Origin of the sequence: Sporosarcina sp. P29 (assembly GCF_002743265.1) — a bacterium.
Classification (GTDB): domain Bacteria; phylum Bacillota; class Bacilli; order Bacillales_A; family Planococcaceae; genus Sporosarcina.
Map to the genome: position 1 here is coordinate 57,672 of NZ_PDYX01000005.1, position 57,671 is coordinate 115,342.

The 57,671-nt window shown below is 40.8% G+C and carries 63 protein-coding genes, 5 tRNA genes and 1 riboswitch (2 of these 69 cut by a window edge); of the genes, 9 read left to right on the plus strand and 59 right to left on the minus strand.

Annotated elements, in window-relative coordinates; translation table 11 throughout:
* The 8 genes from CSV68_RS06250 to CSV68_RS06285 all read right to left on the minus strand — a co-directional run.
* Positions 1-1,116: the 5' portion of an MFS transporter gene (locus tag CSV68_RS06250; RefSeq protein ID WP_199168441.1), read on the minus strand. The gene continues 27 nt to the left of window position 1, outside the view; the window shows 1,116 of its 1,143 coding nt (coding positions 1-1,116); it begins with the start codon at positions 1,114-1,116; its stop codon lies beyond the left edge, outside the window.
* Positions 1,117-1,806: 690 nt separating this feature from the next.
* Positions 1,807-2,769: a siderophore ABC transporter substrate-binding protein gene (locus CSV68_RS06255; protein ID WP_099661722.1), complete on the minus strand. Its 963-nt coding sequence runs from the start codon at positions 2,767-2,769 to the stop codon at positions 1,807-1,809.
* 33 nt (positions 2,770-2,802) lie between these two features.
* Positions 2,803-3,564 (minus strand): iron ABC transporter ATP-binding protein, encoded by a 762-nt coding sequence (locus tag CSV68_RS06260; RefSeq protein WP_099633850.1) that lies wholly within the window; start codon positions 3,562-3,564, stop codon positions 2,803-2,805.
* Positions 3,561-4,511 carry an iron chelate uptake ABC transporter family permease subunit gene (locus CSV68_RS06265; RefSeq protein WP_099633849.1) on the minus strand — a complete coding sequence of 317 codons (951 nt, stop codon included), beginning with the start codon at positions 4,509-4,511 and terminating at the stop codon, positions 3,561-3,563. Before CSV68_RS06265 ends, CSV68_RS06260 begins: the two co-directional genes overlap by 4 nt.
* On the minus strand, positions 4,504-5,454 hold the full coding sequence (locus tag CSV68_RS06270) for an ABC transporter permease (protein ID WP_099633848.1): 951 nt from the start codon (positions 5,452-5,454) through the stop codon (positions 4,504-4,506). Before CSV68_RS06270 ends, CSV68_RS06265 begins: the two co-directional genes overlap by 8 nt.
* 240 nt (positions 5,455-5,694) lie before the next feature.
* On the minus strand, positions 5,695-6,540 hold the full coding sequence (locus CSV68_RS06275; RefSeq protein ID WP_099661723.1) for a DUF6612 family protein: 846 nt from the start codon (positions 6,538-6,540) through the stop codon (positions 5,695-5,697).
* A 269-nt stretch (positions 6,541-6,809) separates the two neighbouring features.
* The gene (hflX, locus tag CSV68_RS06280; RefSeq protein WP_099661724.1) at positions 6,810-8,078 is read right to left on the minus strand and encodes a GTPase HflX; all 1,269 of its coding nucleotides are present in this window, start codon (positions 8,076-8,078) and stop codon (positions 6,810-6,812) included.
* Positions 8,079-8,129: 51 nt separating this feature from the next.
* Entirely contained in the window at positions 8,130-8,831 is a 702-nt protein-coding gene (locus tag CSV68_RS06285) for a VOC family protein (RefSeq protein WP_099661725.1), read from the minus strand.
* Positions 8,832-9,119: 288 nt separating this feature from the next.
* On the opposite strand from CSV68_RS06285, the gene nfsA reads away from it, so the two are divergent.
* Entirely contained in the window at positions 9,120-9,851 is a 732-nt protein-coding gene (nfsA, locus tag CSV68_RS06290; protein ID WP_099633844.1) for an oxygen-insensitive NADPH nitroreductase, read from the plus strand.
* A 22-nt stretch (positions 9,852-9,873) separates the two neighbouring features.
* Positions 9,874-11,067, plus strand: coding sequence for a class I SAM-dependent methyltransferase (locus tag CSV68_RS06295; protein ID WP_099661726.1), 1,194 nt, complete (start codon positions 9,874-9,876; stop codon positions 11,065-11,067).
* A gap of 56 nt (positions 11,068-11,123) precedes the next feature.
* Here the strand turns inward: CSV68_RS06295 and CSV68_RS06300 are convergent, their stop codons facing one another.
* Positions 11,124-12,308 (minus strand): MalY/PatB family protein, encoded by a 1,185-nt coding sequence (locus CSV68_RS06300; RefSeq protein ID WP_099661727.1) that lies wholly within the window; start codon positions 12,306-12,308, stop codon positions 11,124-11,126.
* A gap of 146 nt (positions 12,309-12,454) precedes the next feature.
* Between CSV68_RS06300 and CSV68_RS06305 the strand changes: the two genes are divergently transcribed.
* Positions 12,455-14,683, plus strand: a complete 2,229-nt coding sequence (locus CSV68_RS06305; RefSeq protein ID WP_158233501.1) for an S-layer homology domain-containing protein — start codon at positions 12,455-12,457, stop codon at positions 14,681-14,683.
* A 51-nt stretch (positions 14,684-14,734) separates the two neighbouring features.
* Here the strand turns inward: CSV68_RS06305 and putP are convergent, their stop codons facing one another.
* On the minus strand, positions 14,735-16,216 hold the full coding sequence (gene putP / locus CSV68_RS06310; protein ID WP_099633840.1) for a sodium/proline symporter PutP: 1,482 nt from the start codon (positions 16,214-16,216) through the stop codon (positions 14,735-14,737).
* Between the two features lie 227 nt (positions 16,217-16,443).
* On the opposite strand from putP, the gene CSV68_RS06315 reads away from it, so the two are divergent.
* A complete protein-coding gene (locus CSV68_RS06315; RefSeq protein ID WP_099633839.1) occupies positions 16,444-16,767 on the plus strand; it encodes a YbjQ family protein in 324 nt (107 codons plus the stop codon).
* Positions 16,768-16,812: 45 nt separating this feature from the next.
* Here the strand turns inward: CSV68_RS06315 and CSV68_RS06320 are convergent, their stop codons facing one another.
* Positions 16,813-17,007, minus strand: coding sequence for a YwbE family protein (locus tag CSV68_RS06320; protein ID WP_099633838.1), 195 nt, complete (start codon positions 17,005-17,007; stop codon positions 16,813-16,815).
* 124 nt (positions 17,008-17,131) lie between these two features.
* On the opposite strand from CSV68_RS06320, the gene CSV68_RS06325 reads away from it, so the two are divergent.
* Together CSV68_RS06325 and CSV68_RS06330 are read left to right on the plus strand one after the other, a co-directional pair.
* On the plus strand, positions 17,132-17,572 hold the full coding sequence (locus CSV68_RS06325; protein WP_099633837.1) for a YtoQ family protein: 441 nt from the start codon (positions 17,132-17,134) through the stop codon (positions 17,570-17,572).
* A 242-nt stretch (positions 17,573-17,814) separates the two neighbouring features.
* Positions 17,815-20,643 carry an ATP-binding protein gene (locus tag CSV68_RS06330; RefSeq protein WP_099633836.1) on the plus strand — a complete coding sequence of 943 codons (2,829 nt, stop codon included), beginning with the start codon at positions 17,815-17,817 and terminating at the stop codon, positions 20,641-20,643.
* A gap of 55 nt (positions 20,644-20,698) precedes the next feature.
* On the opposite strand, the gene CSV68_RS06335 is transcribed toward CSV68_RS06330, so the two are convergent.
* From CSV68_RS06335 to CSV68_RS06400, 14 genes are all read right to left on the minus strand, one after another.
* On the minus strand, positions 20,699-21,064 hold the full coding sequence (locus tag CSV68_RS06335) for a response regulator transcription factor (protein ID WP_099661729.1): 366 nt from the start codon (positions 21,062-21,064) through the stop codon (positions 20,699-20,701).
* Positions 21,065-21,079: 15 nt separating this feature from the next.
* Positions 21,080-22,699: a diguanylate cyclase gene (locus tag CSV68_RS06340; RefSeq protein ID WP_099661730.1), complete on the minus strand. Its 1,620-nt coding sequence runs from the start codon at positions 22,697-22,699 to the stop codon at positions 21,080-21,082.
* 125 nt (positions 22,700-22,824) lie between these two features.
* The gene (glmM, locus tag CSV68_RS06345; protein WP_099633833.1) at positions 22,825-24,174 is read right to left on the minus strand and encodes a phosphoglucosamine mutase; all 1,350 of its coding nucleotides are present in this window, start codon (positions 24,172-24,174) and stop codon (positions 22,825-22,827) included.
* 52 nt (positions 24,175-24,226) lie between these two features.
* Complete coding sequence (locus CSV68_RS06350) at positions 24,227-25,207, minus strand: CdaR family protein (protein WP_099661731.1); 981 nt, start codon at positions 25,205-25,207, stop codon at positions 24,227-24,229.
* Positions 25,200-26,036: a diadenylate cyclase CdaA gene (gene cdaA, locus CSV68_RS06355; RefSeq protein ID WP_099630572.1), complete on the minus strand. Its 837-nt coding sequence runs from the start codon at positions 26,034-26,036 to the stop codon at positions 25,200-25,202. Before cdaA ends, CSV68_RS06350 begins: the two co-directional genes overlap by 8 nt.
* Before the next feature lie 152 nt (positions 26,037-26,188).
* On the minus strand, positions 26,189-26,824 hold the full coding sequence (locus CSV68_RS06360; RefSeq protein WP_099633831.1) for an anti-sigma factor family protein: 636 nt from the start codon (positions 26,822-26,824) through the stop codon (positions 26,189-26,191).
* Positions 26,825-26,836: 12 nt separating this feature from the next.
* A complete protein-coding gene (sigW, locus tag CSV68_RS06365) occupies positions 26,837-27,400 on the minus strand; it encodes an RNA polymerase sigma factor SigW (protein WP_099633830.1) in 564 nt (187 codons plus the stop codon).
* Positions 27,401-27,581: 181 nt separating this feature from the next.
* Positions 27,582-28,487, minus strand: coding sequence for an arginase (rocF, locus tag CSV68_RS06370; protein WP_099633829.1), 906 nt, complete (start codon positions 28,485-28,487; stop codon positions 27,582-27,584).
* A gap of 29 nt (positions 28,488-28,516) precedes the next feature.
* Complete coding sequence (locus CSV68_RS06375; RefSeq protein ID WP_099661732.1) at positions 28,517-30,622, minus strand: sensor domain-containing protein; 2,106 nt, start codon at positions 30,620-30,622, stop codon at positions 28,517-28,519.
* A 201-nt stretch (positions 30,623-30,823) separates the two neighbouring features.
* Positions 30,824-30,898: transfer RNA gene (locus CSV68_RS06380), tRNA-Gln, on the minus strand.
* 37 nt (positions 30,899-30,935) lie between these two features.
* Positions 30,936-31,020: transfer RNA gene (locus CSV68_RS06385), tRNA-Tyr, on the minus strand.
* 52 nt (positions 31,021-31,072) lie between these two features.
* Positions 31,073-31,147, minus strand: a tRNA-Glu gene (locus CSV68_RS06390).
* A gap of 13 nt (positions 31,148-31,160) precedes the next feature.
* Positions 31,161-31,236 (minus strand) — tRNA-Thr (locus CSV68_RS06395).
* Positions 31,237-31,245: 9 nt separating this feature from the next.
* Positions 31,246-31,320 (minus strand) — tRNA-Asn (locus tag CSV68_RS06400).
* 176 nt (positions 31,321-31,496) lie between these two features.
* Between CSV68_RS06400 and CSV68_RS06405 the strand changes: the two genes are divergently transcribed.
* The gene (locus tag CSV68_RS06405; RefSeq protein ID WP_099633827.1) at positions 31,497-32,162 is read left to right on the plus strand and encodes a polysaccharide deacetylase family protein; all 666 of its coding nucleotides are present in this window, start codon (positions 31,497-31,499) and stop codon (positions 32,160-32,162) included.
* A gap of 25 nt (positions 32,163-32,187) precedes the next feature.
* On the opposite strand, the gene CSV68_RS06410 is transcribed toward CSV68_RS06405, so the two are convergent.
* Positions 32,188-32,877, minus strand: coding sequence for a KinB-signaling pathway activation protein (locus CSV68_RS06410; protein WP_099633826.1), 690 nt, complete (start codon positions 32,875-32,877; stop codon positions 32,188-32,190).
* Positions 32,878-33,015: 138 nt separating this feature from the next.
* Between CSV68_RS06410 and gerD the strand changes: the two genes are divergently transcribed.
* Positions 33,016-33,606 carry a spore germination lipoprotein GerD gene (gene gerD, locus CSV68_RS06415; RefSeq protein WP_099633825.1) on the plus strand — a complete coding sequence of 197 codons (591 nt, stop codon included), beginning with the start codon at positions 33,016-33,018 and terminating at the stop codon, positions 33,604-33,606.
* Positions 33,607-33,628: 22 nt separating this feature from the next.
* On the opposite strand, the gene CSV68_RS06420 is transcribed toward gerD, so the two are convergent.
* The 4 genes from CSV68_RS06420 to CSV68_RS06435 all read right to left on the minus strand — a co-directional run bounded on the left by CSV68_RS06420 (position 33,629) and on the right by CSV68_RS06435 (position 36,631).
* Positions 33,629-34,687, minus strand: a complete 1,059-nt coding sequence (locus CSV68_RS06420; protein WP_099661733.1) for an Mrp/NBP35 family ATP-binding protein — start codon at positions 34,685-34,687, stop codon at positions 33,629-33,631.
* Between the two features lie 76 nt (positions 34,688-34,763).
* Positions 34,764-35,477: an N-acetylmuramoyl-L-alanine amidase gene (locus CSV68_RS06425; RefSeq protein WP_099661734.1), complete on the minus strand. Its 714-nt coding sequence runs from the start codon at positions 35,475-35,477 to the stop codon at positions 34,764-34,766.
* A gap of 182 nt (positions 35,478-35,659) precedes the next feature.
* Complete coding sequence (locus CSV68_RS06430; protein WP_099633822.1) at positions 35,660-35,962, minus strand: rhodanese-like domain-containing protein; 303 nt, start codon at positions 35,960-35,962, stop codon at positions 35,660-35,662.
* 78 nt (positions 35,963-36,040) lie between these two features.
* Complete coding sequence (locus CSV68_RS06435; protein ID WP_099661735.1) at positions 36,041-36,631, minus strand: hypothetical protein; 591 nt, start codon at positions 36,629-36,631, stop codon at positions 36,041-36,043.
* A 157-nt stretch (positions 36,632-36,788) separates the two neighbouring features.
* Here CSV68_RS06435 and hpaB point away from each other — a divergent pair, with 157 nt between their 5' ends.
* On the plus strand, positions 36,789-38,228 hold the full coding sequence (gene hpaB, locus CSV68_RS06440) for a 4-hydroxyphenylacetate 3-monooxygenase, oxygenase component (protein WP_099661736.1): 1,440 nt from the start codon (positions 36,789-36,791) through the stop codon (positions 38,226-38,228).
* A gap of 170 nt (positions 38,229-38,398) precedes the next feature.
* On the opposite strand, the gene CSV68_RS06445 is transcribed toward hpaB, so the two are convergent.
* The 29 genes from CSV68_RS06445 to rplF form a co-directional block, all read right to left on the minus strand.
* A complete protein-coding gene (locus tag CSV68_RS06445) occupies positions 38,399-38,800 on the minus strand; it encodes a DUF3889 domain-containing protein (RefSeq protein ID WP_233192874.1) in 402 nt (133 codons plus the stop codon).
* A gap of 27 nt (positions 38,801-38,827) precedes the next feature.
* Complete coding sequence (tenA, locus tag CSV68_RS06450; RefSeq protein ID WP_099661737.1) at positions 38,828-39,523, minus strand: thiaminase II; 696 nt, start codon at positions 39,521-39,523, stop codon at positions 38,828-38,830.
* Between the two features lie 90 nt (positions 39,524-39,613).
* Positions 39,614-39,716, minus strand: a riboswitch (TPP riboswitch).
* A 105-nt stretch (positions 39,717-39,821) separates the two neighbouring features.
* Positions 39,822-40,259: a HicA family toxin-antitoxin system gene (locus tag CSV68_RS06455; RefSeq protein WP_233192875.1), complete on the minus strand. Its 438-nt coding sequence runs from the start codon at positions 40,257-40,259 to the stop codon at positions 39,822-39,824.
* Between the two features lie 415 nt (positions 40,260-40,674).
* Positions 40,675-41,499: an urease accessory protein UreD gene (locus CSV68_RS06460; protein ID WP_099661739.1), complete on the minus strand. Its 825-nt coding sequence runs from the start codon at positions 41,497-41,499 to the stop codon at positions 40,675-40,677.
* A complete protein-coding gene (gene ureG / locus CSV68_RS06465; protein WP_085427438.1) occupies positions 41,492-42,112 on the minus strand; it encodes an urease accessory protein UreG in 621 nt (206 codons plus the stop codon). The genes CSV68_RS06460 and ureG overlap by 8 nt, the downstream gene beginning before the upstream one ends.
* Before the next feature lie 37 nt (positions 42,113-42,149).
* Complete coding sequence (locus tag CSV68_RS06470) at positions 42,150-42,836, minus strand: urease accessory protein UreF (protein WP_099633816.1); 687 nt, start codon at positions 42,834-42,836, stop codon at positions 42,150-42,152.
* Positions 42,829-43,284, minus strand: coding sequence for an urease accessory protein UreE (gene ureE / locus CSV68_RS06475; RefSeq protein ID WP_099661740.1), 456 nt, complete (start codon positions 43,282-43,284; stop codon positions 42,829-42,831). Before ureE ends, CSV68_RS06470 begins: the two co-directional genes overlap by 8 nt.
* 10 nt (positions 43,285-43,294) lie before the next feature.
* On the minus strand, positions 43,295-45,013 hold the full coding sequence (gene ureC / locus CSV68_RS06480; RefSeq protein WP_099633814.1) for an urease subunit alpha: 1,719 nt from the start codon (positions 45,011-45,013) through the stop codon (positions 43,295-43,297).
* Positions 45,010-45,333, minus strand: coding sequence for an urease subunit beta (locus tag CSV68_RS06485; RefSeq protein WP_099633813.1), 324 nt, complete (start codon positions 45,331-45,333; stop codon positions 45,010-45,012). The genes ureC and CSV68_RS06485 overlap by 4 nt, the downstream gene beginning before the upstream one ends.
* A 30-nt stretch (positions 45,334-45,363) precedes the next feature.
* Entirely contained in the window at positions 45,364-45,666 is a 303-nt protein-coding gene (locus CSV68_RS06490) for an urease subunit gamma (RefSeq protein WP_099633812.1), read from the minus strand.
* Positions 45,667-46,377: 711 nt separating this feature from the next.
* On the minus strand, positions 46,378-46,770 hold the full coding sequence (gene rpsI, locus CSV68_RS06495; RefSeq protein WP_085131997.1) for a 30S ribosomal protein S9: 393 nt from the start codon (positions 46,768-46,770) through the stop codon (positions 46,378-46,380).
* Between the two features lie 19 nt (positions 46,771-46,789).
* The gene (gene rplM / locus CSV68_RS06500) at positions 46,790-47,227 is read right to left on the minus strand and encodes a 50S ribosomal protein L13 (RefSeq protein WP_029053249.1); all 438 of its coding nucleotides are present in this window, start codon (positions 47,225-47,227) and stop codon (positions 46,790-46,792) included.
* Positions 47,228-47,401: 174 nt separating this feature from the next.
* Positions 47,402-48,130 (minus strand): tRNA pseudouridine(38-40) synthase TruA, encoded by a 729-nt coding sequence (gene truA, locus CSV68_RS06505; protein WP_483315669.1) that lies wholly within the window; start codon positions 48,128-48,130, stop codon positions 47,402-47,404.
* 14 nt (positions 48,131-48,144) lie between these two features.
* The gene (locus tag CSV68_RS06510) at positions 48,145-48,942 is read right to left on the minus strand and encodes an energy-coupling factor transporter transmembrane component T family protein (protein WP_099661741.1); all 798 of its coding nucleotides are present in this window, start codon (positions 48,940-48,942) and stop codon (positions 48,145-48,147) included.
* Positions 48,936-49,811 (minus strand): energy-coupling factor ABC transporter ATP-binding protein, encoded by an 876-nt coding sequence (locus CSV68_RS06515; RefSeq protein ID WP_099661742.1) that lies wholly within the window; start codon positions 49,809-49,811, stop codon positions 48,936-48,938. Before CSV68_RS06515 ends, CSV68_RS06510 begins: the two co-directional genes overlap by 7 nt.
* A complete protein-coding gene (locus CSV68_RS06520; protein ID WP_099661743.1) occupies positions 49,787-50,644 on the minus strand; it encodes an energy-coupling factor ABC transporter ATP-binding protein in 858 nt (285 codons plus the stop codon). The genes CSV68_RS06515 and CSV68_RS06520 overlap by 25 nt, the downstream gene beginning before the upstream one ends.
* 273 nt (positions 50,645-50,917) lie before the next feature.
* Complete coding sequence (rplQ, locus tag CSV68_RS06525) at positions 50,918-51,298, minus strand: 50S ribosomal protein L17 (protein WP_099633808.1); 381 nt, start codon at positions 51,296-51,298, stop codon at positions 50,918-50,920.
* Between the two features lie 30 nt (positions 51,299-51,328).
* The gene (locus tag CSV68_RS06530) at positions 51,329-52,273 is read right to left on the minus strand and encodes a DNA-directed RNA polymerase subunit alpha (RefSeq protein WP_099633807.1); all 945 of its coding nucleotides are present in this window, start codon (positions 52,271-52,273) and stop codon (positions 51,329-51,331) included.
* A gap of 123 nt (positions 52,274-52,396) precedes the next feature.
* Complete coding sequence (rpsK, locus tag CSV68_RS06535) at positions 52,397-52,786, minus strand: 30S ribosomal protein S11 (RefSeq protein WP_009499031.1); 390 nt, start codon at positions 52,784-52,786, stop codon at positions 52,397-52,399.
* Positions 52,787-52,811: 25 nt separating this feature from the next.
* Positions 52,812-53,177: a 30S ribosomal protein S13 gene (gene rpsM, locus CSV68_RS06540; protein WP_085132003.1), complete on the minus strand. Its 366-nt coding sequence runs from the start codon at positions 53,175-53,177 to the stop codon at positions 52,812-52,814.
* A 24-nt stretch (positions 53,178-53,201) separates the two neighbouring features.
* The gene (gene rpmJ / locus CSV68_RS06545; protein ID WP_076758849.1) at positions 53,202-53,315 is read right to left on the minus strand and encodes a 50S ribosomal protein L36; all 114 of its coding nucleotides are present in this window, start codon (positions 53,313-53,315) and stop codon (positions 53,202-53,204) included.
* A 39-nt stretch (positions 53,316-53,354) separates the two neighbouring features.
* Complete coding sequence (infA, locus tag CSV68_RS06550; protein ID WP_029053257.1) at positions 53,355-53,573, minus strand: translation initiation factor IF-1; 219 nt, start codon at positions 53,571-53,573, stop codon at positions 53,355-53,357.
* Positions 53,574-53,918: 345 nt separating this feature from the next.
* Positions 53,919-54,572 carry an adenylate kinase gene (locus CSV68_RS06555; RefSeq protein WP_099633806.1) on the minus strand — a complete coding sequence of 218 codons (654 nt, stop codon included), beginning with the start codon at positions 54,570-54,572 and terminating at the stop codon, positions 53,919-53,921.
* A gap of 46 nt (positions 54,573-54,618) precedes the next feature.
* Positions 54,619-55,911, minus strand: coding sequence for a preprotein translocase subunit SecY (secY, locus tag CSV68_RS06560; protein ID WP_099630544.1), 1,293 nt, complete (start codon positions 55,909-55,911; stop codon positions 54,619-54,621).
* Positions 55,911-56,351: a 50S ribosomal protein L15 gene (gene rplO / locus CSV68_RS06565; RefSeq protein WP_083034249.1), complete on the minus strand. Its 441-nt coding sequence runs from the start codon at positions 56,349-56,351 to the stop codon at positions 55,911-55,913. Before rplO ends, secY begins: the two co-directional genes overlap by 1 nt.
* 32 nt (positions 56,352-56,383) lie before the next feature.
* Positions 56,384-56,566 carry a 50S ribosomal protein L30 gene (rpmD, locus tag CSV68_RS06570; protein WP_083034250.1) on the minus strand — a complete coding sequence of 61 codons (183 nt, stop codon included), beginning with the start codon at positions 56,564-56,566 and terminating at the stop codon, positions 56,384-56,386.
* A 13-nt stretch (positions 56,567-56,579) separates the two neighbouring features.
* Positions 56,580-57,080, minus strand: coding sequence for a 30S ribosomal protein S5 (gene rpsE / locus CSV68_RS06575; protein ID WP_083034251.1), 501 nt, complete (start codon positions 57,078-57,080; stop codon positions 56,580-56,582).
* A 22-nt stretch (positions 57,081-57,102) separates the two neighbouring features.
* A complete protein-coding gene (rplR, locus tag CSV68_RS06580; protein WP_029053263.1) occupies positions 57,103-57,465 on the minus strand; it encodes a 50S ribosomal protein L18 in 363 nt (120 codons plus the stop codon).
* A 33-nt stretch (positions 57,466-57,498) separates the two neighbouring features.
* Positions 57,499-57,671 carry the end of a 50S ribosomal protein L6 gene (gene rplF, locus CSV68_RS06585; protein ID WP_099633805.1) on the minus strand. It continues 367 nt past the right edge of the window, so 173 of the gene's 540 nt are visible here — the last part of the coding sequence; its start codon lies off the right edge, out of view; it ends in the stop codon at positions 57,499-57,501.

Below are 57,671 nucleotides of genomic sequence, written 5' to 3' on the forward strand. Positions count from 1 at the left end.
TGTTCCAAGGAAAATAACAGCCAGTACACCTACCATAATTGCTGCGCAGAATATGCCAAAGATAATTCCGAAGCCGTATCCTGCCGTTAACAAGGAACCAACGAGAAGCGGTCCGAAAATACCTCCTACACGCCCCACTGCAGCTGCAACCCCGGAGCCTGTCGCTCGGATCGCTGTAGGGTATTGTTCTGGAGAATAAGCATAAAGAGCTCCCCAAGCACCCAAGTTAAAGAAGGATAGAAACGCACCAGCCACCATCAACGTAGTCAATGTCTCCGCATTACCGAAAGCAAGAGCACTGAGCGCCGTTCCAAATAAATAGGTAGCGAGGACGAATTTACGCCCCATGCGCTCGATCAACCATGCGGCACTGAAATAACCTGGTAACTGTGCCAATGTCATCAATAATACATAGCCGAAACTCTTAATTAGACTAAAACCCTTGATCACCATAACGCTCGGTAGCCAGAGGAACATGCCATAATACGAGAAGACCACAGCAAACCAAACGATCCACAACATAATTGTCCGCTTTCTAAATGCAGGAGCCAGTAATTGCTTTAGTTTCTGTCCTGTCGTTTGCGATGTTTTTTCTTGCTCTTCAAACTTCTTGGAGTCAGGCAAATTACGTCGTAAGTAAATTGCATAAAATGCCGGTAGTGCTGTGATAATCAGAGCTACTCTCCAACCGAATTCCGGGATAACGAAATACGCTATTAAAGCCGCTATGAGCCAACCCGCTGCCCAAAAGCTTTCGAGTAAAACTACTACACGTCCCCGCTCTTTTGCAGACACGCTTTCCGAAACTAATGTAGAGGCAACAGGCAACTCTCCACCTAACCCTGCTCCTACTAAGAAACGCAAAGCTAAAAATGCCCATAATGTCGTTGTCAACGCAGATAAGCCACTCGCAACTGAAAATAAAACCAAAGTCATCATAAATACTTGCTTGCGCCCAATCCGATCGGCCAATAAACCGAATCCGAATGCTCCTATTGCCATACCGATGGAGTTTACGCTACCAATCCAGCCCATCTCAGTCGAAGTCAGATTCCACTCTACAGCTAATGCAGCAATAACAAATGACAGAATTCCAACATCCATCGCGTCGAACATCCAGCCTGTCCCAGCGATACCTAGTAATTTATTCCGAGATATTTCTTTCTTCTTCACAAGGCTTCTACCTTTCTATTGTGCAATCTTTATATGTCTTTACAGGTGTCATTATAGCACTTTTTATTTGTATTTGACTAGTTTTGTTTTTTGGTTTATTTTGGTGGTTTTGGATGTGGGCTGGGGCGAGCGAATGCGGAACATGATTGAGCGGGTAGGCCGAGGTAATGAGCGGATGCGGAACGTGATTGAGCGGGTAGGCCGAGGTAATGAGCGAATACGGAACGTGATTGAGCGGGTAGGCTAAGGTATGAGAGAATGCGGAACATGATTGAGCGGGTAGGCCGAGGTAATGAGCGAATGCGGAACATGATTGAGCGGGTAGGCCGAGGTAATGAGCGAATGCGGAACGTGATTGAGCGGGTAGGCTAAGGTATGAGCGAATACGGAACGTGATTGAGCGGGTAGGCCAAGGTAATGAGCGAATACGGAACGTGATTGAGCGGGTAGGCTAAGGTATGAGCGAATGCGGAACATGATTGAGCGGGTAGGCCGAGGGGATGAGCGGATTCTTAACACGATTGAGCGGCCAAACATTGTAATTGGGCTCAATCCAACAAATTAAAGCTAAAGAACAATCAACAAGCATATAAAAACCCCGGAAGACAGAGTCTCCCGGGGTTTCATTCGTTCTTATAGTCCAGCTTCTACTTCTTTGATCATTTCTTTGATTGATTGAAGCCCGCCACCAGATAGGTACCAGTATTCACCGTTCAAATAAACCATTTTGTCATTTTGGAATGCGTTTGTTTTCTTCACAAGATCGTTTTCAACAGAATCTTTTGCTGTTGCGCCGTTACCAATAGCTGCGTCACGGTCGATTATGAAGAGAATATCCGGGTTTGTTTCTAAGATATATTCAAACGTAATATTTTGTCCATGTGTAGAAACTTCAATTTTTTCGTCAGCGGGTTCAAAACCGAATACGTCATGTACTAGTCCGAAACGTGAGCTCGGGCCGTATGCACTTACTTTTCCTTCAGTTGCTAAGATGATCAATGCATTGCTGTCGATACCTTCAGTCTTAGTTTTGATGTCTTCGATGCTTGCATCTACATCTGCTAATTCAGTATTCATCTCATCTTCTTTATCGAAGATTGTAGCGACTTTGCCCATGTTCTCTTTGAAAGAATCCATGTAGTTAGCTGTATCAATACCCATGTAAACTGTTGGTGCAATTTCAGATAACTGATCATACAAGTCTGTTTGACGTCCAGAGATGAAGATCACGTCTGGCTTCATTGCATTGATTGCTTCAAAGTCAGGCTCTTTCAAACTACCAAGATTTTCATATTTCTCATCTTCGTATTTAGAAAGGTAACCTGGTACGTTTGATTGTGGAAGACCTGCAACTTCAATTCCTAGCTCATCCAACGTATCTAATGTTCCAAAGTCAAAAACGACTACCTTTTCAGGGTTCTTTTCAAGTGTTGTTTCACCAAGTTCATGTGTAATCGTTACTTCCTTGCTTTCTTCAGCTGGCTTGTCTTCAGGTGTTGCATTGTCTGCAGGTTTTTCTTCGTCTTTCGCACCGCCACAAGCAGCTAGTGCAAGCATTAAGATTAATGCGAATAGGGAAAGGGTAAGTTTCTTCATTTCAGTATAATTCCTCACTTTTTATGATTTATTTTAAGAGTTAAAATACACACAAATACGGCAATCTTTCATTTGTTGAATCGGGATTTCCATATCATAAATTTCACGTAATGAATCTGAGGTAATAATATCGTTTGTTACTCCGTCCTTGACGACTTTTCCGTTTTTCAACGCAACGATACGGTCTGAATAGACAGAGGCAAAGTTGATGTCATGCAAGACGATGACCACCGTTTTGCCAAGATCGTCGACTAGTTGGCGCAAGATTTTCATGATTTGCACGGAGTGTTTCATATCCAGGTTATTCAGTGGTTCATCGAGCAAGATATAGTCGGTGTCTTGTGCAATCGTCATCGCAATGAAAGCTCGCTGACGCTGACCGCCGGATAATTCATCCAAATAAGCTTCTTGCATGTCTGTCAGGCCCATATACTCCAACGCCTGATCCACCATCCGCTCATCTTCTTCCTGAAGACGGCCCTTACTATGCGGGAAACGGCCGAACGAAACAAGTTCACGGATGGTAAGTTTGACATTCATAAAGTTGGATTGCTTTAAAATCGCGACGCGCTTAGCAAAATCATTGGATTTCATATCTTTCACTTTGCTTTTATCGAGCAATACCTCGCCCGTGTCGGCATCCATTAAACGACTTACCATTGATAGAAGAGTAGATTTACCAGCCCCGTTCGGTCCAATGAAAGATGTGATTTTTCCACGGTGAATATTTACACTGACCTTTTCGACGACTGCTTTTTTCCCATAAAACTTCGTTATCTCACGAACTTGAATCATGAAGATCGACTCTCCTTTAATAATAAGTAGATAAAGTAAATGCCACCGACAAAGTTAATGATCACACTGAGTGTGGTCGAGAAAGAGAAAAGACGTTCAACGATCCATTGACCGCCTACTAATGCAATGACACTCATCAACGCAGCACCAGCGATTAACACTGAATGCTTGAACGTGTTGAAGAATTGGTAAGACAAGTTGGCTACAATTAGCCCGAAGAAAGTAATCGGACCTACAAGTGCAGTGGACACCGCAATCAGTACTGCCGATAAAATCAGCATGATCTTGACGACCGACTGATACGGCACACCTAGATTGATAGCTGTATCGCGTCCCAATGATAAAACATCGAGTTCATTGATATAGCGCCAACCGATAACAAGTGTGATAACCAATATCGATAATGCCCACCAAACGAGATCACCATTGATATTGTTGAAACTCGCAAACATCTTATCTTGCACACGCAAGAATTCATTCGGATCGATCATCACTTGCAGGAATGTCGATATACTTCCGAAAAATGTACCTACGATGATGCCGACTAGTAATAAGAAATAAATCGGCCTATTCCCTTTACCAAATAAAAAGTGATAAAGCAGCAAGGCGAATAATATCATCGCACCTACCGACAGCATGAAGTTAAACTGCTGGTTGACCAGTACAAATGATGTAGATCCGAAAAAGAAAATGAGTACGGTTTGCAGCAGGATATAGAGTGAATCCAATCCCATGATACTTGGTGTCAAAATGCGGTTATGTGTGATTGTCTGGAAAATAACTGTGGAATATGCCACTGCTACACCTGTTAAAATCATAGCCACGACTTTGACTGCTCTTCTAGGAAGTGCATAGTCATAGCTGCCGTTCAAACCTTGAAATAGATACAACCCGCAAAAGACTAATGAGAATGCCAATAAAATTAGCAGTTTCGTTGAGTTACGCATAGGCTTTCCCCCTAAACAACAAGAACAGGAAGATTGCGCTTCCGATGACACCGACCATTAAACTGATCGAGATTTCATATGGGAAGATAATAACCCTGCCTAGAATGTCACAGATAAGAAGGAAGATTGCACCTAGCAATGCGGTATGCGGCAATGTCTTTTGCAGATGGTCTCCTTTGAAAATCGAGACGATGTTCGGAATGATTAACCCTAGGAAAGGAATCAGACCTACTGTCAATACAACGGTTGTCGTAATTAGTGCCACTAAGATCAGTCCGATATTGACGATACTCTTGTAAGCGAGTCCTAAGTTCTTGGAGAAGTCTTCTCCCATACCCGCCACTGTAAATCGATTCGCATATAAATATGTAATGATCAACACAGGTACACTTATATACAAAAGCTCATAACGACCTTTCATGATCATAGAAAAGTCTCCTTGAAGCCAAGCCGACATATTCTGGATCACGTTTGCTTTAAATGCAAAAAATGTGGCGATGGAAGATAAGATATTCCCAAACATCAATCCGACTAGCGGAATGAAAATCGCATCTTTAAATTTAATACGATCAAGAATTTGCATAAACAAGAATGTACCAAGTAAGGCGAATGTAAATGATACCGCCATTTTTTCTAATAGTGTCGCGTTGGTAAATATCAACATGGACACTAAGATTCCAAGTTTAGTCGCATCCAACGTTCCTGCTGTAGTAGGAGAGACAAATTTATTGCGGCTCAGTTGTTGCATAATCAAACCTGCAATACTCATCCCTGCACCTGCAAGCAATATCGCGACTAATCGTGGAACACGACTTATTAAGAATATTTCTGTTGCTTCCGAGCGCCAGTCCAATAGGTCCGCTGGTGTGATTCGGCTTGCACCGACAAACAGCGAAAGAAATGATAAAAGTATAACTGCTGTAATTAAGTAACGTTTCTTCATGAAGAACTCCGATATCGAATATTTGAGCATTTCTCACTTAAATGAAAATGATTATCATTCGCTCAAGAACAACATTACCGCGTTTAGCATATGATGTCAATATCTAAATGAAAATCGTTATCAATACTTTTCACTAATTGACGATTACGGGACTAATGCACCGTTATTTATTCATCCATATGAGATCATACGAAAAAACCGTTTTCCGTATGACACGGAAAACGGCGTATTCATTTACTGTTAATCCATTTCTTTAGCACTATCCAGTATTTCTTTCGGTACTTTGATTTCATCAATCTCATTGATCTTGGTCATAGTACCTTTAATATTCTGTGTGACTTTAACTTGCTGGCCTTGTTCCTCCATTGCCATGATCATATCCATGTCAAAGTCTTTTGTGAAGAATGTCTTTTTATCGATAGTAAATTGCAGATCAATTTTTTCAACTTTCATATCGACGTTATCCAACTTCGCTTCATCTGCTTCCGCTGGCATGTTCTGATCCAACATCTCTTTCATAAGCTCACTGAATTTTTCACCGGAGCCTATCAACGTTAGAACATATTCATCGTCGGTCTCTTCAAATGTAAAGTCTTCTGCATATTCCTCATACATAGTGAAGTCCACTGGTGATTCAGTCATTCCTGCTGTTTGACCGGTGACTTCTTTATACATTTCATTCGGCAATTTGATCCAACTACCTGACTCTGGATTCTTCATGAAGAAGCCTTCTTGAGTCATATATTGTTCTATCGCTATTTCTTCACCATTAGCTTGCATATTCATCGTTTGACGAATTGCGAGCGGTTCAAGAATCATATCCATCTCAATTGTTGAATTCATTTCTTTTTTCTCATCGCCCATTTCTAACGTTTGCATAATGTCCATATCCGAATGCATGCTTTGCTGGGTTTCAGCTGCTGCACTCGCTTTTTCCATTACTTCACCCGCTGTTAGGTCACTTTTGACGACCACTTCTTCTTTTTTTCCTGTCATAGGATCTTCTTTAGGTTCAGCAGTTTGGCCGCAGGCACTTAAAACAAACGCTAACGTCCCTGCAGTGAGAATGGTTGTCCATTTTTTCATACAGTCCATCACTCCTTATATATTGTTCTCGCTTTGTTGTGCGGTTAGTTAAGATAGATCTTCAAATCCACCTATTGTATGAAGCATGAAATACAAATTAGTAGGCAATATCAACGATTATCTAACATGTTTTTTCTTGTTTTTTATCAAGAGGTTTAAATTCTTAGTAATCGGGCAAACTAGAAGCATCCCACCCCCTTTCTCTTCTTATAAAGATAAAAGGATTTGGCTGCATGCAATGCGCATGCAGCCCTTTTTTTTATTTACATTCACTTCATTATGAATTCTTGTAGGCGTTCACATTCACTTTCGGGCATTTCCACGGTCATCAATGTACCTTCTTCTTCGTATGCTGTATCTTTAATCGAGGCATTTTCATTGAGATGTGCAACAATTTCTCCACGATCGTATGGAATCATTATTTTACAAGTGACATATTGTCGGAACAAGTTTTGCTGAATCAATGTTAATAATTCAGGTATGCCTTTATTTTCGCCAGCTGACATCCAAATACTTTGATCTTTTGTACGCGGATAGGCGATTTCAGTTAAGTCTGATTTATTATATATGTTGATAGTAGGAATACTCTTTACTCCTATATCCCCTAGTGTTTCATTGGTCACATCCATCATATGACCGTGTTCTTCATCGGAAACGTCCACAACATGCAACAGTAAATCGGCATTCTTGGCTTCTTCTAGTGTCGAACGGAATGCTTGGACAAGATGGTGAGGAAGTTTGGATACGAATCCTACGGTATCTGTTAAAATAAACTCTTTTTTATCTTGCAGTTTGATTTTTCTTACAGCGGTTTCGAGCGTTGCGAATAGCATGTCTTTTTCACTAACTTCTTTGGATTCATCCACATCTGTATATTGCAGCAACCGATTCATTAACGTGGATTTCCCAGCGTTTGTATACCCCACGATCGACACAACAGGTATGCCGCTTCTGACACGCTGTTTCCGCTGCGTTTCCCGTTGATCACTTACATGCTCTAGCTCACGGCGAAGCTTCGCGATCTGATCTTCAATTTTCCGACGATCGAGCTCTAGCTTTGTTTCACCCGCCCCTTTATTCTGTAAGCCGCCTCCTGTGCCACCACCTTGCCTACTGAGTGATGCACGAAGTCCTACGAGTCGCGGTAATGTATATTGTAGTTGCGCCAATTCGACTTGCATCTGTGCTTCTCTATTGCGCGCGCGCCTCGCAAAAATATCCAATATAAGCATAGTACGGTCAATAATTTTGCACTCTAGATCTCTCTCCAGATTTCGTAACTGGGAAGGCGATAATTCATCATTGAAGATTAATAAATTAGCTCCGGTTTCTTCATACACTTCACGAATTTCACCAATCTTTCCTTTCCCAATATAAGTAGATGGGTTTTTCCGTTCCAAGTTCTGTGTCACTTCACCTATGACTTCCACATTGATTGCTTCTGCCAAATTCTTCAGTTCTTCCATCGCATATTCGAAGTGCAAATCCTTTTGTTCGTGCACTCCAACTACTACGGCCTTTTCAATTAACACATCCATGCTAGTATCCCCCCGACATCTTTCTATATAGTTTACCCTTCGTTCTGTTTGCTAATCGTTCGATATGAAATGAACTTCCGCCAAACGTTGCACCGTTTCACTTTTTTCTATAAAGTGCAAGACCATGTCTCCGATTCGAATATCATGTGCATCGCCGACTTTTTGCGATAATAATACCGCCCATTCACCTGCTTCTTGCAAAGGTTCTTCCACATGAAAAACACATTCTGAAACTTTTCGCTGTGGATGGAAAGTCGTTCTTGCACCAGTCTTGGCGAGACGAGCTTTTCGCTGTGCTTCGGGTTCTTCCCATTCAATGAAAAACGGATACGGCAATTCATTGGAGACAGTTTGTTCGATAAACAACATCTTCCATCGAAGCAACTCACCGTTTTCTGTTTTTCGTGAGGCATTGAGGATTTTTGTTGTAGTGAAACCTTTGTTATCGAGTTCATCTTTCCATTGTTCCATATCTTCAACCGAAAAGCATACATTCGCCCAGCCATCTCCGTATTGCTGATCATGAAAGTAATGTGCAATGAGTGGCAAATGCGCTGCCGCCACCCTCGCTTTGTCTTCGTCCTCTACTGTCAGCCATTCGATATAGGCATTATCAACATATAATAATGCGTTTGCTGTTCCCCAGTCTTCATGCTGTCCACCCGCTACTGTCCGTTTACCTTTTGCACGTTGCTCTTTAACAATGCTCTGTACATCATTCTGGGTGAAATAGACAATATGGTCGAGTTTCATAGTAAGCCCTCCCTCCTCAATAGATGATTTCCCTCTATCATATCAAACCTGTCTTACCAAACGGGATTCACCGACCTATCCCGTAAATGAAAGTCCCGCTACATTCCTACTGTTTTTGGACAACGAATATACGATGCGAGACAATGATGCAATATAACCTCTCATAGTATGAGAACAGCTACAATCTAAATAAGCTTCAGTGTTTCCCGAAAGGTCAGAATAGTGTAGGATAAAAGAAGAGTTTCAGGAGTATTTATGTCCTGATGATAACGAATGCGGAGGGATTGTATGGTAATCGATTTATTAAAATCTCACTCATCGGTTCGTCGTTACAAAGATGAGCCGATTTCAAGAGAAACAGTTATGGAACTAGTTAAAGCAGGTCAGCACGCAGCAAGTTCTCACTTCGTGCAAGCCTGTACCGTAATGTATGTAACAGACACTGAAAAACGCGGTCAATTAGCTGAGCTATCCAAGAACCGCCGCCAATTCTATACAGCCGGTGCGGTATTAGTATTTTGTATGGATTATAACCGCTTATCTCACGCTGCTCGTTTACATGGTCAGGAAATCGACTATACCGTAGTAGAGAATGTGCTAGTTGGCGCGGTCGACGTTGGTCTATTCGCACAAAATGTCGTCATTGCTGCCGAATCCAAAGGCTACGGCATTTGCTATATCGGCGGCGTACGGAATGCGATGGAAGAAATTTCAGAAGTACTGGAATTACCGAAAGGCGTTGTGCCTCTATTCGGATTGTCTATCGGTGTTCCAAATGAATCCAATGGAGTCAAACCACGTTTACCTGTAGAAGCCGTTTTGCATGAAAACACGTATAACGAAGAACAGTACACTGATCTATTACCAGCTTATGATGAAATCATGAAAGAATACTATGCAAGCCGTGACTCCAATCAACGTGATGCAATGTGGACAAAAGAAATGGCCGATTTCCTTGAATCACCAAGAAGAACGGATCTCCAGGCATTCTTAGAAAAACAAGGATTCTTATTGAACTGAAGACAGACAGGAGTGTCAAACAATGTCAATAGATGACGTGCTGGAACTACTCCAGCGACGCATGGCAGATGGAACATTCATCCGTGCCACAATTAGTGGGCCACGAATGAAATCCAATGATGTGAAGCGAATTAAATTAAAACCGCTTGAACTAAAAGGTGAATTTTATATTCAATTTGAATATCAACATGAACGTGTTCTGAAGCATGACAATGTGGCGCTAGAAGACGTGGCGCAGCCCTTGCACGAGGCTTTGGAAAACTTTAAGCAATTCCACATTGATTTGTCAGATGAAACGATGCAGATTCAAATATCCAAGAAGATGAAAGTTTCTATTAAACGAATTTTCCTCAATACCGAAAAGACAGTAGACTATGCGCATAATCGTACGAAGAATTATGCATTGCATGAAGGCACACCTTACCCATTTCTCATTCGCCTTGGTGTTCAAACACCCGAAGGTAAGGTTAAGAATCAAAAACATGATAAGTTCCGTCAGATCAATCGCTTCGTCGAACTGATTGATGACACGCTTTCCCACTTGCCAAAAGACCGTCCGATTCGCATACTCGATTTCGGATCAGGTAAATCTTATTTGACGTTCGCACTGTATCATTACTTGCGAATCGAAAAAGGTCTGGATATTCGGGTGACGGGATTAGATCTGAAAAAAGAAGTCATTGAAGAATGTCAAGAAATCGCACGTGATCTGCAATACGATCAGCTGGAATTTCTAGTAGGCGATATCAATGAATATGATGGGGATACCGCAGTCGATATGGTCGTCACGCTTCATGCATGTGACGTGGCTACGGATATGGCATTGGCTAAAGCAGTTAACTGGGGGGCTTCCGTCATCCTATCTGTTCCTTGTTGTCAGCATGAGCTGTTTTCACAAGTTCATGCTCCGGCACTCGATATCATGTTGCAACATGGCCTAGTAAAGGAACGTTTTGCTGCACTCGCAACCGATTCCATCCGCGCAGAGTTGCTAACATTAGTTGGTTATGAAGCACAACTCGTCGAGTTCATCGATATGGAGCACACACCGAAGAACATCTTGATACGCGCTTACCGGACTACTAAACAACCAACTGTTGCGCAAATTGATCGTTACACAGCATTCAGGAATATGTTGCAGGCGAAGCCTTTCCTGGAGAATGAACTGAAGCCTTTGCTTGGTTTTCTACCGACAAATGACAATTACAGTATATAATAGCGAAAAGATCACCTCTACGTCATATTGACGAAGCGGTGATCTTTTTATATTACTTATGATTGTGGCAAGTGCTCGATGATAGTATCCACTGCCTGCTTAATATAATGTGGTTTCGTTCCAAGGTTCAAACGAATGAAGCCTTTTGAGTTTTCCCCAAACCACTCTCCGTAGTCAATTGCTAGTTTACATGTATCTTGTACGAATTCCTTTACACCATCCGGCTGGATATGTGCACGCAAGTCAATCCATAATAAGTACGTTCCCTCTAACGGCGTAACGATTAACTTAGGCGCATGCTCCGCGAACTGTTCAACCGCATAGCGTTCATTAGATTTCACGACTTCTCGTAACCCTTCAAGCCAGTCCACCCCATGATTATAAGCCGCTTCTGCAGCCGTCATTCCTAGCATATTGACTTCTGTTTGATTCACGGAATTCACATACGTATCGAACTGCTTTAGTAACGCTTCATTTTCAATAATGATCTGGGATGTTAACAAGCCTGCCAAGTTGAATGTTTTCGAAGCAGAAGTTACCGTAATAACACGCTCTGCGTACTTCCCTCCAGAGACAATTGCAGATGGTATATGTGTATGATCGCCAAACGTCATATCATGATGGATTTCATCCGATACAATCAACACGTCATGCTGTTCACAGATTGACAGGAGTTTTTCCGCTTCCTCTACCGTCCATACACGGCCAACGGGATTATGCGGTGTACAATGAATGAATAGTTTCACGTCATTCTCGATTATTTGCTTTTCAAAGTCTTCAAAATCGATTGTGTAAATACCTTCCGTATTAATAAGTTCGCTACTTATCAGTGTACGACCCGTATCTTTCACTGCGTTGGCGAAAGGATAATAGACCGGGGATAGAATAATCACTGCATCCTGAGGTTTTGTAAATGCATTTACAAACCAGTATAATGCCGTCACGACGCCTGTCGAAAAACGCATCCATTCTTCTTTCACTTCATAACCATGACGCTCACGTTCCCAATTAATAAACGCTTCAAAATATGATTCAGGTGCATATGTATAGCCGAACACCCCAAAATCCACTTTTTCTTTCAATGCCTCTATCACTTGCTCTGGTGCTTTAAACTCCATATCCGCTACCCAGGCAGCAAGTAAATCTGCATCACCGAAACGTTCCTCAAGCTTGTCCCATTTCAGCGAGTTCGTACCCTTTCGATCAATTGCATAACGCTCTAAAAACTGTTCTTTATTCATATAGAAACCTCCTCTATTATCATCTTTATAGTAGTCATTCTATTCCGATTGTATCATATGTCCCTATTTGCTTCCTACGTTGTCGTTATGATTTATTTTGGGGTATACTAGAGTATTGAAGCAACATTTAGGTGGAGGTTATGAACGTGAGAAAATGGAATACCGCAATGGGTTTACTAGCACTACTTTTCATTTGTTCCATTCAGTCTGTCAGCGCACAAACGACAGATATAAAATATATAGATGTCCCTAATCATCACTGGGCGAAAAATGAAATAATGCAGCTGGATGAAATGAAAATCATTACAGGCAATTTCGATATGCAGTTCCATCCTGAAACACCGCTAACAAAGGGTCAAGCTGCTGTCTCTTTATCTAAAATTTTCGGATCAAAATTTATTGATAAATCTTATGGATTTTCAGATATCGCATGGGGATCGGATAAAGCACGTTTTGCTTCGACCGCTGTCGAGAACGGCTGGATTCAACCAAGCAAACAAGGTGTTTTCGGCTTTGACGAACCATTGACGAAGACAGAACTATGGAATTCATTCATTACGGCTTTTGATATGGAAAAGGACTTTGGTAAAGTGTTATCTACTAGCTGGCCTTCTAGTTTGGATAGATCAACGCTGAAAAACATTCCTGTTTATACGTTTCCTCAAGTAGAGGAGTTTCTTCATTACGGCGACTCGCTCGTATCCAGAGCATACTTTTCAAAAGCATTGCACCGGATACTAGTAGAAACTAATCGTATTAAGCAACCAAAGCAGTTCACACTTTCCACTCCGGAAGAGTCTGTTACCTATAGAAAAAGTGTTCCCGATACTTATTTAGGAAGTGTTCCGTTCAGTACACACCCTCTTTATTTGCGCTCCAAGGATGCCTTTGAATATAAAGAATTTACACAAACTGATTATGGGTTTTCACGTGATAGTACCTATACGTATGCCGTTGGAAAAGAAGGAGCAGAAATTAAATTAACTGTTCGTGAATTACCTAATAAAGATGTATTTGTATTCTCGGAACTAAATAATCCAACAGACGAATCTATTACGGTAGAAGTACTTCAAAAGGAAGAGGATGTTGCGCGTATTAATTTATTACGCTATGATCGCTATCCACTCATGCGTGAAAACACAGATTTGGCTGATGCTGATATGACCACTTATCCGACAGGTCTGTTGCGCTTCATCAAGACAGATGGCACAGTAGAAGAGCGGATGATTGGACAGGCTTATCAATCCAAAAAATTATCCCTTCGCTATGATAATAACGAACAAAGCGTCTCGCGTGAACTTCTTGAAGAGCAAGAGAATTTCTCCTATGCATTAGCTGGAAAAACACTGCTATCCTCTTATACACTACACGCCAACACAGGGGAAATTGCTGACCACTGGTATGTCGATTCAGACGAGCAGTTGTTTAATTCAAAGAATGATATATTCAAGTGGATGAGAGAAACTAGTCAGAATCACAAAAAGCGGAATAAGTGGTACACAGCTGAAGGCTCGTATAATAAACTGGCTGACTCGACTGAACCGATGCCCGTTACAGGTCAAAACTACGGTCGAAATTTATTGATGCTTAAAGAAGATCGCGCATTGACACTTTATCATGAAAATAAAGGACGTTACTATGAGAATCTGGTCTATAATGCCTTCGTCAACTTGAAAAACTTTAAACAGGACAAAGACTACTGGGAAACGGAAGTAACAAGTACGTATCTTAAAAACTTATATGATATTCACGCACCATTTATTGATACGCGTTTCAATGAACAAATCGCTTTATTCTATTATAATATCGGCGATGAGTTTGGAATTCCTTCTGCGAATGAACCACTGCGTGATTATGCTGACCTTCTCGTTTCCCAGCAAGGTAAAGGTAATATTAATCGAGTAGCCAGTGATGCGTATTATATTGCAGACTACTTTCCAATAAAACAGCAAGTCACTACCCATACATCCATGAACCATGCACTCGGTGGTATGAATATTTTACTCATGTCTTACCAGGAGTTCGGGGATTGGAGATATCTTCAAACCGCACGTAATATCCAGCGAGCCATCGTCTATCAAAAAGATAAATGGATTCGTGATTCCGGAGATATTTGGTATAAAATCTCTCCAGAATCCACTTTCGAAGGCGATGATTATAAACATCTGACGCTAGAAGATTTAATTGAGTCCTATCAACTTTGGCAACAAATTGATCCTAGTTACTTGCCTACGCTAAAGCAACTAATTATTTCTAAAGCCACCTTCTTATCCAATGAAAAACTCGGCTATACGACGAAGATTAAAAAAGGCTTGAAAGATATTGGATTGTACGAGTATTTACCCGATGGCGATGAAGTTACCGACGCATTATAAAATATACAAAAAGAGCTATCCGTGCACACTGTGCAGGATAGCTCTTTTCGTTTATTTTCCTTCTTCAATTAACTCTATTGTATCATCAAACTCTTTTTCAATAACCGAGTCATGTTTATACGTTATTTTACTTACTACAACCGCAACAAGAAGACAAATCACAAACCCTGGAACGATTTCATATAATGAACTCGATAAGAACTTGACGTTACCCCAAATACCGACTGTAATTGCACCAGTGATCATACCGTATAGCGCACCTTTAGCCGTTAATTTTCTCCAATATAATGATAAAAGGATGATAGGACCGAATGCCCCACCAAAACCTGCCCAAGCAAACGAAACCAACTTCAAGACAGATTCTTTATTTGGCCAAGCGAGCACCATTGCGACAATCGTCACGAGCAGAACAGCTAGACGACCTAAAAATACATAACGACTATCCGTAGCATTTGTTTTGAAAACCGCTTTATACAAGTCTTCAATCAACGCAGAGGAAGTCACAATCAATTGGGAGGATATCGTACTCATGATAGCTGCCAAGACTGCAGCTAGCATAATGCCTGCAATTAGCGGATGGAAGATAATCTGTCCTAGAACAATAAAGACTGTTTCTGGATCCGCTAAGTCTGCGCTATTTTGCTGAAAATACGCGATACCGATTAATGCAGTAGAAATTGCACCAATCAAACTTAGTATCATCCAACCAATCCCTATCCGTCTTGCACTTTTTGTCTCTTTAACTGAGCTGATTGCCATAAAACGGACGATAATATGCGGTTGCCCAAAGTAACCGAGTCCCCATGCAAGCGAAGAAATGATACCTACTACACTCACACCTGATACAAAGTTAAACAGCGAAGGATCAACTTCTCTAATACTCGCCGCTGTTTCAGAAAATCCACCTGTAATGAAAATACCAAATGAAGGCACTAAAATTAACGCTAAAAACATAATCAATCCTTGAACAAAATCAGTATAACTGACGGCTAAGAATCCACCAAATAACGTATAAGCTAGCACGACTACTGATACAATAATAAGCCCCGTATGATACTCTAATCCAAATGAACTTTGGAAGAACTTACCACCCGCTACCATACCTGAAGATACGTAGAACGTGAAGAATGACAAGATAATGATTCCTGAAGCTACTCGTAGTAAACGAGAAGTATCTTTTAATCTGTTCTCGAGAAAACTCGGAATCGTGATAGAGTTATTCGAGACTTGTGTATAGGCACGTAAACGTGGTGCCACAAACAACCAGTTCAAATAAGCACCTACCGTCAAGCCAATAGCCAACCATATTTCACCTAATCCACTTAAATAAATTGCGCCCGGTAATCCCATCAAAAGCCAACCCGACATATCGGAAGCTCCCGCACTCAGTGCTGTAACAGCCGGTCCGAGTGAACGTCCACCAAGCATATAATCCGTCAGGTTCGATGTACGTTTGAACGCATACCAACCAATGAACAGCATAGCCGCCATATAAACGATTATGGAAATAAGCTGATACATTTGTTCTGTCATACTATCATCTCCTTTTTTCTATCTATGTACTCATACTACCTGATAGGTAGCGAGCTTTGAACCTTTATTTCGAGACTCGTAGAATATGACTATTTTTCGATACGATTCCCTGGGAAATTACTTCATTTGACACAGAACAAATAAACGTTTTATTTTCACACTTTACATTTATTTGAAACCATTCGTTCTATCATAACGTATATATATAAACCAAAGGGGGAGATCGAATGTTACACACGACAACTAACATGCTACAAGGCCGGACAATTGAAACGTATCACGGGATCGTATCAGGAGAAACTATCATGGGAGCAAATATCGTACGAGATATTTTTGCATCTGTCACCGATATTGTAGGTGGACGCAGCGCTGCTTATGAAAGCAAACTAACTGAAGCACGTCAAACAGCCATTGATGAAATGTCCCAGAAAGCGAGTGCTATGGGGGCGAATGCTGTCATCGGTGTAGACTTAGATTTCGAAATGGTACGTGAAGGCATGATGATGTGTATCGCCACCGGTACAGCTGTTACGTATCGGGATGGAGAATAATCATTAATAGAAAAAAGAGAGGGTTTCCCCTCTCTCTTTTTTCTATTATCCTAATATTTCTGCTACGCGTCCAACTTGTCCGTCTTCAAGTCGCACTTTAATACCGTGTGGATGGAAGCTGGAATTGGTCAACAAATCTTTGACAACACCTTCTGTTTTCACTCCACTACGCTGATCTTTCTTTAAAATAACAGCTACACGTAACCCAGGTTTTACATCTGAACGATTTTGTCCATTCATATACTCATCTCTCCTCTTTTTATTCAGTGTACCATATTCATGAACTCTTTCTCCCCCAGTACATCGGATGAAGCAAGATCGGATGCATGGTACAATAAAGAATATCAAACTAGGAGGGGTTTTCATGCGATTAACAGTATACCTAGCTGGGGAAATTCACACGTCTTGGCGAGATGAAGTCAAACAACAAGCAAAGGATCTACAATTACCGGTAGATTTTGTCGGACCCATGGAAGACCATGACCGTTCAGACAACATCGGAGAAGAAATTCTTGGACAACAACCGGATAAAATCTTTAAAGATGCCGCAGCTTCAAGCCTCAACAACTTACGAACAGAACTATTAATGAAAAAATCAGATGTCGTCATCGCATTATTTGGTGAACAGTACAAACAATGGAATACTGCGATGGATGCCAGCGCAGCAGTCGCTTTCGGGAAACCACTCATTCTGATTCGTCAGGAAAATCATCACCACCCATTAAAAGAACTATCCCGTAAAGCACATGTTACGGTAGAATCGGTAGATCAAGCAGTTTTAGCATTAAAGTATATTTTCGAGTAACTATGTCATTGACTCGCTAGAGGACAAGCCTATTAAATTATCGGCTTGTCCTCTTTTTTCTCTACTGACTTCTATGATTACCACTTCAACTATCATTTACTTTTGGCTAGTCTTCATACATAATATTTTTGACCTATCACATCTCAAAAAAATAATTTCTTAACAGAAAATTCTATCTGTATATAACATGTCAAAATGGTAGAATAGGAGTAGTTGCGAAAGTGGGAAGGGGCAATCGGGTCGTGCAGAAAAAAGGAATTCGCCAACAATACATAAAAGTATTTATCGTATCAATAGTCATCGCGATCATCGGAATGGGTAGTATGTATTTCTATGCTAGTAGCTCTTGGGACGAACTAGAAGATCTACAGCAAGATTCAATAAATAAATCGGAATTGATTGAAGAAATATCCGATTCGATTCAAGATCTATTCTTTCGGATACGTGGTTACTACGCTTTTCAAATAGAGGAAGAACTAAACTTTGCTTATCAAGCAATCGAAGACATACATTCTTATTCCAGTGAATTTAAATCTCTTCCACTAAATGCAGACGAACAGCAAATCATTGACGAAATCGATAACTTCTTGATGGAATACGAAAATGTCACCCTTCCAAAAGCGATTCATTTTGTTGAAGATGATGATTATGATGGATTACAGGAATTGGCAAAGAGTGGTACCAACCTAACCGTCAACAGTTTCCTTAAATATGCTAATGAATACGAAGATTCTTCAAAGGAAAAGATGAAACTCGCATACGATAATACGATGCAACAAACTAAAGCATTCTTTTTGATTATCACCATCTTCGGCTTTACCTTCTTGCTTATTCCAATCTATATGGTTTGGAACGTTATCAACCGGGTGGTTAAGCCGGTAGAGGATATCACGCGTGCAGCAGATCAGTATGAAACAGAAGGTACCGTCTTATTCCAGCCTATTCAGTCAGAGAATGAAATCGGTGCTCTCTCGCAATCCATTCATAAAATGATGGAACGTATACAAATGAATGAGCAAGAGCTTCTTGCCCAAAATGAAGAGTTGATTACACAGCAAGATGAATTATTCAATCGCCAGACTAAAATGGAATTCGCTTTATCTGAAGCTCGATTTACCCGTATTCGTTTAGAACGTTACAACGGTTTGAGTCATATTTTATCATTCTCGTTGGATAAGCAAGAAGTATGCGACCAAACTTCCGACTATTTAAATAAAATCTATCAATCCGATTTAAGTTTTCTTTGGCTTCCTAAAAGTGAAATTCATACGTTGAAAGGTATTTCACAACAGTTTTTCAATGAAATTAAACAAGAACGGCTAGATTATATAAAAATCCGACTTGAAACAGAGCCCTATTTTATCATCAAACGAGAAGCAGTATATGAAAAAGGAATAGCTGACAGTACTACGTATGTCTATGATTTTGTGACAGGTATCTACAATGTCGCCAACGAATTAAGTGTCGTTTCCGTTCTCTCGCGTATCGGCAAGCCGTTTACGGATGACGACCAAAAAGATTTATACGGTTTGCTTAAACGAATTGCGATTGCGGTGGACCGGATTGAGCAATACGAACTCATTAGTCATGAACGTCAATTGAATCAGAATATCTTGGATAACATCAATGAAGGAATTCGTTTCGTTTCAAATACAAGTGAGGGCGATAAGTATAATACAGCCTTATTTGATTTACTTGGCATGGAACCGGAAACGGAACATAAGGCATGGCCAAGAGAAGAGTGGACAGAGTATTTCCTGAAGCAAATTAATGACCCTGTTCAATACAAAGCATTTCTTGATGAGGCAATCCGATCCGAATCCACGGAATTCATAAATAACCACTATACACTATCATTGCCTTCTAAAAAGTCTCGGGTTATGAATGTGTATAGTGTCCCAATTATTATTCAACAAGAAAAAGTGGGTACGATTTTCGTACACCGTGATATAACGCATGAACACGAAGTCAATAAAATGAAAACAGAATTGGTGTCGACTGTCAGTCACGAGTTACGAACTCCTTTATCAAGTATACTCGGATTCTCTGAGCTTTTACTGAATAAAGATATGGATGAGCAACGCCAAAAACGCTATCTTGAAACTATTCACAGCGAAGCAAACCGATTGACCGCCCTTATCAATGACTTCTTAGATTTACAGCGGATGGAATCAGGGCGTCAATCATATTCAATAGAAGATGTATCGGTTAATACAGTAGCTGAAAAGGCTGTATCCTATTTGAGAATACAATCCCCTCGCCATACTTTAAAGATTCAAGATCTCACATATTCATCTATAGTCAGAGCGGATTATGATCGTGTACTGCAAGTATTCATGAATTTAATTGGAAATGCTATTAAGTTTTCTCCTGAAGGTGGAAATGTCAATATTACGCTGTTAAATCAACAAGACGCAATTGTCGTTTCCATAGCGGATGAAGGGATTGGCATCCCTTCAGATACTATTGGACATCTATTTGAGAAATTTTATAGATTCGATAATAGTTATAGTAGAAAAATTGGCGGTACCGGTCTAGGTTTATCTATATGTAAGGAGATTATACAAGACCATAACGGACAGATTTGGGTAAGTTCTGAAGAAAACGTAGGGACGACAATCTTCTTCTCCCTTCCTTTGAAACAGCAGTTGCCAATAGAAAAGATTGACTACGACAAACCTTTAATTGTCATAGTAGAAGATGATGTGAATATTTCATTATTACTAGGTGAAGAGTTAGCAAGCAATGGATTTTCAGTCATTCATCATTCCAAAGTAAACAAAGCATTTGTATGTATTGAAAAACTGCAACCGGCTGCAGTCGTCGTCGACCTTATGCTAGAAGAAGGTGAAAACGGTTGGGATCTAATTAGCCAAATGAAAGAACATACTAAAACTAAATCAATCCCGATTGTTATATCTTCTTCATTGGAAAAAGAACCGTTACTGATGAAAAAGTTCCATATTAGTGAGTATTTGACGAAGCCTTATCCTCTTAGCGATTTATCATCCATTATTATGGAAACAATAGAACGATCTGATGGACTGATTTTATATCCAGAGAACAACTAAAAAGAACGTCCTTTTCCTTACGGAGAGGACGTTCTTTTTTAGTTATGTACTGTAATTAAAATAGCGACTTAACTAATTCTACTAATTCACTCGGGCTAAATGGTTTGGGTACAAAGTAAGAGGCCCCTTTGGCTAAAGCAGTATCCTGATCCGCTTGCTGTGCCTTCGCAGTAAGCATAATGATAGGTGTTGTTAGTTGTAACGATTGTAGACGTTCCAATAATTCTACCCCCGTCATACGTGGCATCATATAATCTAAAAGAATGGCGTCATATGAATTTCTTTGAATTTTTTCCAAAGCTTCTACCCCATCTTCTGCTTCTTCTACTTGAAACCCTTCAAATTCCAAAGTGTCCGTGAGCAACATGCGTAAAATATCTTCATCGTCTACAACTAACACTTTTTTTCCTATATGAGTCAAAGTGGGCACCTCCTTCTATTCTCTTTTATCAAATAAACGATTAGCTAATTTATCAATTCTTCCGAGGACTTCTGATGGTTGAAATGGCTTAATAATATAGTCATCTGCTCCAAGCCAAAGAGCTGCTTTAATATCATTTGCACTTTTTCTAGCTGTCATCATGGATACTGTGACGTTTGTTTTAGCATGGTCGCTCTTTAATCGACTTAATACTTCTAGACCATCCATTTTTGGCATGACACCATCAAGTAGTACGATGAAATATGCGTCTGGGCTGTACCAGTCATCTTCCAGAAACGAAGGGCCGTCAGCATACGTCTTCACTGTAATATCAATGTCCGAGGACTTTAACTCCATCAACGTTTGCTGAAGGATCTGCCTAATGAATGAGTCGTCATCTACAATAATGACAATCAACTTTCTCTTCACTACCCGTTTTCTCTGGTCGTAAATTACAGTTTGATTTCGCCCTGAACGCTTTGCTTCGTAAAGAGCCTGGTCAGCTGCAGATATCAAGTTTGCAGTATTCCCCTTATATGTCGCACTGCCCGCGGAGAAGGTTACTTGGAACGTCTCTTCATTAGAAGTGAATATAGTGTCATTAAATTTTTCCCGAATGTGATCGACGGCATGTACAGTATCTTCTGCTTTGATTGTATCAAATAATAAAGCAAACTCTTCCCCACCATAGCGGAATACGTAATCACCTTCACGTTTTTCTTCTTTAATGATTTCACCGAACTTCCTTAGAACTTCATCGCCGACAGGATGTCCATACAGATCATTTACTTGTTTAAAGTGATCCAAGTCTATTATGACCAGTGAGAAAATCACTTCGGATTGATCGGCTTTTTTAGCCAATGTATTAATAGTCTCGTCGAAGTAGCGTCGATTACCTACACCCGTCAAACTATCTGTAATCATACTGCTACTGACCGCATGTTGACACATTTGTCTATTGAATAAATAAGGGAAAAAGATATCCAAATCAAAAGGTTTAGGTATTAAATCCATGGCCCCTCTACGATATGTTTCAATTAGAATTTCTTTTGTAACCTCTTCACTCGAGATAGCTAAAGTCGTATTTTTTTGCCGCGCGGGTTCTGCAATTTGATCAAGTACTTCAAAACCTGTCATATCAGGCAACTTCGCATCTATGATGACAATACTTGGTCTCATAGAGTAAAATTGTTCAATTCCGCGCTTCCCATTTAATGAAATAATTACTTGAGCTCCAAGCTTCTCGAGCAACTCCTTTAAATTGGATACAAATTCTAAGTCTTGATCAATAATTAGAACGAAAGTCTCTTGATCAAGACGGTTGACGTAACTATCCGGTAATTGAAATTCTTCTTTTTTCACAGTAATGGTATCATCAAAATGCGAACGAATACGATTCTTCAAATTTTCTAATGAAGAAACGGGTATTTTCTGATCGTTGGAAGATGTTAGAATCTCTAATTGTGACGCACAAAAGAGAGACAACTGTTGCAACCCGATTGTCCCAGACGTTCCCTTCAATTTATGAAGAAAATAATACAACTCTCTTTCCGTTAAACTACCACGCGCTTTCCACTCTTCAAAGATATTCTCTGTTCGTTGTGCAAGCATATTCTGATATTTTTTTTGACTCACTGTTTTCCTCTCCGTTCAGCGGAAGCATTCCCATTTCGGCCTGTACTTCTGATTCCCCGGTATTCTACTTCTATAAAAAGAGAGCTGGTAATATAGAATTCCCTATTACCAGCTCAACAATATATTTACTCTAGACCCATTTCTTCTTTCACTACTTGTGAAATTCGATCTGCATAGTCTGCACATTGTGCTTCGGTTTCAGATTCGACCATTACACGGACGAGTGGCTCCGTACCCGAAGGTCGTACAAGAACTCTTCCCTGGCCGTTCATTTCTTTCTCTACTTCATTAATAACTCCAACGATACGCATATTATCCATTACCGCATATTTATCCATTACACGAATATTAGTTAATTTTTGCGGATACACTTTCATTTCACTAGCTAATTCCGAAAGTTTTTTACCTGTTTGCTGCATGATATTGACGAGTTGCAATGCTGTCAGTAAGCCATCGCCTGTTGTATTATAATCCATGAAAATAATGTGACCTGATTGCTCTCCACCAAGATTATAATGATTTTTACGCATCTCTTCTACGACGTACCGATCCCCTACAGCTGTTTGAACACTCTTCATGCCGAATTCTTCTAGAGCTTTATAGAAGCCCAGATTACTCATCACAGTAGAGACAATAGTATCTGATTTTAATCTGCCCTTGCTATGTAAATATCGAGCAACAATGAACATAATTTGGTCACCGTCAACAATGTTTCCTTTTTCATCAACAGCGATGAGACGATCTCCATCACCATCAAATGCTAAACCGATATCAGCACTTTTTTCTACTACAAGTGCTGCAAGTGCTTCGGGGTGTGTAGACCCAACACCATCATTAATGTTCAAGCCATTTGGAGAAGCACCCATTGTGGTTAAGTCTGCATCCAAGTCCGCAAAAACATGGGTTGCCAAGACCGAAGTTGCACCATGTGCGCAATCAAGTGCCACATGGATATTCTCAAAGTCCTCATCGACAATTTGTTTCAGGTATTGAATATACTTTTGACCGCCTTCAAAGTATTCCGTAATGGTTCCAACATTCCCACCAACCGGACGAGGCAATGTATCTTCTTCTGCATTCAATAGCTGTTCGAATTCTTCTTCCTGTGCATCAGTCAGTTTAAAACCGGTTTCCCCAAAAAACTTAATTCCATTATCTTCAACCGGATTATGTGAAGCTGAAATCATCACACCTGCTTGTGCGTTCATGACACGTGTTAAATAGGCTACGCCTGGTGTACTGATTACGCCTAATTTCATAACTTCCACGCCAACAGATAATAGACCTGCTATTAGCGCATTCTCAAGCATTAAACCAGAAATCCGTGTATCTCTTCCTACTAATACTTCTGCTTTTCCTTCTACATCTTTAGTAAATAAATATCCACCGATTCTTCCTAATTTAAATGCCAGTTCAGGTGTAAGTTCCTTGTTCGCTACACCTCTGACGCCATCTGTTCCAAAATACTGTGTCATGTTGTATTCTTCCTTTCGATCTTATCTTAGTAGATCATGTTTGGTACGTGCTTTACGATTCTTTAGTATCATCCGTCTTTTTCGATACGTCGGATATTTCACCTGAAACCTTCACCTGGATTTTTAATTTAGCAGGTGTCACTTTAGTAATTCCTTCTGGCTTTTTCACATCTACTTCCACTTTCCCGGATTTATCTATTTTATCTATATCCAGTTCTACTGGAATATCTTTAATTGCGTCCACTGAATTCTTTGGACCGTACATACGAATGAATTGAACTTCGGGTACGGCACTTTCAATCGTTATTCCATCCGGAGATTGTCCCTTTTGTTGCAACTTCAACGGAATTTCACGACTATATTCCTGAATATCCACTTTGACGGTGACTTCTTCCGGATCTAATGCAACGGATAGCTTATTCAAGTCCCGATCCAACACACGAACACGTGACTTTTGCTCAAAAGGCTTATCTAGGCTACCGTCACTAGCAATAGAGACCTTTACGAAACTAATGGCATCCACCACGCTTTTCGCACCTGTAACATTAATTGAAGAGGGTTGGACGCCCATGCTTTTCACTTCATAGCCTTCTGCTAGCAATCTAGTATTCATCTCTGGATCAACACGAAATGATTGAGTTACCTTTTCCTCAATATTGATAGTAACTGTTGCAGGGTCTAGCCGAACATCCAGTTTATCTGATAAATTTTCTGCTTGTATACGCACACTATGTTCACCAAGTGTCAAGTTTTGCAAGTCTAATTTCAATGTAAAGTCCTTTAGCAATTTAGTAGTCTGTACAATTTGGGCGGGTCCTTCAATTGTCATATTGACCATGTCAGGTACTCCGGTTACTACTAAATTTTCCGTATCGTAGTATACTTCTACGGGTACGTCTTGCATGAGATCAAACACATCGCCTATTGTATTACGACTTGATTGGTCCTCTGCTTTTACTGATAAAAACAGCATAATTGCTAAAAACAGAGCAGTCAGTCGTAGAAACCAGGGGCTATCCATGAATTTATCCATTTTTTCTCTTCCCCCACTTCCATAGAGAAGTATCTGTTTGTCCTGTAGTGTTACCGAACCATGAAATACGTAATAGCTTTTCAAATTCCTCGATATCTAATTTTCGGTTAATTTCCCCATCCGCAGCCAGACTTATAGCACCCGTTTCTTCGGAAACAATGATAGTTACCGAATCAGTGACCTCACTGATACCAAGTGCCGCACGATGTCGTGTACCGAGCTCTTTAGAAATAAACGGACTTTCCGACAAAGGTAAATAACAACCCGCAGCAGCAATACGATTTTTCGTCACAATGACTGCACCGTCATGTAGCGGTGTGTTTGGAATGAAGATATTAATGAGAAGCTCGGAAGTAATATGTGAATTCATGGGGGTGCCTGTTTCGATATATTCACTAAGACCTGTTTCCTTCTCAATCGTGATTAACGCACCAATACGTCGCTTCGCCATATAACTAACGGATTTGACGAATGCCTCAATTAGTCGATCACGTTCTTCTTCCTCCTGCATAGCAGTCCGCGCAAAGAGTCTGCCCCGTCCTAGCTGTTCTAACGCTCTACGCAATTCTGGCTGGAATATAATGATTGCAGCCAAAAAACCGAATCGCAGTACTTCTTCCATCATCCATTGAAGTGTCTTCAAACCGAGCCATTCCGTAATATAGCGACCGATTAAAATCACAAATATACCTTTTAATAATTGGACAGCTTTTGTTCCTTTAATAATGGTAATTAATTTATATAGTACGAACCAAACAAGAAGCACATCCACAATATTTTTCAGTATTTCTATTGGTGCTAACGTTGTTGCTTGCTCCAAACCCGGCATGTGCTTCCCCTACCTTTTAAAAAAGTTCTTATAAATTTAGTATAACATAATTCCCAACTGACATGCCCAACTAAAGGGTATTGTACGTCTGAGTGAAAATTAAAAAAGTGATGCATAAGCCCGTAAGCCGCATCACTTTGTAATTTATTTTATCACTCATTTTCAAGCTTTTCTTCTTTCGACGCAGGGATAATTTCCTTTGCCACAGATTTCATCTTATACCACAGCCAATCAAAGATTTCATTGATTTCTTCACTTGATCCCGTTATAACCGCAGTCGAAGCCATATACTTAGAACCTCTAATGACCGTGACATCGCCATCAACCTCTCCTTCTATTCGAAGGTTCCCATTCTTCACGACAAGGTCTCCAACAACTGTTTCGCCTGCCGGTACAACAACCGTTTCTCCCTCAACAACCAGATTAGGCTGTTTCGTAAACGAAAACTGCTGTTCATTTTCAAAACTCGAGAAGAAAGATGCACTCATCAGTAGTAAAAACATCGCAGCCGCCACCATAAATGGATGTTGACGTAACCACTTATTCGGACCTTTCTTAACCGTCTGTCTTGGCAATCTTGCAGTCACGCCATTGACAAAACCAGTGGGTGCTTCCACTACATCTACAGCCTTAAATAAAGTAACGGTTTGCTCTAGTTCCTCAAATGTTTCTCTGCACTCAACACATAACTTCAAATGTTCGTTCATAATCTGCTCTTCTTCATTGGTGATTTCACCATCTAAAAACGCATGCATATAATGGACAACATGTTTAGGACATTTTTCCATGAATCTAACCTCCTACATACTCCCCATTTGTTGCCGAAGCGCTTCTCGTCCTCGATGTACTCGTGTTTTTACTGTGCCGAGTGGCATCTCCAAGATGTCAGCGATTTCCTGCAACTGTAGGTCTTCCATATATCGTAAAATAATAATCGTGCGGTATTTATCGGGCAGCCTGTTTACTTCATATTGAACACGATCTTTCATTTCCATCTTTTCTACTTCTTCTTCAGGTAACTGTTGTACCATTGCGATTTGCGAATACATGTCCAAGCCTTCAGTCCCTGGAACTGTAGCATCCAAGTAGTAATCGGGTTTTTTCTTACGTATACGATCAATACATAAATTGGTGGCAATACGATACAACCAAGTAGAAAATTTCCGCTTTTGATCATAGGTTTCCAAATTTACATAAGCGCGCACAAAGGCTTCTTGTGCAATATCTTCCGCCTCTGCTGCATTGTTCAACATTCGGTAGCAAACTTGATATAGACGGTGTTGAAAATGGATGACGATTTCCTCAAAAGCTTCCTGATTACCATGTAAAACTTCTTTTACTCGTTTGTTAATTAATTCGTCCAATAGGCTTCACTCTCCGCTCTCATGCGGCTGTCCCTTTATATACGTTAGAAACTACATTTGGTTTCACTTTTTTCATTTATTATGTCCATCTCTACTTTATCATTATTCAGACTATCAGTGATAGCGATTTCCTTAATACAAAAAGTGATCAAAACCCGCAGGCTTTAATCACTTCAACGAATTATAGTAGTTTTTCACCAAATAATGATCCCATCAGGCCGACTGCCACATCAGCTGTCTTATTGTACTTGTCGAGTATAGGATTAACCTCAACGAATTCCGCGGATGTAACAACATTTGCATCTTCTAGCAATTCCATAGCCAGATGACTTTCACGGTATGTGATCCCACCTGGCACCGGCGTTCCAACTCCCGGTGTATACAATGGATCCAAACCGTCCAAGTCTAATGACAAATGAACACCATCTACTTTTCTTGATGCAAAATATTCAAGTGTTTGCTGTATGACCGCTGACATTCCGTAACGGTCGATTTCGTGCATAGTAAATACTTTTACGCCTTTTTCTTTAATCAATTGTCGTTCACCAGGATCTACTGAGCGTGCTCCAATGATTACCACGTTTTTAGGATTGATTTTCGCTCCCTCACTATGCACATTTACCAATTGGTCATGTCCCAGCCCCATACTGACCGCAAGCGGCATACCATGGATATTTCCTGACGGAGATGTTTCGCTCGTATTCATATCTGCATGCGCATCATACCAAATAACACCAAGATTTTTATAGTGTTCCGTCAACCCTGCAAGTGTACCTATTGCAATACTATGATCTCCACCAAGCACTAATGGAAACTTTTTGTCCTTTACTATGGCTGAAATTTTCGCAGCAAGCTCTTCAGTCGCTTCTGTCACTTCCGTTAAGTTCTTCAATCCTGCTTCATTACACGATAGATCATGAATAGGAGAAACCGAAATATTCCCTTCGTCTGTTACATGATGCCCCAATGCCTGCAGGCGATCTACCGCTCCTGCATAGCGAATCGCGCTTGGTCCCATATCTACTCCACGCCGGCTCTGACCAAGATCCACGGGGACTCCGATTAAAGAAATGTCTAGTTCGCGCATAGTTATCCTCCCACCTGATATTCATATTTTTATGTAGAACGGTATTCTCTAATTTCACTCGCGCCTTCTAGTGACATCGGTCGGCCGTAATAATAGCCTTGCCCTTCACGGCACCCTAACTCATAGAGCATTTTTACTTGCTCAGGTAGTTCTATTCCTTCTGCCACTACATTCAATCCCGCCGTATCCGCAAGAGTTACAATCGCTTTGACAATAGCTTGACTGTTTTCATTTTCCAATATATCCCGAACAAAAGACATATCAATTTTTAACGTATCGGCTGGAAGCTCTTTAATATAGCTGAATGTACTATAACCTGTACCGAAGTCATCAATCGCAACAGTAATGCCTTCACTGCGGAGCCTTTGAATGGATTCTTTCATGCCATCCGTATCCATAAATGAACTTTCTGTGAGTTCTAATTCTAACATCTCAGGTGGTACATGGTATTCTTTAATGATATTCAATACAGAGTCAACAAAGCCCTCTTCTTTCATTTGGATTGTTGAGACATTCACAGCAAACCGATATGTTTCACCAGCCGCAGCTTCTATCTCTGCACGCCTACATACTTCACGCAAGATCCATTCTCCAAGTGGTATGATGATTTTCGTTTCCTCAGCGAGCGGAATGAATTTATTAGGCGGAATAATACCTAAATCCGGATGTTTCCAACGTACAAGTGCTTCTACGCCAGTCAACTTACCTGTATCCAGTAACACTTTCGGTTGATACTCAAGATAAAAATGTTGTTGTTGCACGCTTTTTCTCAATTCATTTTCCAACAAAATTCGCTCTAATGACATCTTTGAAGTACCCGGCTCGTACATTACTGTATCGCCGCCACCTTGTAACTTCGCCTTACCTAATGCCAATGTAGCTTTAGTAACCAAATCGGAAGGTTGATTGGCGTGTTCGGGATACAAAGACACACCACAACTTATAGACAATGTGTAGTTTTGTTTTCCAACTTGGATAGGTTGTTCCAAAAAAGTACGAATCTCCTCCGCATGATTGAAGAACTCTTCTCTGTCCTTCAATCCGGATATGATGAATGCGAATTCATCTCCCGCAATACGGGCTAACAGGCTTTCAGGACCTGTTCTCTTTTTCAGTCGTTCTCCAACCATTGCCAATAAATAGTCTCCCGCTTCATGCCCAAGTAAATCATTTGCATAGCGTAGACGATCAATATTCATATGAACAAGTGCAAATAATTGATTGCGGGTACGTGCTCTTTCAAATGCCAAAGCCATCTGTTCTCTAAATGAATTTCTGTTCATTAAGGAAGTCAATTGGTCATTATAGACTAGATACTTAATTTTCTCGTCTGATTTCACACGTTCTGTAACATCTCGCATGACGACTAAAAGTTTGTCTTCATATTCAATCAATTCCTTTACTTCATCAATCTTGGCCTCCATAATATGTAATCCATTTCTACTATCTAAAAAAGAAAACTCCAAATTAAGTGATTGGCGTTGATATCCTCCAAATTGCAAAATTTTCTTTTCTACTTTTTGACGATTTTTCTTATAGATATAAGAATACAATGAATTGGAATATAGTTCGTCCACTGAATGTCCAAGAAGCTTCTGAAAAGAAGGAGAAACATAGTAGAACTTCCCTTGCCGATCAATGATCGCAATATAATCAGATGCATTATCCGTAATAATTTCGTAAAGATCCGCATTTTTTTGGATCTCTAGTTCCATTTTCTTTCTCTCGGAAATGTCATAGCGAATTGCGATGTATTGATAAGGTTTTCCTTTACCATTTAAAAATGCAACAATCGTTGTGTCTACCCAGTAAGTTGACCCATCCTTAGCACGATTGCATATATCGCCACGCCAAGTATTACCCGTCCCGATTGTTGACCACATCTCTTTAAAGAATGCTGCGTCATGATAACCTGAGTTTACAATACGTTGATTAGCGCCAATTAATTCTTCCCTTGAATATTTTGAGATTTTTTCAAAGTGTTGGTTGGCATATTGAATCGTTCCTTTTGAGTCAGTGATTACGACGATAGCTGCCTGTTCTAATGTATAGGCAATATCACTAAGAACCTTTTGTAATTCTTTTTCACTACTAGACTTAACAAATACATCCATACCGTTTAGAAACTCTTGCATAGCTATATCACAATCCCTATATCTGGTTATTTTTTATTGTCCATACAAGATAAACTACCTATATGTGTTACAGATTATTATACATGATAATTGTAATTGTTCTATATGATTAAGTATTTTACACAACAAAAAACCCTTTATTATTTATTAATAATAAGGATTCGACGGATTTATTATTGAATTGTAGGTACTTTAATAAAATGGCTGGGGTAGCTGGATTCGAACCAACGAGTGACGGAGTCAAAGTCCGTTGCCTTACCGCTTGGCTATACCCCAATGTATAGCTGGTTAGTTTTTAAAGGTGAAACAAAAATGGTGGTGGGGGACGGATTCGAACCGCCGAACCCGGAGGGAGCGGATTTACAGTCCGCCGCGTTTAGCCACTTCGCTACCCCACCTAGTTAAAATTACGATAAGCTTCGCATTGCTGTTTTTCTTTTAAAAGTTAATTGGTGACCCCTACGGGATTCGAACCCGTGATACCGCCGTGAAAGGGCGGTGTCTTAACCGCTTGACCAAGGGGCCATGATAGTCTTCATGGAGCTTCCAGCCGGACTCGAACCGGCGACTTCTTCCTTACCATGGAAGCACTCTACCTGCTGAGCTATGGAAGCATAAAAAAATGGCTCCGCAGGTAAGACTCGAACTTACGACCGATCGGTTAACAGCCGATTGCTCTACCACTGAGCTACTGCGGAATAATAATAATATGTTTAGTACGCTTGACGACAAAAACCATTATAGCATGCTTGCTAACTCTGTGCAACAGATACTTTTAAATCACTCAAGCTTTTTTAATTATAGTGGGCTTAGTCATAGACGTCAAGAGTTTTTCATACAATAGTTTAGACTTCACATAATTAAGGAGATTGGCATGATAAAAAAACTTCTCTTCCTTTTTGTATTGATTGCAATATTCTTAGCTTTCGTTCCCCAATTGGCCAAGCCTTCTTCTACCTTGAAGACAGTTTTCCGATTGACTGAACAACCTGCAGTGATAGTGAAAGGTATCCAAGGTTCGGCATTGACCATTAATATTTCATTCGGTGAAAAAGAAGTGGAGGAACTTCTTGAAAACCTGTCGCAGCCCTATCCTCTATTATTTATCGATAGTGACTGGGCTTCACGCTTCCCTCACATTACAGAGAAAATTAAGCAACGTTCTCTTCCTGTCGCATTACTCGGCACTGAGGGTCAACAGTATGAAAGTGATTCCAATCTTTTAAGCGAGCAACTTCAAACGTTTGAAGAGTTGTTTAGCATGCGTCCTCTTTGGTTCCGGACGACAGATGAAGAATTCCCCTTAACACTCCTACAAGAATTGAACGAAGCAGAAATCAATGCTTTAGGATCTACCGTTCATTGGTCTGGCGGCACACTACCGAAGGCTGCTAAGGGAGAAATTATTGCCGTTCCATATGCTCAAAATGAACACGTAGCGATAGCTGATATTCAGCGACTAATTGCCAGCCGTACTTTTCAATCTGTAGAAGACTTGTTATTTCAGTCAACTGTGAAAACAAAAAAAATTCCACAATAAAAAACTGACGGGAGATGATCTCCTGTCAGTTCTTTTTAGATTTCTCTACTTGTTTCTTCGTCTTTTTTCTTTCATTTCTACGTTTATCCAGCTTTTCTTTATCAATATCGGATTGCTTATTGTATTTAGGCAATACTAATAATTGATAAGCATTCACTGCGAGTAGTGGGAATAAAAGAATGGTTACCCATTCATCTTTATTACCTGAAGTAACCATAAGTGCCGGCAACCATTCAAGCGTCGTGATGACAATCATGAAAAATAATGCAGAAATCAATGCATGTTTTTTCGTCCACTGTGCTTTGAAGTACGCTGTCACTACGGATACTGCAATCAAAGTAATCAGTAAGAAAATATACAGAACCGTGCGGCTCGTATCTGCTTTCGTCAATTGGAAGCGGAAGAAAACTAAGTCAAACAGCACGACTACTATGATCAGCATTTGAACCCAGTTCCACAAGGTAAGTGTACGGAACATATTGACACCGAACTGATGAACGGTCAAATAGGCGAAGAAGCCCATCTGCGCGACTACACTCATCGTAAATCCTAAGAAAATCATCCATAAAAAGGCACCAAGAAATTGCCAGATCTCGCCTGCCTGTAAGTATCCATAAAAAAAGTCCCAACGTACAATTAGACCGACAACCGCTGTAATCGCTCCGCCAATTGCCATTGCGCGTAAGAAAAATTTAACCCAATTTCGTATTGTCACAGCACTGTTCCCCTTTTTATCATGTCCATCCTAGTGTATCAACGATCGACAAAAAAATCTATTTCATTGAACGATTCATGCATATTCCTTCTTATATTGTGAACAATAAATGAAAATACAAGTGGAAGGTTGAGTGGAATGAAAAAATTTGCTGTTCTTTTTCTATTCCTTCTATTTCTTACAGGTTGCAGCGGAGGTCATCAGGCGGCACCAAGCTATGATGAGATGAAAAAGATGATGACAGATGCAATCCAGACGGAAGACGGAAAAAAGGCACTCCGTAAATTGATGACAGATCCCGAATTCAGGGAGTTACTAGTACTTGAACAACCCGAGGTCAAGCAGAGCATTGAAAATGTATTGCTTTCTAAAGAAGGCGAACGTTTTTGGAAAACAGCTTTTGAAGATCCAAAATTCACCGAATCCATCGCAAAAAGCATGAAAAAGCAACAAGCGGATATCATGAAAGATTTGATGGGAGACGCTTCTTTTCAAAAAGAAATGGAGAAGTTTTTTGGTCAACCAGACATGATGAAACAAATGGAGAACATCGTGAATTCAGCAACGCTCAAGAAGGAAATGGAGAAGGCCATAGAGGATACAATCAATAGTCCCCTCATGCAAGCGAAGTGGCAAGAACTGATTATGAAGGCAGGAAAAGGTGCTGGAGGGGAATCCGCTAAAGATGGCGGTAAAGAAGAAGAAAAAACAGACGAAGAAGGAAAATAATCCTTTCTTCGTCTGTTACATTTTATTTTTCTATTTTTTTAATTACCGTATCAGCAACATCTAAATAGATTTTTCCTATCGGATGATCTTCTGCATAGACGGAAGGTGCAAAATCCGTTTCGTTCCAGTCAGGCTGACCGAGAGGGATTTGTCCTAATAATTCAGTACGAAGTTCTTCAGAAAGACGAACACCGCCGCCTTGCCCAAAGACATACTCTTTCTCGCCTGTCGCTTTCGATGCGAACCAAGACATGTTTTCAATAACTCCGAGTAACTCATGTTCAGTCTGTAACGCCATCGCCCCTGCGCGTGCTGCAACGAATGCTGCTGTTGGGTGTGGAGTAGTAACGACAATTTCTTTTGATGCTGGAATCATTTGATGAATATCAAGCGCTACGTCACCTGTTCCTGGTGGTAAGTCAAGCAACAAGTAATCCAACTCGCCCCAGTCCACGTCGCGGAAAAATTGATCCAACACTTTCCCAAGCATAGGTCCACGCCATACAACGGGTGCATTATCTTCAACAAAGAAGCCCATTGAAATCACTTTAACACCAAAACGTTCTACCGGCATGATGCGATCTTCCCGTACTTCAGGCATAGCTGTAATACCCATCATATCCGGTACACTGAATCCATAAATATCCGCATCGATCAAGCCAACTTTTTTACCCCGTCTGGCTAGGGCTACTGCTAAGTTAACGGAGACCGTAGACTTCCCTACGCCTCCTTTACCAGATGCAATCGATATAAATTCAATATTGGATACGGGGGATAAGATATCTTGTGTTTCCGCTTCAGTAACAGTACCACGGAATTGCTCTAATACTTCTTTAGGCAACTCTTCAAATCGAATACCTACTGAGTCGGCACCTGCTTCTTTCAACACTTCTACTACTTTTGATTGTAGCGTCAATTGCTCTCCGGTATTCACTTTCGCAATCGCGACTTTAACACTGACGTGTTCTTTCTCTGGTTTAATGGTTACATCCACAATACCATTCGTTTCTGCCAATGTTTTATGTAAAAACGGATCTTCCAATGCGCCAATCAGTTCACGGACTTGTTGTTCATTAATCAAATTCAACACTCCTTAATGAATTCATTCACTCCTTTTCAGTATATCATATTCCCTATTTACCCAAACGTCATATGCTTCATTGCTCATCAGTAAGTTGATATTTCACTATTCCATCTACGATCGCCGCAGCTACTTTTTTCTGATACGATTTATTTGCCAACAGTTTTCTTTCTTCAGGATTGGACAGGAAACCCGTTTCTACCAATACAGCTGGAACCGGTACTTTTTTCAATAAATAGACCCCTGTGATTTTCATAGCTTCCCGCTCAGTATTTTTCAACTGATCACGCAATTCATTTTGGATTGACGTCGCCAATTGCTTACCTTCCGGATGACCACCTGGATGATAGAATACTTGCGCCCCTCTCCAACGTTCTTCTGGTATCGCGTTAACGTGCACGCTAATAAACATATCCGGCTTCGAATCGACTGCCATGCTTTCACGCAGTTTCAAGTCAGCGAACTTTCTGCTTCTCAACGAAGTAAACTTCTCGGATGGCGCATGTTCTGCTACTGCATCTCCACTTTTCTCCCTCGTCATTTCTACAGTTGCACCTTTTTTCTTTAATAGTTTACTCACTTCATGGGAAATGTTTAACGTAATATCTTTTTCAATAAGTTCGCCTGCCGAAGCACCTCCGTCTTCCCCACCATGTCCAGGGTCAATGAGGATACTTACCCCACCAAGCTCCGAGGGCAGAAAGAAACCACGATCAGATGCTTTGACTCCATATAAAACTCCACCTAATGAGAAAATTATTAGCAACCCTGCTACAAGCCACTTTTTCATACAGACACCGCCTTTTTCTTTCACTATACGCTTGGACTTTTAAGGTTATGTCTACACTGTAGCGGATTAGTGAATTAGAGGACGGGATGCATCGTTGCGCTGTGTTCCAACTTCAATCCCTTTTAATAAAAAAAGCTGTCGCAAGAAGTTTTCACTTCTTACGACAGCTTTCGTTTAGTCTATTATTTTGTTTCGCCTTCCCATGCTAGCATGCCGCCTAACATGTTTGTTACATCAAAACCTTCGTCTGCCATAAGCTCTTGTGCACGGCCACTTCTGCCGCCTGAACGGCATACTAAGATGTAAGGTGTTTCTGCATTCAAGTCATGCATTTCGATAGGTAGATTGCCGAGAGCGATATGTTGTGCACCTGGAATCATGCCTTCCGATACTTCATCATCTTCACGTACATCAATGATATTGAGTTCTTTACCGCTTTCCAATTGCTCTTGTACTTCTTTTGCAGTCAATTCTTTTAAAGTCATGAATGATATCCTCCAAAGTGTTTAATGTACTCTTATTCTATCTTGCTAGGTCAAGCATTGTCTATTGAAATGAACTAATTAGAGTTGCTGTAATTCTTTCATTGTATGCCCACAATTTTCCCATAATCTAGTTGTGTCCGCCACTTCGACAATCGCAGGGATATAGCGTTCGGATTCTTTTATAGGCAGTTCCAGACCAGATACAAATAAAGACAGTTCCATCATGAAGTCGCCGCCACTTACTTGTAGATTATATACTAGTTCAGAGACTTCTTCGTCTACATCCAATTGATTACCGAAGTCCTCTTTCAACATATTCTTTACTAGTAACTGCTCTGGCGTTTCTTGAAAATACTCTTCGTCAATGTAACGTAGTAATTCTTCTTTTCCCGGTACATAATATGGCTTTCCAGCTACAATTCTTTTCAAGTTTTCCTTTTCATCTTTTTCGCTTGTCGCTTCAGCTACAAATTCATTTGATTGAATATAGACAAAGCTTTCCTCTAGTTTTTCTTTCACCCGCGTAGACTGCAAATAGCTTTCTATTTCATCCAATGAAACCTTTTCTTCGTTTTGATCATTGTAAATTTCAACAACTTTTTCAATAGGCACAATCCCATATAAATTTGTGCACGCCACGATATACTTCATTGCCAATTCTTCATCCATTTATCAACACACCTTTCGCTTATCCCGATAAATTCCCTATGTACTCTTTCTGTATTGTATCAAAACTATTGTCTCTTGTTCAAAACGAGAACTGTTTTGATCATTCAGGACGATGTCATAATATACTATAGTAACTAGAAAATTCAGGAGGAATGATATGGGCGCTATAAATGGCAATGAATTTGTCCGTAGAATGGATGAGCAGAATACTGAGATTTGGCTGGATGGTCAACAATTGAAAGGACCTATTTCTAAACACCCTGCTTTCAAAGGACTTATAGAAACGAAAGCTTCTCTATATGATTTACAACTATCACCTTCACACAGTTCTCGCATGACATACACTTCTCCCGTCACCAATGAGCAAATTGGCCTTTCTTACTTACAACCGAAAACCAAAGCGGATCTACAGAAACGTAGAGTAATGACCGAAGAATGGGCAAGACTTTCCTGCGGCTTACTTGGTAGAAGTCCCGATTATCTTAATACCGTCATTATGAGTTTCGCCTCTTCTTCTCCTCACTTGCTCGGCAAGGAAAACTGTTTTCCAGAACATATTCAAGCGCTGTATGAACGAGCAAGAGAAGAGGACCTATCCTTTACACACACCTTCATTACACCACAAACCAATCGATCTCAAAGTGCCTTTCACACTTCAGATGAACCCATTTCCGCAAAGATTGTAGATAAGACATCAGAAGGTCTCATCATTAAAGGAGCTAAGCTACTTGCAACACAGGGCGGCGTGACGGATGAAGTATTGGTGTTCAGCACGCCTTCATTTCTTGGAGATTCTGATGAAGCTTTCGCCTTTTCAATTCCTTCCGCTACAGAAGGTTTACGTTTTCTTTGTAGAGAGTCATTCGTAGGCGGGAGTTCCACATTCAATCACCCTCTGAGTTCAAGGTTTGAAGAAATGGATGCTGTAGTTGTTTTCGATAATGTTCTCGTCCCATGGGATCGTGTATTCTTTCATCACAATCGCGAAGTAGCTTCGGAGTTTTTTTCTATGAGTTCATTCCATCCTTTTGCTACACATCAAGTCATTACAAGACAGATTGTCAAAACAGAGTTTATGCTGAATTTGGCAGAGCAGCTCGTCCAAACAATTAATGTATCTGAATATCTCCACATTCAGGAGAAACTATCAGAAATAATTATTGGGCTCGAAACGATGAAAGCACTACGAGATAAATCTGAAGCCGATGCAGCCCTCAATCAATGGGGATACATGTGTCCAAGTGAAATACCACTTCAAGTCGCTAGTAATATTTTTCCGAAAGTCTACCCACGTTTCAGTGAGATCATCCAACTAATCGGTGCGAGTGGGATGGTGGCGTTACCTACAGATAGAGATTTCCAATCGTCCATTCAACCTGATCTCGCAAAGTACTTACAAGGAGCTACGAAACCCGCGATAGAACGTGTACAACTATTTCGATTAGCTTGGGATTTAACAATGAGTTCGTTCGGCACAAGACAAACACAATATGAACGATATTTCTTCGGTGACCCGGTTCGCCTATCAGGTCACCTATACCGATCCTATCCGAAAGATGCAGGGCAGGAAATGATACGCCATTTACTTTCAGATTAAATAAGATTCAGGTAATTAGGCATTGTTATTTCCATGTACACCATCCGCCACGCATATCTATCACAAGCGATATATCAATGATATCTTGACCCCCAATTTCTTTCATCAGAAAGACTCTGAATAAATCAACGCCCCTACGCCAGATTATATGGTATAGGGGCGTTGTTTTATTAAACAGGTATTTCTTGAAAGTCGATGCGAATAAATTTACCTGTTTCAGCTGAATAGGTGACAGTCACGATCACACCAAATTCTCGTTCGTCCTCTTTTAACCAAAGTTGAAACTTCTCCACACTTGTGACTTTCTTTGAATCGGTAGCGATATGCAAATAATCCTTGATATCTGCCTGGGGATATCTGAGCATCGTTTGCTTGATAGCAAGTCTTGACCATTTCGCATATGCCGGCACTTCCACTTTACTGAGTGTAGCAATTGGCGCATCACTAGTACCCGACCCACTTGTCAATAACACTCCAAGTGCCAAACCTAATTTTGCAAAGATGGCGCACACCTCCTTCAAGAATAGCATGCGCTGTTTATAACCAATCGATTCTAAATAAAAAACATCCAACTAAAATCGTCAGATGTTTCTTATTTATTATATTGTAATCGTCTGCTCTTCCTGCACTCCAGGCCACATTTGTTTAGTATAGGCCATGTCCCAGAACATATACTCATAACGAGTCGTATTAAGGAAGATTTCCTCTAATCTCACTAATTCCGATTCAGGCTTTCCTTCTGCCGTTTCATCCATTAATTCTAAGCACCAAGTAGCCAACTCGCCAAAGTCTTTCGATGAATACATGCGAATCCAGTCACCATACAACGGATGATCCAACGCACCTGGCAACTCAGCAAGCTCTTTACCAATCTCCCAGTAGCTCCACGCACACGGCAATAATGCAGCGACGACTTCTGCTAAAGAACCGTTTTGACTAACATGTAGCATATAATGCGTATACGCTAGGACAATTGGAGACGGCTTGGCATTCTCAAGCTCCTCTTCGGTAATGCCAAAACGAGCTGCATATTTACGATGAAGTTCCATTTCCGTGTTTAGAGTTCCGTTAAGTAAGGCGGCAAATTTCCCCATCATCTCGACATCGGTCGCTTTCATGGTGCCTACGGCAAACACTTTCGCATAGTCAATTAAATACAAATAGTCTTGCACCATATAAAAACGAAACTTCTCCTGATCCAACGTACCATTTCCAATCTCTTGGACAAATGGATGATTGTGATTCTGTCTCCAAATCGGTAATGTTTTCTCTAATAAACGCTCAGTGAACTTCATGTATACTCTCCCCTTTTTCATAGTAAATGAAAAAACCACTTCTTGACCAGAAGTGGCGGAGAGACATCACAGAGCACAGAAATCAGCTACGTAATATCTACACCACTTCCTTACGCCGGTATGAACCGGATCAAGTTAAAGGGTTAAAGCAATTTGCTTCTCTCAGCTCCACAGAGCACCCCTAGCGGTAACGATTATTTCATTTGTATATCCATTGTAGGCATATCTTGTCAGAAAGGTCAAATAAATTGAGATTGCACTCTGTCTCACGTACAAAACAGTCACGCAGTTTCTTTTTTTATTCTAGATGTTCTTTTAGCTTTTTCTGAACATCTTCTTCAATTTTCTTCACGCGCTCATCTTTTAGTTTACGTCTTGGTTTAGGATGAAACCATTCGATTTCGCCATTAATAAATGTCCCTTTAAACTCTTCGCCTTGGATCTTCAATTTAAATAACTGAAGTGGCCGTGTTTGATTTCTACCAAGCGAACGTTCGATTTCAATATCATCTGCTTCATTTCTAATTCCTTGCTCGGATAACAGTTCCAAAACTTTATCCTCTATGGCAATTACCTCTTCTTCGCCGACATCTTGCTTAGGATGTGGATGAAGCCACTGGATTTCACCTTCATGATAGTCACCTTTATACTTACGTCCTTCTAATATGAGCTTAAACTGAATTCGCTCGTACGGCCTGTCTTCAAAAACTTTTTCTGCTTCAAAGTCATCAACCACAGGAAACACCTCCAAAATAGTATGAAGTCTCTTTTTATAGAATAGGCTATTTTACTTCATCCATCACTACTAATTCAAGCGATCTAGCCTGATATTTAATTTCTCAACCATTCCTGCCCACTTACATTTTCTCTTCTCATTTCAAATGATATTCGAATATATCTCAGTAAGTAGTGATTGTCAAATCAATTAACGATGTTACCTATTATGTGTAATTAGGAAGTAGAGTAAGGTTTCGACCTTATACTTTATAGTGCATATATATAATGATACCCAAAATTCCATATTTCAATCATTTGAAATATGGCCTTTAATACTTCCACTATTTGATAAACTTCAGCGTAGCAACTATAAATATAGTTTTACTTCAATTGGTAAAAAAAACCGACAACTCTTTTGAATTGTCGGGTAGATCCTAGTACTTCCGTAAAAAACTTGGTTTCGTTTGATACCATTCGTCGCTAATTATATGGTGACAGACTGAAATAATTCGCTCTATAACCTGTGTATAGTTTGCTAATATGCGAATCGTGAAGCCGGGAACAGCAAGTTTGGATAATCCAAATGCAAATTCCCCTGCCTCTTGTTGAATTGCTTCATACAATCGATCCAATAGAGCATCACTCGTTTTTTCACCAACGACAATTAACGAACCTAAATGTGTGTATCCTTCCATAAAGCCTAACGCATTCATATCTTGTGATGCCGGATGGAGTTTAATATGGTCAAATGCAACAAGCTGATCATCCATATAAATCTCTGTTTTCAAACGAAGCATGTCGTAACTGAATTTTTCACCATCCGGCGACCAGCCGGGAGTCAATATATCGGAATACAGCAAGGTTGCCCCTTTTTCCATATATATACTATTTTTCTGATAACAACTAGCATCTTTGTATGCAATCAGTGCATCCGGTAAGTACTCTAGATAACTGTCTTTTTTCAAACGGAAAATCGTCTCTTGGTACACTGGCTTGGTAGGCGTTCTATATACTTTCGTAGATGACTGGGTCGTCAACGTCAGCATAGCTCCCTCACCAAGCGTGACTTTCATTTGATACCGATCTCCATCTAAATAGCCACCGCCAGGATTCAATAAATAATAGCATGGATAACTATTCTTATTGAAATAGACAGGACGCATCACTTTAAATGCGCCTTGGAAGTAGACAGTTTTCGCCACAGAACGGCCTAGCCGATTTTCCATGACAAGGTCAAGAACGCCTGTCCATTCAGACATCTTGTCCTAGTCCTTTTAATAAAGCATGTTTTCTGACCCACTCTACCACTTCATCTAATCCTTGATCGTCTTTTAAATTGGTGAAAAAGAACGGTTTCTTTCCTCTAAATATCTTTGTGTCAGACTCCATTACCTCAAGCCTTGCGCCGACATATGGAGCTAAGTCTGTTTTATTAATAATAAATAAATCAGACTTAATCATTCCTTGCCCACCTTTACGTGGGATTTTTTCACCTTGCGCCACGTCAATTATATAAATGGAAAAGTCAACGAGTTCCGGACTGAATGTAGCTGCTAGGTTATCCCCGCCACTTTCTACAAAAATCAGCTCAACATCGGGATGTTTTTCCTTCAATTCATTAATTGCCGCGAAGTTCATCGATGCATCTTCACGAATTGCCGTATGTGGACAACCTCCTGTTTCTACTCCGACAATGCGGTCTTCTGGAAGAATACCGTTCGCAACTAAAAACTTGGCATCTTCTTTCGTATATATATCATTAGTAATAACCGCCATACTTACTTCGCCCTCTAAAGCGCGTGTAATCTTTTCGACCAGCATAGTTTTTCCTGCACCAACTGGTCCGCCAACACCTATTTTAATTGGTCCCATTCTAAGCACATCCTTAATATCAATTTCATTGCGTTCATTATGAACTAAAAATACGTATGCCAACACGTTCGTGCTGCATTTGTGAAAGCTCGAGTCCTGGAGATACGATACCAAACTCTTCTGGATCTAACTCCATTATTTTGTCTGTTGTTTGTTGAAGTTGTTGTTGAAACGTGTATATAATCTTCTGTCCAGCAGTTTGTCCAAGCGGGATAGCCCGCACGGCATTTTGCACAAGACTAACAACCGTCGAGTATAAATAATATAGAATTGTTGTATTCTTTTCGACTTGAAGGTGATGTCCAATCATTGTAAATACAATAGCCGGATGGCCAAAAGCTTCTTTGTCCTGAATTTTCTGCGCGTAAATAGATAACATCGGTATATTGTAAATGGATTTTGCAATGTCTAACATCCGATCTCCCATGCGCTGAGTACCATCACGTGATTCGCGGGCGAGATTCTGCACAGTCAGTATGCGATCCAATTCCCAAATCTTATCAAGATCTTCCTGATCCAATGCATCATAAACAAGTCTTACAGCCAAGCCGTCTGCATAAGCAAGTTGTTCATGCACATAGACATGTAGCCATTCGGAAAACGTATTGGCGTCTGTAACCTTGTCCTTCTGAATATATGTCTCCAGTCCGAATGATTGGCTAAAAGAGCCGATCGGGAAACTGGAATCGCATAGCTGCAGCAAGGATAGTGCATGATTAGTCATGGCTATGTCCGATATGACGGAAAGCCTTGGCTACTTTTCGTTCTTCTCGCTTAAATGGAATACCCATTTCTTTCAACAAATCCTCAACTAAATAATCATATTGCACGAGCATATCTTCATCCTCAAACTGCGCAGGCAAATGTCGATTACCTAGCTGATGAGCAATCGTCCCCATTTCAAGCATCGTGCGTGGGCTAATAATAATTAAATCATCAGAAAGCACATCAATCAGAATGATATTCTTATCATCCATAAACAGAATATCTCCCGCTTCTAAATCACGTGGGTTTTTTAATCGAATGCCAATTTCACGTCCATGATCAGTTTCCACGCGTTGAATTCTTTTCATTAAGTGTGCACTTTCTAAGTACACTTTCTCTTTATGACGGCTTTCATACTCACTTGGATCTAAATCCCTAACATTCATTAAGACTTCTTCTACAATCATTTTCTTCACCTCAGAATAAGAAATAGCGTTGCCCCATTGGCACTACGTCAATCGGATCGCATGTAATCAGTTTTCCATCAATTTTCACTTCATACGTTTGTGGATCCACGTCAATATGTGGTGTTGCTGTATTTAACTTCATATCTTTTTTCGTCAGATTGCGTATATTACGGACAGGCAGCACTACTTTATCAAGTCCTAGCTTCTCTTTTATCCCTTGATCATAGGCAATTTGCGAAACAAACGTAATGGAACTTTGAGACAATGCCTTACCGAGCGTTGCATACATCGGACGATAAATCATCGGCTGCGGTGTCGGAATCGTTGCATTGGCATCACCCATTAAGCTAAAGACCGCCATTCCACTTTTCAAAATCATTTCCGGTTTAACTCCAAAGAATTTCGGATCCCATAGAACAAGGTCCGCCATTTTTCCGACTTCAATTGAACCGATATACTCTGATATACCATGAGCGATAGCTGGATTAATCGTATATTTGGCGACATAGCGTTTTACCCGATTATTATCCGAATGCTCACTATCGCCTTCCATAACTCCAAGTTGCTTTTTCATTTTGTGAGCTACTTGCCATGTACGAAGTGCAACTTCGCCGATACGGCCCATCGCCTGAGAATCGGAGCTTGTCATACTAAAGACACCTAAGTCTTGCAAGACATCTTCTGCTGCAATCGTTTCATTGCGAATGCGCGAATCCGCAAATGCGATATCTTCTGGTACAGAAGGATTCAAGTTATGGGCAACCATTACCATATCCAAGTGCTCATCAATCGTGTTAATCGTATATGGCAATGTCGGATTAGTAGAAGCCGGTAACACATTCATCATGCCAGCAGATTTAATCAAATCCGGAGCATGACCGCCTCCTGCACCTTCTGTATGGTACATATGGATACCGCGACCATCAATCGCCTTGATCGTATCTTCAAAAAATCCAGATTCGTTTAATGTATCTGCATGAAGTGCGACTTGCACGTCATATTCATCCGCAATCCGTAATGCATGATCGAGAACAGACGGTGTCGCGCCCCAATCTTCATGGACTTTCAAACCAATCGCACCTGCAATTATTTGTTCCGCTAAAGGAGCACCCGCTGCTGCATGCCCTTTACCTGTCAAACCAATATTAATCGGTTGTCCATCCAAAGCCTTCAACATGGAATGAAGATGCCAAGCACCCGGTGTCGCAGTCGTAGCTCGAGAACCATCTCCTGGTCCTGCTCCACCGCCTATTAGTGTGGTAGTACCCGCTGTAAGTGCAACGTCTACTTGTGCCGGATTAATGAAATGTACGTGCGTATCAATTGCACCAGCAGTAATGATCTTACCTTCCCCCGAAATAACTTCAGTGGAAGTTCCAATAATAATATCTACTTTGTCTTGCACGAGCGGATTACCTGCTTTGCCGATACCCGAGATTTTACCGTCACGAATAGCTAGATCCGCTTTATATATTCCTGTATAGTCAAGCACGACAACATTGGTAATGACTGTATCAGGTACGCGTTCGTCTTCTTCGCGCGTAATGAAAGGATGTTGTCCCATTCCATCACGGATAACTTTACCGCCACCGAACACAACTTCTTCTCCATATTTCGTATGATCTTTTTCAATTTGGATGAACAAATCTGTATCTGCTAGTCGGACAGAGTCTCCGGTTGTCGGTCCATACATTTGAGCATATTGCTCTCTATCCATTTTAAAACTCATTTTGCATTCCCGCCTTCCAATGCTCCGTCTACTTTATTATGGAAACCATAAACTTCTCTTTCTCCAGCATAGTCAATTAGCTGCACTTCTTTTTCATCACCGGGTTCAAAACGAACAGCAGCGCCTGCAGGTATATTGAGACGTTTCCCGTATGTCACTTCTCGATCAAACTTTAATGCATTATTCACTTCGTAAAAATGGTAATGGGAACCGATTTGGATCGGTCTGTCGCCATGATTAATAACTTGTACATGTATACTTTCAGCGCCTTCATTACAAATGATCGGTTCGTCTTTTAAAATATATTCGCCTGGTATCATCGTTACGTCCCCTTTCTTTTTATAAACCATTTATCTGATCGGATTATGCACTGTGACTAATTTCGTCCCATCAGGGAACGTTGCTTCTACTTGAATGTCATCAATCATTTCTGGAATACCATCCATTACATCTTCACGAGATAAAATTGTCGCGCCATAAGCCATGAGTTCTGCAACTGTTTTGCCGTCTCTGGCGCCTTCCAACACCTCATATGTAATAAGAGCCATTGCTTCAGGGTGGTTCAATTTAAGTCCTCGGTCCCTTCGTCTTCTGGCAACGTCTGCCGCAACAACGATCATTAATTTATCAATCTCACGCGGTAGTAATCGCATGGTTCAACCTCCTAAAATAAAATAATATATTATATTGCAGTAATCTTTTTTCTCCAAATAGATTAAAACCACAGAACATTTTATAAAGTATAAAAATTTACAATGGTCTACTATACTCATCAATTGCCCTACACATTTTTATTCATTCATACAATTCAATTGATCCAAAGCAAGTCAGAATAGAAAAGTGCAACTTGTCACAGTTTACCCAAATGCAAGTTAGCATAAACGTCGACTGCTTAACACTTCGCAGACAAAAAAACATTATTAGCGGCAGGAATACTTTTTCTGTCTAATTGTCTCTGAGTTCGAATCATATGATAAGGTAACAATTTTCAGTAAATGGTCTAGTCGCAGTTGATTCATTAATGACTCATTACATCAGGGGGTGATCCATGAGCCTCTCAAATAGCTAAAACAACCGGAAATGAAGGGTATTCTACTTTCTCTATTACAAAGCTTTAGAAAGTGTTTTGGAGTTACTGCTACTAATTTATTGTACAGTTTCTCGGTGAAGATTCAAGTGTTCCCGCTTACATAAGGGGTCTGGCAAGATATCTACTCATAAAAGTACAACATGTACTAGATAACATGCTAAGATCTCCTATTACTATATAGCGCCTACAGGAGGTCAAACATTATGAGTAACTCATGCTAGACGCAAAAAAACCCTTCTCATAAAGTAATGAGAAGAGCTTTTGAAAAAACAAATTAACGTTTTGAGAACTGAGGTGCACGACGAGCGCCGCGAAGACCTGGTTTCTTACGTTCCTTCATACGTGGATCACGTGTTAGGAATCCTGCTGATTTAAGTGCTGCACGGAAATCAGGATCTACAGTAAGCAATGCACGAGCAACGCCGTGACGGATTGCGCCTGCTTGACCAGTGTAACCTCCACCGTTAACGTTAACGTGGATATCGTAGCTTCCAAGTGTTTCCGTTGTAACTAGTGGTTGTTTAATGATTTCACGAAGTGTTTCGAATGGTACGTAGTCCTCTACGTCACGATTATTGACGACAATTTTGCCTTCGCCAGGAATTAGACGTACACGAGCTACTGAACTTTTACGACGGCCAGTGCCGATATATTGTACTTGTGCCAAGTGGGTTTCCTCCTCTTAATTAACCGCGAAGCTCAAAAGCTTCTGGTTTTTGTGCTGCATGCTGATGTTCTGGACCAGCAAATACGTGTAATTTCTTGATAGTTTGACGACCTAGAGGACCGTTTGGAAGCATTCCTTTAATCGCAAGTTCAAGCATTTTCACAGGGTAGTTAGTACGCATTTCAAGAGCAGTACGTGACTTGATGCTACCTGTGTAACCAGAGTGACGGTAGTACATTTTATCTTTTAATTTGTTACCAGTCAATTGGATTTTTTCAGCGTTGATAATGATCACGTGATCACCTGTATCAACATGTGGTGTAAACGTTGGTTTATGTTTACCGCGTAAAAGAGTTGCAACTTCTGAAGCAAGACGACCAAGCGTTTGTCCTTCAGCGTCGACAACTAGCCATTTACGTTCGACTTCGTGACCTTTAGCCATGAATGTTGTGCGCATATTGTATTTCCTCCTAAAATATCAAATCTGTTCCCTTGTTTTCTCTATCCCTAAACACAAATAAACTTCCGGGGCTTGTTTGTGGGGTTATTGAAATACCATTTATCATGTTATACTTTATTTTCAATAAAGTCAAGCGTTTTTATGAATACACCAGGATTAGTTGCCATGGGCTTAATAGGTAACCTCTAGTAAGTACAAACCGTGTGCTGCCGCTGTCTTCCCTGCCCTTTGACGATCTTTCGCCTCGAGAATTTTTTGGACATCTTCCGGCTCGTCCCAACCGATGCCAACCGCCAGCAAAGCACCTGCAATCGTGCGTACCATATTGTAAAGAAATCCATCACCTTCCACTTCAAGTATCAGTTCATCCCCAAGACGTTCTAGTGTTAGTTTTCGGATCGTGCGAACTTTATTCGAAGTAGCTGTCTTCGCCGAACTGAAACTTGTGAAGTCATGAGTGCCGATTAAATAGGCGGCGCCTGCATTCATTCGTTCCACATCCGGATTCCATCTACCTAAATGGACGGCAAAGTTACGCTCGAATGGACTTTGCAATTCCCCATAGGACCATTTATATCGATATGTTTTACCTTTTGCACCGTAACGAGCGTGGAAATCTTTAGACACTTGTTCAATCGCGGTTATGCGTACGTCCTTAGGTAGCAGCACATTCAATGCCATCAGCCAGCGATCACCTAAATCAAGAGGTGTGTCAAAATGAATGACTTGACCGAGTGCATGAACACCTGCATCCGTTCGTCCGCTTGCTACAGCATGTGATGTCGGATCTTTATGTAACTTCACAAGCGCCTTATCGATTTCTGCTTGAACCGTACGCATGCCAGGCTGAGATTGATAGCCAGCAAAATTTGTCCCGTCATACGAAACAGTCGCTTTCATTCGTTTCAATTGATTCACTTCCTCACCCACAGCAATACACCTACCAATAACACAAAAGCGATCAAGACAGCAGTATCCCTCATTTGCCAAGATAGCTGGCGGAACCTTGTGCGACCTTCCCCACCACGGTAGCCACGCACTTCCATCGCGATCGCTAAATCTTCCGCACGCTTAAATGCACTAACAAATAACGGTACCAGCAATGGAATAACTGCCTGCACCCGTTCTTTGATGGTACCGGTACTTAAATCAGAGCCTCTCGCTAGTTGTGCTTTTAATATTTTATCTGTTTCATCCATAAGAGTTGGAATGAAACGTAGAGAAATGGACATCATCAATGCCAATTCATGTACGGGTAATTTAAGCTTTTTAAAAGGATTGAGCAATGTTTCCAATCCATCCGTAATCGAGATTGGTGAAGTTGTTAACGTCAATACGGTCGTAATCAAGACGAGGACCAAGAACCGGATAGATATGAATATACCCATTCGCAGTCCTTCTTCATAAATTTTGATAAACTTCCACTCAAATATAATGGGACCTTCACGTGTGAAGAAAATATGTAATAGGAGAGTGAAAATGATCAAAAAGATGACCGGTTTTAACCCGTTGATCAAAAAATAAGGTCTGATTCTGGCAAGCGCAATGACAAATGCCGTGAATCCAAGCAAAATGGAATAGGACGCTACGTTATTAGCCAAGAACACCGCTACGACGAACAGAAAGACAAAGAGCAATTTGGAACGCGGATCCATTCGATGCACAATGGAAGTACCAGGAATAAAACGGCCAATAATCATTTTTTCTAACATGGCCGCTCCTCATTTCTCGCAATGGCTTTTGCTAACTCTTGTGCCAATACGTCTTCCGTTAGTGCAATGCGATCAAAACGCTGTCCACTCATCTTTTCTATCTCTCGCTGAAAACGCACGGAACGCGGTACGCTGAGTCGAAATGAAAGAAGTTCCTCTTCCAGACTATATATATCTTCAGGCGTCCCTTCCATTACAGCTGTCCCCTCATGCATTACAAGGATCCGATCACTATAGCGTGCGGCATCTTCCATACTATGTGTAACGAGGATAGTCGTTAAATTCTCTGTTACGTGCAAATGATGGAATAACTCCATGATCTCTTTTCGACCTCTGGGATCCAACCCCGCTGTCGGCTCGTCAAGGACCAGGACAGATGGTTTGAATGCAAGGACACCTGCAATCGCAACACGCCGCATTTGACCTCCTGACAGCTCAAAAGGTGACTTCTGCAGTACATCCTCTGGTAGACCTAAAAGTTTCACTAGTTCATGTGCGCGAGCTCTTGCTACCTCTTTCGGCACGCCAAAATTTATAGGACCGAACATGATATCTTTTTCAACTGTTTCTTCAAATAACTGATGTTCAGGGAACTGAAACACAATTCCTACTTGATGTCGAACTTCCTTCATCTTCTTACCTTTGGTCTGTGCTGTAATCATCGTGTCACCAATTTTGACAATACCTTCAGACGGCTTAAGCAATCCATTCAAATGTAGTAATAAGGTCGATTTCCCTGAGCCCGTATGACCAATGATTGACGTATAAGAGCCGGAAGGAATCGTAGCTGTCACGTCCTGCAAGGCACGTTTCTCAAAGGGTGAATCTTTAGCATATAAGTATCCTACTTGCTGAAGTGATATGTCCACAATTCATTCACCAACTCTTCTTCTGTCATATGATTGCCTTGTAACTCTACACCAGCTGTTCTTAATAATTCAGAAACACGTAAAGCAAACGGCAGATCGAGCCCGACTTTTTCTAGCTCAGTACCTCGCTGAAAGATTTCCTGCGGTGAACCCACCATCAATACTTGTCCTTCATTCATAACCAATATACGATCTGCTAATAACACTTCTTCCAAGTCATGCGTAATGGATAACACAGTCAAGCCGATTTCAGAACGTAACTTCTTGACGATTTCAATGACTTCTTCCCGTCCCTGAGGATCCAGCATGGAAGTAGCTTCATCTAAAATAAGCAATTCAGGGTGCAAAGCTAATGCGCCTGCAATCGCTACACGCTGCTTCTGACCGCCTGAAAGATGATGGGGCTCATGATTGATGTAACCCGTCATTTTCACCTGTTCCAGAGCCTCATGAACCCGTTTGACCATCATTTCATGTGGTACACCGTTGTTTTCAAGTGCAAATGCTACATCATCCTGCACAGTTGAACCGACGAACTGATTATCAGGATTTTGAAACACAATACCCATACGCGAACGTGTTTCCCAAAGATTCTCTTCTGATAGTCTTTCCGAGAAGAGATGTACTTCGCCTGATGAAGGAAACATTAAGCCGATCAACAACTTGGCTAACGTCGACTTACCAGAACCATTATGTCCTACAACTGCCAGCCATTCTCCTTCATACAAGGTGAAAGATACATCAGTTAATGCTTTAGTTGACACAGTAGAAGATTCCTCTTCCTCCATATCGTAAGAAAACTCCACCTGGTGCATCGACGCTATTTCCTTCATCTGGACTCCTCCTCTTAGGTGGTATGGATCAATAAACATCTTATGTAATCAATTATTCTTATGTATAAAAAAAAAGCGCGTACCTCATCTAAGGAATGCGCCTTTGAAAACGAAAATGCCGGGTGCTCATGCCGACATCTCAGATGAGGTACGTAGAGCTAGACCAGTCGATTTCTCGCGGATCATAACACTCAGCTTTTATGTCGTATAAATCTCGTACTTGTAATAAGAGGGTGTGCTGTGCGTGACAGACACACCCTCGAAGTGTTGGAATTACACCAGTTCGATAATAACTACTGGTGCGCCATCGCCACGGCGAGGTCCCATTTTCATTATACGTGTATAACCGCCTTGGCGATCTGCATAACGTGGTGCTACTGTATCAAAAAGTTTTTGAAGTGCAAACACTGTTGCTTCTTCGCCTTCTGCGTTTTCAACAGTCACCGTTTCACGACGAATATATTCAGCCGCTTGACGACGTGCATGAAGATCTCCACGTTTTCCAAGAGTGATCATCTTTTCAACTACTTTACGTAATTCTTTCGCACGTGTTTCAGTTGTTTGGATGCGCTCATGAATAATTAGATCTGTCGTTAAGTCGCGAAGCATTGCTTTACGTTGTGAACTTGTGCGTCCAAGTTTTCTGTATCCCATTTGAAGTTACCCTCCTTCAATATATGTCAGTTATTCTTCAGAGCGTAACTCGAGGTTTAGCTCATCCAATTTAGCCTTCACTTCTTCAAGTGATTTACGGCCTAAGTTTCGCACTTTCATCATTTCGTCTTCAGACTTGTTAGCAAGTTCTAAAACAGTATTGATGCCTGCACGCTTCAAGCAGTTATAAGATCGGACAGAAAGATCAAGTTCTTCAATCGTCATTTCCAAAACTTTTTCTTTTTGGTCTTCTTCTTTTTCTACCATGATTTCTGCAGTTTGTGCTTCGTCAGTCATACCAACGAATATATTCAAATGCTCTGTAAGAATTTTAGCTCCAAGTGATACTGCCTCTTTAGGACCAATGCTTCCATCTGTCCATACATCGAGTGTCAACTTATCAAAGTTGGTACTTTGTCCGACGCGAGTGTTTTCAACTTGGAAGTTAACGCGTGATACAGGAGTGTAAATCGAGTCGATTGGAATCACACCAATCGCTAGATCCTCACGTTTGTTTTGATCGGAAGGAACATATCCGCGTCCACGTACAGCATACATACGCATACGTAAATGTCCATTTTTACCGAGAGTAGCAATCGGGAGATCTGGATTTAATACTTCAACATCACTATCATGTGTGATGTCTGCAGCTGTCACGACGCCTTCACCCTTCACATCGATCTCAATAACTTTCTCATCATCTGAGTAAATTTTGAGTGCTAGTTTCTTCACATTCAAAATAACTGTAGATACGTCTTCGACGACACCCTCAATTGTAGCGAATTCATGAAGTACACCATCGATTTGAATAGATGTCACAGCAGCTCCTGGTAATGAAGACAAGAGAATGCGGCGCAAGGAATTCCCTAGGGTATTTCCATATCCACGCTCTAACGGTTCGATAATAAACTTACCAAACTGTAAATCTTCGCCGATCGTTACTGTTTCAATCTTTGGTTTCTCAATCTCGATCATTTATTTACCCTCCTCAAAACGTCTCAATATTGGTTTAACCTTATTGAATTCACTGATAATAGATAGTCTATTTCAACAGTATTAACAAAAATTGTCTTTCTTAATCCAATAGATTCAAACCGATTATACGCGACGACGTTTTGGCGGGCGACAACCATTGTGTGGAACTGGAGTTACGTCTCTGATTGCAGTAACTTCAAGTCCAGCAGCTTGTAGTGAACGGATAGCCGCTTCACGACCAGCACCTGGGCCTTTAACTGTTACTTCCAATGATTTTAAACCGTGTTCCATTGCTGTTTTCGCTGCTGTTTCAGCAGCCATTTGTGCAGCAAATGGAGTGGATTTACGGGAACCTCTAAAGCCAAGTGCACCAGCGCTAGACCATGAAAGTGCATTACCGTGGCTATCCGTGATAGTTACGATAGTGTTATTGAACGTTGAACGGATATGTGCAATACCAGTTTCAATATTCTTTTTTACACGACGTTTACGAGTTTGTTGTTTACGTGCCATGTTGGAAAGAACCCTCCTTTACCTATTATTTTTTCTTGTTAGCCATTGTGCGTTTAGGACCCTTACGCGTACGTGCATTGTTTTTCGTGTTTTGTCCACGAACAGGCAATCCACGACGGTGACGGATTCCACGGTTACTACCGATTTCCATCAAACGCTTGATATTTAGAGAAGTTTCACGACGAAGATCTCCTTCTACTTTCAAGCCGTCAATTTGTTCACGAATCTTATCAAGTTCAGCGTCAGTTAAATCACGAACGCGAGTCTCTTGAGAAACATCAGCTGCAGTTAAAATTGATTGTGCAGTTGTTTTACCAATACCGAATATATATGTCAATGAAATGACAACGCGCTTATCGCGCGGAACGTCTACACCAGCAATACGTGCCATATAAGTTGTGCACCTCCTTGTGTTTTAGCCTTGTCTTTGTTTGTGCTTTGGATTTTCACAGATTACCATTACTCGGCCGCGTCTACGAATAACTTTACATTTTTCGCAGATCGGTTTTACAGATGGTCTTACTTTCATCCTACCCAACCTCCTTCAATATTTCGGGAGTGCAAAAGTTTATTTGAAACGGTATGTGATACGACCACGTGTTAAATCGTAAGGTGAAAGTTCCAATGTCACCTTGTCGCCTGGCAGAATACGAATAAAGTGCATACGAATTTTACCTGACACGTGTGCAAGCACAGTATGTCCGTTTTCTAACTCCACTTTAAACATCGCATTCGGCAACGTTTCAAGAACAGTTCCTTCTACCTCAATTACGTCGTCCTTCGCCATCAATCCTGTCTCCCTTCTATATCCAATAAAGGCTTTCACCATCGAGCGGCATCAGTTGCCTTCAAAAGGCTTCCTTCAACATATGTCCAGTTAGCATGAGTGATGTTCGAAAGACGTCTGCCACATTTCGCTGTTTCGCATAAATTGCGAATGAGATCCTTTATTGCCCTCATCGCAGTGCCAATTATTTATTATACTGCCATTGGCAATATAATGCATGTCGGAACTACCAAGGTATTAATGATAAACTCTCATTGATCTTATAACAGGAACTTAAAGCTTTTGCAGTTCGTTTTCATCCATTACTTTCCGAACAATGATGAAGATGTGCCCGAAAAGGATTGATTACTTTTTATCTTGTTGCAAAATTGCATCCAAGTCCTTGAATACAAGATTAATGTCCTGTTGACCATTAATTTTAGTCAATACACCTTTTTCGCCATAAAAGTCGAGTAAAGGAGCTGTCTGATTCATATTTACTTCCAGACGATTCATGACAGTTTCCGGATTATCATCTGCACGCTGGTAAAGTTCGCCGCCATCCTTATCACACACGTCTTCGACCTTTGGTGGGTTGAAGATTAAGTGATATGAAGTGCCACACACTTTACAAATACGTCGACCAGATAATCTTGCAACTAATTCTTCCGTATCGACTTCGATGTCCAATACGTACTCAATGCTTTTTCCTAAGTCCTTAAGTAAAGCATCTAGTGCTTCAGCTTGAGGAACGGTTCTAGGGAAGCCATCAAGCAGGAATCCATTGTCACAATCCGATTTGCTTAAACGCTCACGCACGATACCAATGGTAACTTCATCAGGAACTAATGCTCCTTGATCCATGAACGATTTTGCTTTAACTCCAAGTTCCGTGCCATCTTTGATGGCAGCACGGAACATATCGCCTGTAGAAATATGAGGGATTCCGTACTTCTCGACAATTTTGTCTGCTTGTGTACCTTTACCAGCACCAGGCAGACCCATTAATACGATATTCATACGTCCTTGCCCTCCATTTGTTTACAATAGGTCAGGCTATTGCTTTTTATTTCATAAAGCCTCTGTAATGTCTCTTCACTAATTGTGATTCTAATTGCTTCATTGATTCAAGGGCAACCCCTACTACGATGAGCAAGCTCGTTCCGCCGATTTGAGCGGATTGAGGCAAATTAGCCAAATTGATGAAGAAGATTGGCATAACCGCAACGACGGCAAGGAAAATCGAGCCGACGAACGTTAGTCTATACAGAGTACTTGTTAAGTACTTTTGAGTGTTTGCTCCTGGGCGAATTCCTGGGATATATGCACCTTGTTTTTTCAGATTGTCTGCCATATTTTCTGGATTCACTTGAATGAATGCATAGAAATACGTAAACGCGATAATAAGTGTGACATACAAAATCATACCAATCGGATTCGTATAATCGAAGATCCGAATAATAGTTTTAGTTACACTGTTCTCACCGAAAAACGGAGCGATTTGTTGTGGCGTGATGAAGAATGCCACCGCAAAGATTACCGGGATAACTCCTGCAGCATTCAATTTCAAAGGTAAATGTGTTTGTTGACTTGCAACAGACTGATTACGTCCTGATACACGTTTCGCATATTGAATCGGAATTTTCCGCAATGCTTCTTGGAAATAAATAACTCCGACTACAATGGCTACAATCACGATCAGTAGTAAGACCATCGTTGCAATTCTAATAAATAGTGCATCTCCAGCGTCTTGAATTTGCGTTACATACAACTGGTTAACAGCATTCGGAATACCGGCAACAATCCCTGCAAAGATAATGATGGAAATACCATTCCCAACACCTTTCGCAGTAATTTGTTCACCAAGCCATAGAAGGAAAGCTGTACCTGCAGTCAACACAATCGCAATTGTGATATAAGTGGATATGCTGTTGTCTTGAATCAGTGTGCCGCCAAATGTTTGGTTGAAACCAAACGACATGGCAAGTGCTTGAATAAAGGCAAGAACAATCGTGAAATATCTTGTGAATTGTGCAAGTTTACGTCTTCCGACGTCCCCTTGTTTTGACCACTCAGTAAACTTTGGAACAACATCCATCTGCAAGAGTTGTACAATGATGGACGCCGTGATATACGGCATAATCCCCATTGCAAAGATCGAGAAGTTGGATAGTGCTCCTCCACCAAATGTGTTCAAGAATCCGATAAACTGGTTATCAGATTGTTGTAAAGCAGTTGCATCAACGTTTGGAACCGGAACAAATGTCCCTAGTCTAAAAACGATGAGCACTAGGAGGGTGAAAATTATTTTAGACCGGATCTCCTTCACACGCATGAAATTAGAGATTGTCTGAAACATTATACCACCTCTGTTTGCCCGCCTGCTTTTTCAATTGCTTCTTTTGCAGAAGCGGAGAATTTGTTAGCACGTACTGTAATCTTCTTATCAAGTGTTCCGTTACCCAGAATCTTGATACCAGATTTAGCGTTGCTTACAACACCAGTTTCGATTAGCAATTCCGGTGTTACTTCCGTGCCTTCTTCGAAACGATTTAATGTGTCCAGATTAACGATGGCATAATCTTTACGATTGATGTTCGTGAATCCGCGCTTAGGAAGTCGTTGGAAAAGAGGAATTTGTCCACCTTCGAAACCAAGACGTACACCGCCGCCTGAACGAGCGTTTTGGCCGTCATGACCTCTACCAGAAGTCTTACCTGTTCCAGATCCAATCCCACGACCAACACGTTTGCGGTTTCTGCGAGATCCTTCAGCTGGTTTTAGCTCATGTAATTTCATCTTATCGGCACCTCCTTATTGTAAAATAGTACTTAAATTTCTTTAACGGTTACCAAGTGGCTAACTTTTGTGAGCATACCACGGATGGCATCGTTGCTTTGATGCTCAACTGTTTGATTTAACTTTCGAAGGCCTAATGCTTCAATTGTTTTACGTTGTGTTGGTTTAGAACCAATAACACTTTTCGTAAGGGTGACTTCAAGTTTGTTCGTCATTGTATTTCCCCCCTTAACCTAACAGTTCTTCTACGGATTTACCACGCAATTTGGCAATGTCTTCTGCGCGTTTCAAATTCTGCAACCCTTCGATTGTTGCACGTACCATATTGATTGGTGTGCTTGATCCAAGAGATTTAGAAAGAATATCCGTGATGCCTGCAAGTTCAAGTACCGCACGGACAGGTCCACCTGCGATAACACCAGTACCCGGAGCAGCTGGTTTGATGAGGATTTGTCCTGCACCAAAGCGTCCGATTACTTCATGTGGAGTTGTACCTTTGACCATTGGCACTACAATTAAGTTTTTCTTCGCATCTTCAATTGCTTTACGGATTGCATCTGGAACTTCTTGTGCTTTACCAGTACCAAAACCGACACGACCGTTTTTATCTCCGACTACGACAAGTGCAGTGAAGCGGAAACGACGTCCACCTTTTACAACTTTCGCAACGCGGTTAATCGTTACTACGCGTTCTTCGAACTCACTTTTGTTCTGATCATTACGACGCATGAAATATGTCCCTCCCTCTTAATTAAAATTCCAGACCATTTTCGCGTGCAGCGTCAGCTAATGCTTTTACACGGCCGTGGAAAAGATATCCGCCGCGGTCGAATACAACCGCTTTAACGTCTTTTTCAACAGCTTTCTTTGCAATAAGCTCGCCGACTTTAGCTGCAGATTCAGTGTTACCTGTAGATCCAGCCTCAACATCATTATCTCTTGTAGAAGCGCTAACGATTGTTACGCCATTCAAGTCATCAATCAATTGTGCATAGATGTGCTTGTTTGAACGGTAAACGTTTAGACGTGGACGCTCTGCAGTTCCGCTGATTTTCGTACGCACACGTGCGTGACGTTTTTTACGGACAGCGTTTTTATCTTGTTTCGTGATCATCGGAGTCACTCCTTCCAAATACCTCGGGCGGTATTATTTACCTGTTTTACCTTCTTTACGACGAACAATTTCGCCTTCATAACGGATACCTTTGCCTTTATACGGCTCTGGTGGACGTACTTGACGGATATTAGAAGCAAGAGCACCTACGTGTTCTTTGTTGTAACCGCGAACGATGATTTTCGTGTTCGCTGGAACTTCAACTT

Coding starts and splice junctions, on each gene's coding strand:
- CSV68_RS06255 (WP_099661722.1), bottom strand. CDS start 2,769: ATGAAGAAACTTACCCTTTCCCTATTCGCATTAATCTTAATGCTTGCA.
- CSV68_RS06260 (WP_099633850.1), bottom strand. CDS start 3,564: ATGATTCAAGTTCGTGAGATAACGAAGTTTTATGGGAAAAAAGCAGTC.
- CSV68_RS06265 (WP_099633849.1), bottom strand. CDS start 4,511: ATGCGTAACTCAACGAAACTGCTAATTTTATTGGCATTCTCATTAGTC.
- CSV68_RS06270 (WP_099633848.1), bottom strand. CDS start 5,454: ATGAAGAAACGTTACTTAATTACAGCAGTTATACTTTTATCATTTCTT.
- CSV68_RS06275 (WP_099661723.1), bottom strand. CDS start 6,540: ATGAAAAAATGGACAACCATTCTCACTGCAGGGACGTTAGCGTTTGTT.
- hflX (WP_099661724.1), bottom strand. CDS start 8,078: ATGGATGTGTTAATTGAAAAGGCCGTAGTAGTTGGAGTGCACGAACAA.
- CSV68_RS06285 (WP_099661725.1), bottom strand. CDS start 8,831: ATGAAACTCGACCATATTGTCTATTTCACCCAGAATGATGTACAGAGC.
- nfsA (WP_099633844.1), top strand. CDS start 9,120: ATGGTAATCGATTTATTAAAATCTCACTCATCGGTTCGTCGTTACAAA.
- CSV68_RS06295 (WP_099661726.1), top strand. CDS start 9,874: ATGTCAATAGATGACGTGCTGGAACTACTCCAGCGACGCATGGCAGAT.
- CSV68_RS06300 (WP_099661727.1), bottom strand. CDS start 12,308: ATGAATAAAGAACAGTTTTTAGAGCGTTATGCAATTGATCGAAAGGGT.
- putP (WP_099633840.1), bottom strand. CDS start 16,216: ATGACAGAACAAATGTATCAGCTTATTTCCATAATCGTTTATATGGCG.
- CSV68_RS06315 (WP_099633839.1), top strand. CDS start 16,444: ATGTTACACACGACAACTAACATGCTACAAGGCCGGACAATTGAAACG.
- CSV68_RS06320 (WP_099633838.1), bottom strand. CDS start 17,007: ATGAATGGACAAAATCGTTCAGATGTAAAACCTGGGTTACGTGTAGCT.
- CSV68_RS06325 (WP_099633837.1), top strand. CDS start 17,132: ATGCGATTAACAGTATACCTAGCTGGGGAAATTCACACGTCTTGGCGA.
- glmM (WP_099633833.1), bottom strand. CDS start 24,174: ATGACACAGTATTTTGGAACAGATGGCGTCAGAGGTGTAGCGAACAAG.
- CSV68_RS06350 (WP_099661731.1), bottom strand. CDS start 25,207: ATGGATAAATTCATGGATAGCCCCTGGTTTCTACGACTGACTGCTCTG.
- cdaA (WP_099630572.1), bottom strand. CDS start 26,036: ATGCCGGGTTTGGAGCAAGCAACAACGTTAGCACCAATAGAAATACTG.
- CSV68_RS06360 (WP_099633831.1), bottom strand. CDS start 26,824: ATGGAAAAATGTCCTAAACATGTTGTCCATTATATGCATGCGTTTTTA.
- rocF (WP_099633829.1), bottom strand. CDS start 28,487: ATGCGCGAACTAGACATTTCTTTAATCGGAGTCCCCGTGGATCTTGGT.
- CSV68_RS06375 (WP_099661732.1), bottom strand. CDS start 30,622: ATGCAAGAGTTTCTAAACGGTATGGATGTATTTGTTAAGTCTAGTAGT.
- CSV68_RS06405 (WP_099633827.1), top strand. CDS start 31,497: ATGATAAAAAAACTTCTCTTCCTTTTTGTATTGATTGCAATATTCTTA.
- gerD (WP_099633825.1), top strand. CDS start 33,016: ATGAAAAAATTTGCTGTTCTTTTTCTATTCCTTCTATTTCTTACAGGT.
- CSV68_RS06425 (WP_099661734.1), bottom strand. CDS start 35,477: ATGAAAAAGTGGCTTGTAGCAGGGTTGCTAATAATTTTCTCATTAGGT.
- CSV68_RS06430 (WP_099633822.1), bottom strand. CDS start 35,962: ATGACTTTAAAAGAATTGACTGCAAAAGAAGTACAAGAGCAATTGGAA.
- CSV68_RS06435 (WP_099661735.1), bottom strand. CDS start 36,631: ATGGATGAAGAATTGGCAATGAAGTATATCGTGGCGTGCACAAATTTA.
- hpaB (WP_099661736.1), top strand. CDS start 36,789: ATGGGCGCTATAAATGGCAATGAATTTGTCCGTAGAATGGATGAGCAG.
- tenA (WP_099661737.1), bottom strand. CDS start 39,523: ATGAAGTTCACTGAGCGTTTATTAGAGAAAACATTACCGATTTGGAGA.
- CSV68_RS06460 (WP_099661739.1), bottom strand. CDS start 41,499: ATGTCTGAATGGACAGGCGTTCTTGACCTTGTCATGGAAAATCGGCTA.
- ureG (WP_085427438.1), bottom strand. CDS start 42,112: ATGGGACCAATTAAAATAGGTGTTGGCGGACCAGTTGGTGCAGGAAAA.
- CSV68_RS06470 (WP_099633816.1), bottom strand. CDS start 42,836: ATGACTAATCATGCACTATCCTTGCTGCAGCTATGCGATTCCAGTTTC.
- ureE (WP_099661740.1), bottom strand. CDS start 43,284: ATGATTGTAGAAGAAGTCTTAATGAATGTTAGGGATTTAGATCCAAGT.
- ureC (WP_099633814.1), bottom strand. CDS start 45,013: ATGAGTTTTAAAATGGATAGAGAGCAATATGCTCAAATGTATGGACCG.
- CSV68_RS06485 (WP_099633813.1), bottom strand. CDS start 45,333: ATGATACCAGGCGAATATATTTTAAAAGACGAACCGATCATTTGTAAT.
- CSV68_RS06490 (WP_099633812.1), bottom strand. CDS start 45,666: ATGCGATTACTACCGCGTGAGATTGATAAATTAATGATCGTTGTTGCG.
- rplM (WP_029053249.1), bottom strand. CDS start 47,227: ATGCGCACAACATTCATGGCTAAAGGTCACGAAGTCGAACGTAAATGG.
- truA (WP_483315669.1), bottom strand. CDS start 48,130: ATGAAAGCGACTGTTTCGTATGACGGGACAAATTTTGCTGGCTATCAA.
- CSV68_RS06510 (WP_099661741.1), bottom strand. CDS start 48,942: ATGTTAGAAAAAATGATTATTGGCCGTTTTATTCCTGGTACTTCCATT.
- CSV68_RS06520 (WP_099661743.1), bottom strand. CDS start 50,644: ATGAAGGAAATAGCGTCGATGCACCAGGTGGAGTTTTCTTACGATATG.
- rplQ (WP_099633808.1), bottom strand. CDS start 51,298: ATGGGATACAGAAAACTTGGACGCACAAGTTCACAACGTAAAGCAATG.
- CSV68_RS06530 (WP_099633807.1), bottom strand. CDS start 52,273: ATGATCGAGATTGAGAAACCAAAGATTGAAACAGTAACGATCGGCGAA.
- rpsK (WP_009499031.1), bottom strand. CDS start 52,786: ATGGCACGTAAACAACAAACTCGTAAACGTCGTGTAAAAAAGAATATT.
- rpsM (WP_085132003.1), bottom strand. CDS start 53,177: ATGGCACGTATTGCTGGTGTAGACGTTCCGCGCGATAAGCGCGTTGTC.
- rpmJ (WP_076758849.1), bottom strand. CDS start 53,315: ATGAAAGTAAGACCATCTGTAAAACCGATCTGCGAAAAATGTAAAGTT.
- infA (WP_029053257.1), bottom strand. CDS start 53,573: ATGGCGAAGGACGACGTAATTGAGGTAGAAGGAACTGTTCTTGAAACG.
- CSV68_RS06555 (WP_099633806.1), bottom strand. CDS start 54,572: ATGAATATCGTATTAATGGGTCTGCCTGGTGCTGGTAAAGGTACACAA.
- secY (WP_099630544.1), bottom strand. CDS start 55,911: ATGTTTCAGACAATCTCTAATTTCATGCGTGTGAAGGAGATCCGGTCT.
- rplO (WP_083034249.1), bottom strand. CDS start 56,351: ATGAAATTACATGAGCTAAAACCAGCTGAAGGATCTCGCAGAAACCGC.
- rpmD (WP_083034250.1), bottom strand. CDS start 56,566: ATGACGAACAAACTTGAAGTCACCCTTACGAAAAGTGTTATTGGTTCT.
- rpsE (WP_083034251.1), bottom strand. CDS start 57,080: ATGCGTCGTAATGATCAGAACAAAAGTGAGTTCGAAGAACGCGTAGTA.
- rplR (WP_029053263.1), bottom strand. CDS start 57,465: ATGATCACGAAACAAGATAAAAACGCTGTCCGTAAAAAACGTCACGCA.